Consider the following 57,671-nt stretch of genomic DNA (forward strand, 5'->3'; position numbering starts at 1 on the left):
TGCGCGCCCAGTGCCGGCAGATCGCCGCGGATGCGCCCCGGCGCGGGGGACGCCGGGACGCGCGGGACGGCGGGCCGCCGCGCCGCTCCCGTGCGGCAGATGCGCGGGCGTTGCAGAGGGCGCTGCCCGACGCGCTCGATACGCTCGCCCTCTGTCTGCGCGCCGGCCTGAGCCTGCACGCCGCCGTAGCAGAGTATGCCCGGTCCGCCACCGGGGTCGCCGGTCAGGCGTTTCGCGGATACCTGGCCGAGCTCGCGGTCGGCAGGACGCCGGAGGAGGCGCTCGCGGACCTCGCGCGCCGCTTCCCCGGCGACGAAGTCGCGGGGATGGCAGCCGCCGTCGCGCAGAGTCTGCGGATCGGCGCCCCGCTGGCCGACGTTTTCGAGGCCCAGGCGGCGCACGCCCGGAGCGTCGCGCTGCACGGCGCGCGCGAAGCCGCGCAGAAGCTGTCAACGCACCTCGTGCTGCCGCTGGTCTTGTTTTTCTTTCCCGTGGTGTTTTTGATCGGCTTGGGGCCGGTCGCCATCAAGGTCGCCCAACTCCTCGGCCTGCTGCCCTGACGCCCGGGCGGTCGCAGCGGCCGGCCTTTGGTATCATGGACCCGGGAGGATTATGGGATGGCCGCCGATGCCTTCGACGTCCGTATGGCGCACCTGGAAGGCGCGTACGAGCAAATCGACAAGCGCCTGGGGGCCCTCGAGGGGCAGATCCATGCGCTTCGCGGCGAGATTCGCGATCTTCACACGGAGATCCACGGAGATATCCGTAGTCTTCGAAGCTCCACGCAGGATCAATTTCGGTGGATGATCGGTTTATTGATCCTGGCCGTGTTCGCGCCGACCGTCCTCCGACTCCTCGGCCGCTAAGTCCAGCGGCGGCGTGGCGGGCCCAAGCGGTTAGAAGTGGAAGGTGGAGTCCGGCAGCGCCCTGCTGAGCCCTTGGGCCAGCAGGCCCGCCCACTGCTTCGCGAGCTGCATCGGGGTCACCGGCGTGCCGGCGGCGTCCTCCGGCGTTACGGTAAAGACCAGCATGTCCCCCACCGTGATGATGGCGGAGGCTCCGTATTGCCGCACGGCGATGACGGCGCCCTGCCGGAATTTGGGCGTGCTCAGGACCTGTGTGATGCGCCGGTTGACCTCCGTCGCGCGGACGTAGGAGGTCACACCCGCCGAATCGTGCGTGAGCCGGCAAATGAAGACCCCGCCGACGGAGATGTCCCGCTGGTCGGCCAGGGCCGGGCTCACGAGTCCGGTCACGACAAACGTCCCGAGCAGCAGGGCCACGAGCACGAACGTGCGCCGAACCGGCATGGACGATCCCTCCCCGTGTGTGCGCTACGCGGTACCGACCCTAGTGTACACTGCCCGCGGCGCGCTCACGACACCGCGGCTCCGCTCGGGATGTCCTTCTCCGGGGTGAGAAGGATGACCTGATCCCCGTCGCTGGCCGCGAGCAGCATGCCCTGCGATTCCACGCCGCGGACTTTACGCGGCTGAAGGTTGGCGACGACGACGATCTTGCGCCCGACCAGGTCGGCCGGGCGGTAGTACGGCGCGATGCCGGCGGCGAGGGTTCGCGTCTCCGGGCCGATCTTGATCCGCAGTTCCAGCAGTTTGTCCGCGCCCGCCACGGCCTTGGCCTCGAGAATCTCCGCGATCCGGAGGTCGAGCCTCTTGAAGTCGTCGATCGTGATCTGGTTCACCGCGTGCCCCCTCGTCGTCCCGTCTGTGCCCGCGGCCTCTCCCGCCGCCGCCGGCGGTGGGGCCGCCGGCGCGGTAGTGCTCTTGCGGTTCGCGGGTGATTCCGATTTCGCCGCGGCCCTGGTCTCGATCCTCGGAAAGATCGGCGTACCGGGCCGCACCCGGGCCCCGGCCCGCAGCCCGCCCCACCGGCCTGTCGCGGGGAGACGCTGCGCGGCGGGCGACGACTCGAGCCCCAGTTGCTCCCACGCCCGCTGCCCCGCGGCCGGCAGCCACGGCGAGAGGAGCACCGTCGCGATCCGGCCGGCCTCGAGCGTGTTATAGACGATGGTGCCGGCGCGCTCGACGTGGCCGGCGCCGATCTCCCGCCACGGCGCCTCGCGATCGAGGTAGGTGTTCGCCGCGGCCAGGATCCCCCAGATCGCCTCGAGCGCGCCGCGAAAGTCGAGACGATCGATCAAGCCGTCCAGCTGCGCGACGACCCCGGCGGTGGTCTCGCGCAGCGCGGCGTCCGGGGCCGTCTCGCTGCCGCGCGGCGGGATCCGGCCCTCGAAGTGGCGCTCGACGAGCGGCAGCGTCCGGTTCAACAGATTGCCGTAGTCGTTCGCGAGGTCCGCGTTGAAGCGGTGGACGAGCGCCGGCTTGGAAAAATCCCCGTCGGCGCCGAAGGGGATCTCCCGGAGCAGGAAGTACCGGATCGCGTCGACGGCCACGCCGAGCTCCGCCCCGGATTCGGCCGCGAGCTCCTGCGCCAGCGCGTAGGGATCCAGCACCGTGCCGAGCGACTTGCTGAACTTCTGGCCTCCGAACGTCAGCCACCCGTGCGCAAACGTCTGCTTCGGCACCGCGATCCCCGCCGCGTGCAGAATGATCGGCCAGATCACCGCGTGGAAGCGGACGATCTCTTTGCCGACGAGATGCACGTTGGCGGGCCAGTACCGCGCGAACCGCTCCGGCTCCTCGAGGTAGCCGGCCGCGGTGATGTAGTTCGTGAGCGCGTCGATCCAGACGTAGATCACGTGCCGGGGGTCGAACGGGACGGGGATGCCCCAGGTGAACGTGGTGCGGCTCACCGCGATGTCCTTGAGCCCCGACCGCAGCAGCGATAGGACCTCGCTGCGCGGGCCCTCGGGCGCGACCGCGGACGGCTGTGTTTCGATGTAGTCCAGGAGCCAGTCGCGGTAATTCGAGAGCCGGAAGAGGTAGGATTCCTCGGACGTCCACTCGACCGGGCGCGTCGTGTGGATGGGACAGGTCCGGCCCGGCCCCAACTCGGTCTCCGCGTAGTAGGCTTCGCACGGCGCGCAGTACCAACCCTCGTAGGTTCCCTTGTAAATGTCGCCCTGCTCGTAGAGGCGCGTGAAGACGGCCTGCACGACCCGGGCGTGCCGCGGCTCGGTCGTGCGGATGAAGTCGTCGTTCGAGATGTTGAGGCGGCGCCAGAGGGTCTGGAACTCGCCGGCGATCTTGTTGGTCCACTCTTGCGGCGAGACCTGGTGACGCTCCGCCACACGCGCGATGTTGACGCCGTGCTCGTCCGTCCCGGTGAGAAAGAACACGTCGTACCCGGCTAGCCGCTTGAACCGCGCCGCCACGTCGGCGGCAATGGTGGTGTAGGCGTGCCCGATGTGCGGCACGTCGTTCACGTAGTAAATAGGCGTCGTGATGTAGTAGGTCGCCATGGTCAACCCCCGAGCCAAAACAAAATACCTCTCGTCCCCGGGACGAGAGGCGCGTGCCTCCGTGGTACCACCCACGTTTGCCCGCCGTGAGGCGGGCCTCGGCCGTTCCTCGGCCGGCCGTTGTGAGTGAATGACGGCTGGGCCTCTAGAACGCCGCCCTATCACGCGAACGCCGCGTCCGCGCCTAGTTCGCACGTACCGAGCCCGCCCAAGCGGTCCCGATCTGCGGTTCGGCCGGCAGCTCCGGAGCCATGTTCGGTCCGCCGCCCCCGCCGGCTCGCACCTGATCCGGCTCGCTTCGCCCGCGTACGGTCCCGCGGGTCCGGGTCGGCGGGCGGACGTACTCCCGCTCCGTCATTGCTTTTCCTGTACTTTACGCGGAACCTCCGCGCCTTGTCAATGACCTCGGGCGGAGGACCAATGCCTCCGCGCCGGTGAACAAGGCGGCATGGGACTCCATTCCTCACCGGGGGCAAGCGCGGCCGCGGTCGCCGCGATACCCGCCGCATGACCGCACGGTACGATCTGCTGCTTGCGGGGGGGACCGTCCTGGATCCGGCCGCGGGGACGCGGGCCTCGACCAACGTCGCGTTTGCCGGCGGGTACGTCGCCGCAGTCGACCCCGGGCTCCGGCCGGCCGACGCGGCCGAGACCGTCGACTGCGCGGGGCTTCTCGTCGCGCCGGGGATGATCGATCTCCACGTGCACGTCTTCTCCGGCGTGAGCCATTACGGCGTCGAGCCCGATCCGCACTGCGTCGCGAAGGGCGTGACAACGGCGGTCGACGCCGGGTCGGCGGGGGCCGATACCTTCCCGGGCTTCCGCAAGTACGTCATCGACGTCGCGGCGACCCGGCTGTTCGCGCGGCTCAACATCTCCTCGATGGGCATGCTGAGCGCCGCCGTGGGCGAGCTCGACGACCTCCGGTACGCGAGCGTGCCCAAGGCGGTCGCAACGATCGAGCAGCACCGCGACGTCATCCTCGGCATCAAGGTGCGCCTGACCCGGAACCAGATCGTGAGCCGGGCCGCCGGCATGGAGCCGCTGTACCTGGCCCGGGACGCGGCCGACGCCGTGCACCTGCCGATCATGGTGCACCCGCAGGAGGCGTGGTGCGAGTCGCTCGACGATATCCTCGCGGTGATGCGCGGCGGCGACATGCTGACGCATTGCTTCCACGGCCTATCGCACGGCATCCTGGACGACGGCGGCAGGGTCCGCCGGTCGGTGCACGCGGCGATGGAGCGTGGAGTGATCTTGGACGTGGGCCACGGACGCGGCAGCTTCAGCTGGCAGGTCGCGGAGCGCGCGATGCGCCAGGGCGTGCAGCCGCAGACGATCTCGAGCGACCTGCACGCCTACAACATCAACGGCCCCGCTTTTGACCTCGCCACGACCGTCAGCAAGTTCCTGCACCTCGGCCTGCCGCTCGAAGATGCGCTTCGCAAGGTGACGGCCACGCCGGCGCAGACGCTGGGCATGGCACGCCAAATCGGCACGCTCCGCGTAGGCGCCTGGGGCGACGCGGTCGCCTTCGAGTTGCGGGAGGGACAGTTCGCGCTGGAGGACTCCCACGGCGAGGTCCGGACCGGCCGGCAGCGCCTCGTGCCCACGACCGTCGTGCGCGGCGGCAATGTGTACCGCGAGACGGCCGGGGTCCCATCATCACCACCACGTCGGCTAGCCGGCGACCCGGGCTAACGCCCCTGGGTGTGCGGGTCCAGGATCTCGCGCATGCGTTCGCCGAGGAGATTGACGGCCAGCACCAGCACGAGGAGCGCGAGTCCGGGAATGGTGCTCACCCACCAGGCGACGAAGAGCACGCTGCGGCCGTCGCTGATCATCGACCCCCAGGCCGGGATGCTCGGCGGGATGCCGACGCCGAGAAACGAGAGCGACGCCTCGAGCACCATGAAGTAGCCGAGCCGCAGGAGCGCCACCACCGTCACGGTGTTCACGATGTTGGGCAGGATCTCGCTCACGAGGATCCACGAAGTCGGATAGCCCATCGCCCGCGCCGCCTCCACGTACTCGCGGTTCGACTGCGCGAGCGTCTCTCCGCGGGCGAGCCGGTAGAACTCGATCCAGCCTTTGAGCGCGAGCGCCCAAATCAGGTTCCAGAAACCCGGGCCGAGAAACGCCATCATCGCGATCGCGAAGATCAGGTACGGGAACGCCTGCAGCAGCTCGACGACCCGGGCGCCCACCATGTCGAGGGCGCCGCGGAAGTACGCGCCGGCCATGCCGAGCGCCGTCCCGATCACCGCGGAGATGCCGACCGTGAGCGCGCCGACGAGCAGGCTCACCCGTGCGCCGTAGATCGTCCTGGAGAGCACGTCCCGGCCGAGCGCGTCCGTGCCGAACCAGTGGGCCGCCGACGGCGGCGCGAGCCGCGCGGCGAGATCCGTGACCGCCGGACTGTACGGTGCGATCGCGGGCGCCAGGACGGCGCCGAGCACGTAGACGAGCATCAACACGGCCGCCGCGGCGCCGACCGGCTCCGCGCCGAGTCCCCGCACGACGCGCCGGAGCGACGACAAGGCGCGGACACCGTGGCGCCGGACGGGATACAGGATCGGCGGCATGCCGGCGGGCAGCGGCCGGGCGCCCATCATGCCACGTCCATTTGCGGGTCGAGCACGGTGTACGCGATGTCGACGGCCAGGTTGGCGGCGACGTAGGTGATCGCGTAGAGCATCACCGCCGCCTGGACCACCACGTAGTCGCGGGCGAAGATCGAGTTCACGACGAGGCGCCCGAGCCCCGGCCACGCGAACACGGTCTCGACGATCATGTTGCCGCCGAGCAGTTCGCCGATCTGCAGCCCGGCGACCGTGATCGCGGGAATCAGCGCGTTGCGCAGCGCGTGCTTGATCACGACCGCGGTCTCGGGGAGGCCCTTCGCGCGGGCCGTCGTCACGTACCGGCGGTGCAGCACCTCGATCATGGAAGAGCGGACCGTCCGCGCGAGCACCGCGGCGAACACCACGCCCAGCGTGAGCGCCGGCATGAGCAGGTGGCGCAGCACGCTCGCGAGCGCGGCGCCGCTTCCGGCGAGCAGGCCGTCGACGAGGAGAAAACCGGTCGCCGGCGGCACGGCGATCGTCGGGTCGATCTGTCCGGACGTCGGCAAGAGGCGCGCGTTCACCCCGAAGAAGAGAATCAGCAGCAGCCCGAACCAGAACGCCGGCATGCTTGCGCCGAGCAGCGACGTCGAGAGCACCGCGCGATCGATCCACGAGCGCGGCCGCAGCGCGCTCGCGAGGCCCATCGGGACCGCGATCAGGACCGCGATGACGATCGTCGCCGCGGTGAGTTCGATCGTGGCCGGGAGCGCGCCGGCGATCAGCGCCGCCGCCGGCCGGTGCTGGACGATCGAAGTGCCGAGATCGCCGCGCGCGAGCTGGGCAAAGAACAGCTCCAACTGGACGGGCAGCGGTTGGTCGAGATGCAGTTCGTGCTGCGCCGCCCGGATCGTCGCGGCGCTCGAGTTCGTATCGCCGAGCATGATCTCGACCGGATCGCCGGGCAGCAGGTGCAGCGAGAAGAACGCCAGCACGGCGACGCCCAGCGCCACGGGCACGGCGAGCAGCACCCGGTGAACGATTCTCAGCCAGCGCATTTCGGCACCCGCGCGCCCCGGCGCGCGGGTCTTAGTACCCCGCCTGCTTGAGGAGTTCCCGCGCCTTCATCGGATCGTACGGATACGGTTTGAGCGACGGGTCGTACCCGAAGCCGTTCGGCAGGAACGCCGTGCTGAGCCGCGTCCCGTAGCCGTGGTAGATGTCGCGGAGGATCGGGGCCCAGTTGATCGCGTAGTTCACTGCCTGCCGCACCCGCGGATCGGTGAACGGGTCCGCCTTGGTGTTGAACTCGATCTCGTAGGAGCGCGTGCCCTCGGCGGTCTTCACCTGCACGTTCGGGCTCGCCTTCAGGCGGTCCACGAGATCCGGCGGTACTTCCTGGATGATCTGCACCTCGCCGGACAGCAGCGCCGCGATCCGGCCGGACGGCTCCGGGATCATCCGGAAGATGACCTGCCGCAGTTTCGCCGGGCCGGCCCAGTAGCCGTCGTAACGCTCGAGGACGATCTCGGAGTTGAGGGCGCCCCGCACGAACCGGAACGGGCCGGCACCGACCGGCTTCGCGATGAATCCGGCCTCGCCGGCCTGCTGCGTGTACTTCTGCGGCACGACCTGGAAGTGGACGAGCGACTGCAGCATGAGCGCCTCCGGAAACGAGGCGCCGTAGACGAACCGCACGTGCGAGTCGTCCCGTTTCTGCACGCGGAGGATCGGTCCGAGCAGATCCTTCCGCGTGGTGGAGACGCCGCTGATCGCGCCGGGCGTCAACACCCGCTGAAACGTGAAGACGACGTCGTCGGCGGTGACCGGATCACCGTTTTGGAATTTGACGCCGGGACGAAGCGTGAAGTCGTACACCGCCGGCCCGACCTTGCGCCACGACGTGGCAAGCTGCGGGACGACCTTTCCGTCCGGGCTGTGGCCCACCAGTCCGTCGTAGATGTTGCGCAGCACCGCTTCCCGGTCGTTCGGGGGAATGCCCGGATCGAGCGGCGCGATCGAGTCGTTGCGCATGCCGACGATGATCGTATCGCCGCCCCGCACGCTCGCCGGATACATCGTCTCGCTGTTGTCGGCCGCCGGGACCCAACCGGCCACCGCGGAGGACTGCGCCTCGATGTTCTGCAGCACGTATCCGAACGCCCAGGGCGCGTCGGCGTAGATCCTCCGCTGGGCGTCGTAGTACGCGGCCTGCCGCTGCGCGTCGTTCGGGGTGCCGGAGGCCACCGCCATGTCGTGATCCACCGCGGGGTTCGAGTAGAACGAGAAATTGCCGCGTGCTTGGGTCACAAACTTCGGCACGGCGAGATCGTAGGGATCGAAGTAGGCGCTCCCCCAGTCGGTCGTGTAGGCGGCCCGCTGCCCGGCCCGGACCTGCGCGATCAGCACCGACAGCTGCCACGCGCGCACCTGCGCGGTGATCCCGGCCCGGCCCAGTTGCGCGGCGATCGCCTGGGCTTCCGTGGCTCGGTTCGGCGTCGTGTCCAGGACGAACGACAGCGCCCGGGCCGCGTCGCCGCGCGTCCCGCCGAGGAGCGAGACGCCGAGCAGCGCCGTGGCCAGCACGGCGGAGATCCGTTTCTTCATCCCGCACCCCCCGTTGTGTCTCCCAGCGCCGGCGCAGGGATTCTTCGCGGAGAAATACCGCCTGCCGCCGGCCGGTCAGTCGAGCGGCACTTCGAGGTCGAGGAGCGGCGCGTACTGCTGCGCCCCGAAGATGTCCGGGTCGCCGGGACTGCCGCTCGGCCGGCTGCGGTACACCGTGAACTTGATCGCGCACCCGGGATCGAACGCGACGAAATCCGAGATGCGCGTCTCCGGGATGTCGTAGAGGCGCGCGACCGACGCTTTGGTCACGGCGCCGCTCTTCAGCGTGCGCTCGTAGGTGTCCCGGTCGGCGAAGATGATGTCGAAGGTGATCTTGTCGACCCCGGCGTTCTTGCTGCGCACGACCTTGGCGAGGCTCGAGAGCTTGGCGGTTTTCATCGCCGGCTCACCGCCTCGCCGGCGCCGCGTCCGGCGGGGGTGCCTGTTCCCACGTCGATCAAGTGCAGCGGGAACAGCTCGAGCGGATCGCTCACCCGGAGCGTATGGTTCACGGTCCACCGGTAGGCCGCGCTGGCCGGCAGCACTTCGTCGAGCGGGAACGCCACGCCGCCGGCGGTGCCCTTCACCTCGGGCAGGCGCGCGTAGAAGAGCTGGCGCGTGCCGATCATGCACACTTCCTCGGCCATCTCCTTGCTGGGGGCCACGCCGTAGACCACAAGGCCGAGCTCGTGCGCCGGCGTCCGGACGGGCTCGAGATCGCCCATGACGCCGTTGCGGCCGAACACCTGGTAGTGCAGCTCGTAGCCGGCGGTGCCGAACTTTTCCTCGACCGCGTGACGTGCCCAGCCGATGACGCCGTCGATGTTCGCGATCGTGTAGGGATCGCGGATTCCCGCGATGCCGACGTAGCGCTCTCCGACCTTGCCGGCGCCTTCCAATTTGACCCGCGGCTCGGCCGCCGGGTTCCAGACCGGGCCCGTGATCCGCGTCGTACGCGCGTCGAACTGTTCGTACCGGCACCCCCGCATGTCGAGCTCACCGCCGAGCGCGTACTCGAAGAACGGGTTCGACCGTTCGTACATCGCATGCCCGGCGACCGACGCGATTGTGCAGCGCTGGTCCGGGTGCATCGCCGTAACCTTCACGTCCTCCATCGAAATCTCGCCGATCACGCTTTCCTTGGCGCCGTAGGGCTCGGCGCAGAAGGAGGCGCACTCGAGCACCTTGCCGAGATAATAGGACAGCGCCTCGGGGAAGCCGGCGCTGATTGCCGGGCCGGCGCAGATCGCGAGGTCGCTCGAGCGGCCGCCGATGATGACATCGGCGCCCCGATCGAGCAGCGTGTTGTAGGGGTGGATCCCCGCCATCGCGACGATCCGGTCCGTCGCCTCGAGCTCCGCGAGCGTCAGGTCGGCACGGCCGTTCAGCCCCGCGACCGTCTCGCCGGCGGCGATGCGCCGGCGCACCAGATCCTTGGGGACCTCCGAGTAGAAGTAGCCGAGGCGGAAGGGCGCGAGGTGACGGCGCGAGGCGATCTCGCGGATCATCTCGACGTACATGTCGACCCGGCTGTTCGACCCGGTGTCGCCCGCGGAGCCGATCAGCATCGGCACCCCGAGCCTCCGAGACGCCAGCAGGATGTGCTCGAGGTCGTGACGCTGCCATTCCTTCGGGCTGGTGCAGGTGTCGGAGCCGAGCGGGCCCGGCCCGATGTCGTCGCTGCCCGAGTCCGAGACGATGAAGTCGGGGTGGGCCGCCACCCCCAATTCGAAGCTGCCGAGCCTGAGCGGCGCAAAGCCCAGATGCCCGTTTGGGGCCAAAAAGCGCAGTGTCTTGCCACCCATTCGTCTGCCTCCATCACGCCACGATGTGGGCCAAGCGCTCGATGTTGAACTTGTACCGGTCGCCGCGGTACACGGTGCGGCGGTACTCTACCGGCTCACCGCCGGGTGCCGAGATCAGCGAGGTCACGTTGAAGACCGCCGCGGGCCGGTCGAGCGAGAGCAGCGCGGCCTCCTCGGCGGTCGCGAGACGCACTTCAAACGTCTGCTCGGCCCGCAGCTCGGGGAGGCCCGTGCGCTCCGCGTAGAGTTCCGAGAGCATCCGCGGCCTCCCGGAGGCCGCGGCCCGGCAAAAGATCTCAACGGTCTCCGCCGCCTTGGCGGCGGGGAAATAACTCCGGTAGATGGCGAGCGGCTCGTCGTCCCCGAGCCCGAGACACACGAGATGCAGCAGCGGTGTGTCCGGCGGGATACCGAGCAGCCGGCTCAACACCACATCGCCCGGCTCCTGCGTCCGGCTCACGACACGCAGTCCCGGGATCATGCCCTGCGCGGCGAGCGCCTCGCGAAAGGCCGTGACTCGTCCGAGGGGCTGGGTAATCGGCCCGTGCGCCGCGACGAACGTGCCGCGCCCTTGAATCTTCTTGAGCAGCCCCGCGCGCGCGAGATGCTCGAGGGCCTGCCGGACCGTCGACCGGCTGACACCGAACTGCTCGGAAAGATCGCGCTCTGAGGGCAGCTGTCCGCCGGCGCCCCAATCGCCCTTGCGGATCCTGGCGTTGATGGATCCGAGCAGCTGCCGGTAGAGGGGTCCGCGGCCTCGGGCGTAGACACCCGGGCCCATCTTCCGCCCGTGCCTCGCGACGTCCGGACGCTGCGCCACGCGACTCCCACTCCCCGCTGGTTCATACCTGATAGCTATGTGGTACGTACCAACATCGGATTCGCCCTGGCGTCTTAGCTTCCCTGCCTCATCAAGTGGATCTGATGGGTCTATCGGAGTCTAAATTCGATCCCGCCGTTGTCGAGGCGTTTCGTGCGTTCGTGACCGTGGCGGGCTCTGGACGTTAGTCCTCTTCGTCCATCTTGAACTCGGCGTGCAGGATCCGGACCGCCGCCTCGACCTCGTCCGCGCGGACCACGCATGAGATCTTGATCTCCGACGTGGCGATCAGCTCGATGTTGATGCCGCCCCGGGCCAGCGCGCCGAACATCCGCGCCGCGACCCCCGGGTTGGTGATCATCCCGGCCCCCACGAGGCTCACCATCGCGACGCCGTCGTCCGCGAGAATATCCCGGGCGCCGATCTCCTCGGCGACGGAGCGGGCGGCCTCGACCGCGGCGGTCATGTCGGTCCGCGCCACGGTGAAGGAGATGTCCGCTCCCTGCGCCTTCGGAACGCTCTGGATGATCAGGTTGACGTTGACGTGGCGGTCCGCGATCGCTTGAAACAGCGTGTGGGCGATGCCGGGTCTGTCTTGGATCCCCGTCGCCGCGATCTTGGCCACGTTGCGGTCGTGGGTCACCGCCGTGACCAGCCGGCGCCGTTCACTCGCGTTGTCCGTCACCACCGTTCCCCCCCGGTCCACGAACGTGCTGCGCACCTCGAGCGGTACCTGGTACTGCTTGGCGAGCTCGGCCGCGCGCGTCTGAAGCACCAGCGCCCCGGTACTCGCCATCTCGAGCATCTCGTCGTAGGAGATCTCGCGGAGTTTCCGCGCCGTGGGCACGACGCGCGGGTCCGCGGTGAAGACGCCTTCGACGTCCGTATAGATCTGGCAGATCTCCGCGCCGAGCGCCGACGCGAGGGCCACCGCGGTCGTGTCCGAGCCGCCCCGCCCCAGCGTCGTGATCTCCCCGGCTTCCGTCGTTCCCTGGAACCCGGCCACGATGACGATGCGGCCGGCCGCCAGTTCGCGCTCGAGGCGGCCGCGGTCGACGCGGAGAATGCGCGCCCGCAGGTGGACCGGTTCGGTGCGGATCTGCGCCTGCCCGCCGGTCAGCGACACCGCCGGGTAGCCGCGCGTCTGCAGCGCCATGGCCAGCAGCGAGATCGAGACCTGCTCGCCGGTCGAGAGCAGCATGTCCATCTCGCGCGCGTCGGGGGTCGTCGTGATCTGGCGCGCCATGGCGATGAGGTCGTCGGTCGTGTCGCCGGGCGCGGAGACCACGACCACCACGTCGTGGCCCCGGTCCCGCGCCGCCGCGACGCGGCCGGCCACATGCTTGATCAGGTCCGGCGTGGCGACGGAGCTGCCGCCGAACTTTTGGACGACCACGCTCACGGTGCCGTCTCCACGACGGTCCCGTCCGTGTCGATCTCCGCGTCGATGGCCCGGCACGGCGCCCCCGCCGTCTCGAACGCCCGCCGCATCGCGTCGCCGATCCCCGGCGCACCACCGAACGCCACCACCGTGGGACCGGATCCGCTCAGGGCGACGCCGTGGGCGCCGGCCTCGCGCGCCGCCGCGAACACCGCCTCGAGTCCCGGGACGAGACGGGCGCGGTACGGTTGGTGCAGGCGATCTCGCGTCGCCTCGTCGAGCAGATCCATCCGGCCCTCCACCAGCGCCGAGACGAGCAGCGCGGTCCGCGTCAGGTTGAAGACCGCGTCGCGAAACGGGACCGCCTCCGGCAGGAGCCGCCGGGCGTCCGCCGTCGAGACCGCAAATTCCGGGATCGCGATCACCACGCGCAACCGTCTGGGGATCAGGCGCACCCACCGGATTTTCCCCGCCTCCGTCGTCGCGCATGCGACCAGCCCGCCGGCGAGCGCCGGGGCGACGTTGTCCGGGTGCCCCTCGATCCCGGCGGCGAGATCGAGCAGCGCCTGCCGGTCGAGCGGACCGCCGAGGAGGGCGTTGGCCGCGGCCGCGCCGCCGGCGATGGCCGCGGCGCTGCTGCCGAGTCCGCGCGCGAGCGGGATCCGGTTGTACTGCTTCAGGTGAAACGCCCGCGGCATCGGCCGCCGCTCCGGCCGCTCCGGGCCGCGCACCCGCTCGGTGACCGCGAGCGCGGCCCGATATGCGAGGTGGGTTGGATCGCGCGGCAGGGTCTCCGCGCCTTCGCCGTCAATCTCGATCCGCGGCGTCTCCGCGGCGTCCAACTCGACGGTGTTGTGCAGGCGGAGGGCCAGGCCGAGCGCGTCAAACCCGGGCCCGAGGTTCGATGTGGTGGCGGGCACGCGGACGCGGATCACCGCACGCCCACCGGTCGCGCCGCTCCCCCGAGGTGTTCGTTCATGAACGTCCGCGAGGCGCCGCAGACGCGCCGGCCACAAGCGGCTCCCCGATGACGCCCTCGATGGCCTCGAACGTCGCCGGCACCGGCTCGGGCCGGCGTTCCGTTCTGAGCACCGCTTCCGGATCTTTGAGCCCGTGTCCGGTCAGGATGCAGACAATGACGATGCCGTCCGGCACCCGGCCCTCGCGCGCGCGCCGAAGGACGCCGGCCACCGGCGCCGCCGACGCCGGCTCGACGAAGACGCCTTCCTCCTGTGCGAGCAGCGTCCGGGCGGCGAGAAGTTCCTCATCCGTGACGGCCTCGAAGGCGCCGCCCGATTCCTTGACCGCGGCCACGGCGCCGTCCCACGAGGCCGGCCGGCCGATCCGGATCGCCGAGGCGACGGTCTCCGGACGATCGACGGGGCGGCCGTGGACGAGCGGCGCCGCGCCGGCGGCCTGGAATCCCCACATCGCCGGCCGGGAGGCCACGATATCGCGGGCGCGGTACTGCACGAAACCCCGCCAGTACGCCGTGATGTTGCCGGCGTTGCCGACCGGGATGGCCACGACGTCGGGTGCCTTGCCGAGCTCGTCGCAGATCTCGAATGCGCCGGTCTTCTGGCCTTCGATCCGGTAGGGATTGACCGAGTTGACCAACGTCAGCCGGAGCCGGGGCGCCCCCTCGCGGACGAGGCGCAGGGCCTCGTCGAACGAGCCCTCGATCGACACGATGCGGGCGCCGTGCGCCAGGGCCTGCACGATCTTGCCGAGGGCGATGCCGCCGGCCGGCACGACGACGAAGCACTGGATGCCCGCGCGCGAGGCGTAGGCCGCGGCCGACGCCGACGTGTTGCCGGTGCTCGCGCAGATGACGCCCCGGCTGCCCTCCTCGACGGCCTTGGTGATCGCGAGCGTCATCCCGCGGTCCTTGAAGGACCCGGTCGGATTGACGCCTTCGTTCTTGAGATAGATCGTGGTGCCCGGCACGCGGCGCTCGAGCCGCTCGGCGTGCAGCAGCGGGGTATCGCCTTCCCGCAGCGTCACGACCGGGGTCCCGTCCGCGACCGGCAGGAACCGGCGGTACTCCTCGATGACCCCGCGCCAGACCGTCCGGCTCACGGCCCGCCCGGCGCGCCGGCCCGCCGCCCCCTCGCCTCCGCCCGGCCCGCGGCGCTACGCATCGTCGACCACGCGGATGACGTTCCGGACGGCGCTCACGACCTCGAGCGCTTCGATGCGCCGCAGCACGCGCCGCATCTGGCCCTCCCGCGCCGTGTGGGTGATCATCACGATGTCGGCGCTCGTCCCGCGGCTCTTCTGCGAGATCGCCGAGATGCTGACGCCTTCTTCGCCGAAGATCGTCGCGATGCGGGCGAACACGCCGGGGCGGTCCGTCACCTGCATCAGCAGGTAGAACGGCGTCTCCACGTCGTCCATCGGCCGCAGCGGGCGCGGTTCGAGCGCCTCCCATCCGACGCGGCCGTGGCCTCCGGAGGCGTGATTGCGCGCCACGTCGACGAGATCCCCGACGACGGCGCTCGCCGTGGGATCGCCGCCCGCGCCGCGGCCGACGATCATCACTTCGCCGGCGGCGTCCCCGCGCACGAAGACGGCGTTCAGCTCGTTGCGCACGGCGGCGAGCGGATGCGCGCGGGGCAGGAACGCCGGGTGGACGTGCGCTTCCACGCGGCCCTCGTGCTCGCGCGCGATCGCCAGGAGCTTGAGCACGTAGCCGAGCTCGGCGGCGTACTGGATGTCCTGCGCCGTGACGCGCGCGATGCCCTCCCGGTACACGTCGTCGGCGTGGAGCGGCGTGTGGAACGCGATCATCGCCAGAATGGCCAGTTTCGCCGCGGCGTCGTGGCCCTCGACGTCGTCGGTCGGATCGGTCTCGGCGAAGCCCCGGCGCTGCGCGTCCTCGAGCGCCCCGCCGAACTCCGAGCCCCCTTCGGCCATCCGCGTCAGGATGTAGTTCGTGGTGCCGTTGAGGATGCCGGTCACTTCCTGGATGCGGTTGGCGGCGAGCGACTCCTTGAGCATCTGGACCACCGGCACGCCGGCGCCCACGCTCGCTTCGAGCCGCAGATCGACGCCCGCCCGGGCGGCCGCGGCGAAGAGCTCCGGGCCGTGCCGCGCAATCAGCTGCTTGTTGGCCGTGACCACGTGCTTGCCGTGCTCGATCGCGTCGAGGAGCAGGGTGCGCGCCGGCTCGAGCCCGCCGATGACCTCGACGACGACGTCGATCGCCGGATCGGCGACGACCGCCGGCCCGTCGTCCGTGAGGACCCCGGGATCGAAGACGAAGCCCCGGGGCCGGTCGGGGCGCGCCACCGCGACGCGCGCGAGCCGCAGCGTCGCCCCGGTCCGGCGCCTGATCTCCGCGCCGTTCGTGCGGAGCAGCCGGACGACCGCGCCGCCCACGGTTCCGCAGCCGAGCAGGCCGACGGCGACCCCCTCCGGGCGGGTCACGGCGCGGCGCCCCCCGTCTGCGCGGGGCCTCGAGGCCGGGCGGCGCCCACGCCCAGCGTCCACAGCCCGCGCCGGAGCGACCGCCGCTCGTCCTCGGTCAGCGGCAACGCCGGCGGGCGGGTCGTCGCGTGGCGGATCAGCCCGGCGATGACCATCGCTTCCTTCACGACCACGAAGGCCGGCGCGTCCACGGCAAAGAGCTGCGGGATCGCGGCGAGCGCCCGCGCGCGCTCGGCGGCGTCGCCGAGGCGCCCGTCCCCGACGCCGCGGTAGATTTCGACCAGCGGATCGGGCGCGAAGTTGGCCGTGCCCGGCACCGCGCCGTCCCCGCCCAGCAGCAGGGTGTTGAGCAGATGGTAGTCCATGCCGCACAGCACGACGAAGTCGGGCCGCGCCGGCCGCACCGCGGCGATGATCTCCTGGATGTGGGCGATGCTGTCGATCGTGTCTTTGATCCCGGCGATGTTGGCGTGGTCCTGGGCCAATTTCAAAACCACCCGCGCGGGGATGCTGCGGCCGGTGAGCGCCGGGAAGTTGTAAATGTACACTGGGAGGCGCGTCCCCACGGCCAGGAGCCGGAAGTGCTCGTGGATCGACCGGTCCGAGGCAATCCAGTAATACGGCAGGACGCAGGCGGCGCCGGCCGCCCCGATCTCCTCCGCGTGCTCGGCGTAGGCGACGGCTTCCTCGGTCCACGGACTCCCGCATCCCACGAGCACCGGGACGCGGCCGCGCGCGGTGCGCACGACGAGCTCGGCGAGCGCGCGCCGCTCCTCGCGCGACAGCGAGGTGAACTCTCCGGTCGTGCCGAGCGCCAGGAGCCCGTGCACGCCGTGCGCGATGAGCCACTCGACGTGCCGGACGTTGGCGTCCTCGTCGATCCGGCCCCGCTCGTCAAAGAGCGTGGGGATCGGGACGACGATCCCCGCGACGCCCTTCCCGGCGGCGCTACCCGGGTCGGCGGCCGGCCGCCGCTGGGCGGCAAGAAACTCGTGCACGAGCGCTTCGGCGTCGCCGGCCCGTTCGTCCGGGACGAGCAGGTCCCCCCAGACGCCGGTCGCCTTTTCCAGGACCTGCCCGTAGCCCGGCACCTGCCTGGAGCGGAGGACGACCGGAATGCCGGCCTGCTCCAATAGACCCTGGAGCATCAGCGCCTCGACCTCATCGCCGGCGGTATGGATGGCCTTCATCGCTCCGCCTCCTGCCTGACCGTGAGCCACAGCCGGTACACTTCGTTGCGTCTGAGGCCCGTCGCTTCCACCGCGCGCCGCACCGACTCCTGGCCCGGGCGTCCTTCGGCGGCGGCCCGGCGCAGCACGGCGCGCGCCGTCTCGCGCGCGGCGTCCGCCGCGGCGTCGGCGTCCACCCCAGTGGGACCCCGGTCCGGCGCTCCTTCGATGACGAGCGTGAATTCCCCACGCGGCGCGTGGGCGGAAAAGCGCCGGACGGCTTCGTCGAGCGTCGCCCGGTACACCTCTTCGTGCACCTTGGTCAACTCGCGCGCGACCGCGATCCGGCGGTCGCCGAACGCCTCCTTTAAGTCTTCGAGCGTCTCGCGCACCCGGTGGGGGGATTCGAACAGCACGAGGGTGTGGGGCAGGTCGCGGAGCGTCGCGAGCGCGCGACGGCGCGCCGCGCGGTCCGGCGGAAGAAATCCCACGAACGTGGCGGGCTGGGTCGCGAGTCCCGAGGCGACCAGCGCGGCGAGCGCGGCGCTGGGGCCGGGCACCGGCACCACCGGCACGCCGGCGTCCGCGGCGGCCCGCACGAGCGTCGTCCCGGGATCGCTGAGCCCGGGCGTGCCGGCGTCGGAGACCACGGCGATCGAGTCTCCGTCCAGCAGACGCCGGACGAGCGCGGGGGTGCGCGCCCGCTCGTTGTGCTCGTGCAGGCTGACGAGACGGGCCGGAATGCGGTGATGCGCGAGCAACTTGCGCGTATGCCGGGTGTCCTCCGCGGCGATCACCGCGGCATCACGGAGAACGCGAAGCGCACGAAGCGAGATGTCCTCGAGGTTGCCGATCGGGGTCGCGACGAGGTAAAGCGTCCCTGTCCGGCCTGGCGTCACGCCCTCACTATATCACGGCGTGGGTGCCGCCACGGCGAGGCCGCGGCGAAAGCCGTCCCGCCAGGTCGGGTAGAGGGGCCCAAAGCCGAGCACGCGCTTCGCCTTGGCATTCGACGAACCGCGCGCGCTCGTCATCATCACGAGCAGCGCGTCCCCGATGAGCCCGCGCGCGAGCCACGCCGGCACCCGGAACGGCGGCTTGGCACCGATCGCCCGCGCCAGCTCCGGCAGCCACGCCGATACCTCCGCCGGCTCGTCGTCGACAATGTTGTAGATCCCGGCCGGCCCTCCCTCCGCGGCGAGCCGTGCCGCGGCCGCCGCGTCGTCGATGTGCGTGAACGACCACACGCCGCGTCCGCCGCCGACGATCGGAAACTTGCGTTGACGCACCAAACGCAGGATGTCGCCCGCGTCCGCGCCGTTCCCGGCGCCGAGCGACGTGCCGGGACCGTAGAAGCTGCCGTAGCGCAGCACGATGCCCGTCATGTCCGGCGCGCCGGAGACCGCGGCCTCGAGGAGCCGGATGGCGTCGAGGGTCTGTCTCATCGCGGCCGGCGGAGCCGGATCGAGCGGGTCGTCTTCGGTCTTCACGCGGCCGCCCTCGCGGATGTTGGGCCAGCCCGTGTAACTCTGCGCGATGAACCTCGTCGCGCCGGCGGCGCGCGCCGCCGCGAGCAGATTCGCCGTGCCTTCGGTGCGCAGCAGGTTGGTGACGGCGAACTCCCGATCGAAGTTCCTGAGGCGGCGCACGCCGGCCAGCGCGGTGACCTGGTGGATGACGACGTCCGGGCGCGCGGAGACGACGGCGCGGACGACGGCGTCGCGGTCCAGCGCGTCGACGATGACGGCTTCGGCGCCCGCGGTCCGCAGGCCCTCCGCGCGGGCGGACGTACGCGTCGCCCCGACCACCTCGTGGCCGCCGGCCACGAGCAGCGGCACGAGCCGCCTGCCGACGGCCCCCGTGGCGCCCGCGAGAAAGATCTTCAGCGGACCATCAGTCCCCATGTTTGTGCCGGGCATAGTAGCGGTGGGCCTTGGCCCGGTTGCCGCAGGTCTTCATGTCGCACCAACGCCGGCTGTGGTTGCGGCTCGTATCCAGGAACAGCCAGTCGCACGTGGGGCTCTCGCACTTGTGGATCCGCTCGCGCTCGTCGTCCGAGGTGAGCAGGTCCATCGCCGAGCGCAGCACGGGCCAGAGCATGCGGTCCATCGCCTCCGCACCGCCGGCCCAAACCCGCACGCACCCCTCCGCGGTCGCATCGAGCCGGACCTGGCCGAGCGCGCGGCTCAGCATGGCGTTGAGGATGTTCATGTCGCCGGGCCGCTGGGCCCGGCACTCGGCCGCGCCGCAGAAGATCCTGAACATCGCTTCGCGCAGCTGTACCGCGTCCGCGAGGATCCTGCCGGCCTCGCCGGGGCGGCGCTTCGCGAGCTGACCCAGACGCTGCGCTTCGCGCTCGCCGAGCACGCCGGCCTGCCGGCCCCAGGCGACGAGATCGGCATACGTCGTGAGACGCTCCTTCGGCTCGGCCCGCGTCCCGCTCACCGTGTTCACGAAGTCGAGGCACAGCCGCCCGCCGGTGAACTCGAACGCATACTCCGGCCCGGCCGGCGGGTCGGCCTCAGCACTTGCCATATAACCACCTACTTGAAGTTGACAAGTTAGATCGCCTATGGTACAGTTCTGACTGTCAAAAATATTATAGTAGGTTATACGGGCGGGCGCAAGCGCGGGCTCGAGCGAGGCGGCGGGCGGCCAACCGATGGACCCGCCGACACGACGGTGCCTGGCCGGTTTGAGTGACAGGAGCGGATAGATGCGGCGCCCCGTTCCACCTACGATGGGAGCGTCGGAAACAGCCCGAAGGGAGGACGGAAGATGATCGGAGTGCGCTCGTCTAGGCTTCGAAGTGCCGTTGTCTCGTCGCCGGTGATCACTCCCCGAACGACCGTGGCCACCGCGCTGCGGCTGCTGCGGGAACACGACGCCGCGGCGCTGCCGGTGTGCGACGGCGAGCGGTTCGTCGGCCTGGTGTCCGAGAAGGGGCTGCTGCGGCTCACGCCGTCGGACGTCACGACGCTCGACGTGTACGAGTTGCGCAACGTGCTCGACCGGCTGACCGTGTCGCGCGTCGTGGAGCCGGTCCCCTCGATTTCCGCGGACGCGTCCCTCGAGGACGCCGCGGTGCTGATGCGGACCGGACGGCACGAGGCGCTCCCGGTGCTCGACGGCGGACGTCTGGTTGGATTGCTGCCCTGGACCGCGGTGCTCCCGTAGGCCCGTCCGGCGCAGGAAAGGGGTCTCGTGATGTGGAGCGCAAGGATGTATGAATGGTTGGCGACGGAACGTCTCGCGTCATACCGCCGGGAAGCGGAGCGGGACCGCCGGGCAAGCTCCGCCGCGCGGCAGGACGTTCTTGCGCGGCGGGGTGGTGCGGAGCGGCCCGCCCACGCCGCGGCCGGGCGCCCGTCCTCCTGGGAGTGGGTACCGACCCGCCGGGTGCTGGCGGCGACATTCATCGGCCTCGCGGCGATCGGCGCCCTGCGCCGGCGGCGGTAGGCGGCGCCTCCCGGAGCCGCCTGAGGTGAAATTGACCCTGATCGGCGGACCGACCGTCCTGATCGAAGCGGGCGGATTCCGCCTGCTGACCGACCCGACCTTCGACGGTCCCGGCGAATATCGCCTGCCGCATACGATGCTCGTCAAGACGTCGGGGCCGGCGCTCGATCCGCAGGCCCTCGGGCCCGTGGATGTGGTGCTGCTCAGTCACGACCAACACGCCGACAACCTCGACACGGCCGGGAGGGCCTGCCTGGGTACCGCCGGCCGCGTGCTGACGACGCAGGCCGGCGCGGCGCGCCTCGGTGGACGGGCGGAGGGCCTGGCGCCGTGGGACACAACCGACGTTACGAAACCGGACGGGCGGGCGCTTCGGGTCACCGCCACCCCGGCGCGGCATGGCCCCGCAGGGATCGAGCCGCTGGCCGGCGACGTCATCGGATTCGTCGTCACGGTCGGTGATCAGCGCGGGTCTGCGATCTACATCACCGGGGACACGGTCTGGTACGAGGGCGTGGCGGAGGTCTCCCGCCGGTATCGCGTCGGTCTCGTGCTGGTGTTTGCCGGCGCCGCCCGCACGCGCGGGGCGTTTCATCTCACCATGGACGCCAACGACGTGATTGAAACCGCGTCCGCCTTTCCGGACGCACTCATCGTGCCGGTGCACTGCGACGGGTGGGCGCACTTCTCGGAGGGCTGCGGGGACGTGGTGCAGTCCTTCGCCGCGCTCGGGATCGGCGGCCGCCTGCAGCTGCTCCGGCCGGGCGTCGCCACGGCCATCACCGGGTCGTCGTGAGCGCGATGCGGATCGAGCATCTGGGGAAACGGCCGCACGTGGATGAGAGCGCCTGGGTGGCCCCCAACGCCGTGCTGTCGGGTCCGGTGCAGGTGGGACCGCATGCGCGCGTCCTGTACGGCGCGGTGCTGACGGCCGAGGGCGGGGCGGCGCTCACGGTCGGCGCGGAGTGCGTCATCATGGAGCAGGCGGTGTTGCGCGCCGCCGGCCGGTTTCCGCTCCGGCTCGCAGAACGCGTTCTCGTGGGACCGCATGCCTACCTGGCGGGGTGTACCGTGGGGGCGCGCAGCTTCATCGCCACCGGCGCGATGATCTTCAACGGCGCCGTCCTGGGTGAAGCCTGCACCGTGGCGTTGGGCGGCAAAGTGCACGTCGACACCGAGCTGGCCGGCGGCACGCGGGTGCCCATGGGGCACATCGCCTTCGGGCGTCCCGGCCGGATCTATCCACCCGGGCGGGCCCCGTCGGTCCACGACGAGCTCGGCCGCCTCGACTTCATGCGCTATGTCTTTGGCGTCGCCTCGGCGGGGAGGACGCGTGCGAGCGTCATGGACGACGTCATGCGCAAGTACGTCCGGGCCTTGGGCGCGCATCGAGCCGACAAGATCCTGCGTGGCAACCGCTGACTGCCGACGGCGCGTTCGAGTTCCCCCTTGCCGGTCCGGACGGCGAGCCGATTGACCTGTGGCGGACCTGCCTGTCGCACGGGCTCACCGAGCTGCCGCCGATGCGGGTCGACGCGGCCTCGCGCGCGTTCGAGATGACGCTGCCGGTCAACGGGGGACGGCCGCGCCTGATCCGGATCACCGAGGGCGGTCCCGGATTCGGCCTCGTACGGATTCTCGGGCCGGCCACGGGTCCGCGGATCGCCGGGCGGGTGGTCGCGGCGGTGCGCCACGTGCTGCGGCTCGACGAGCCGCTGGCCGAATTCTACGCGCTCGCGGCGGACGATCCCGATCTCGCCTGGGCGTGCGCCGGCGCGGGGCGGCTGATCCGCAGCCCCACCGTGTTCGAAGACGTCGTCAAGACGGTCTGCACGACGAACTGCTCGTGGGCGCTCACGCGCCGGATGGTGACGGCGCTCGTGGAGCACCTCGGCGCGCCCGTTCCCGGCGCGCCCGTCCGTGGGTGGATCGGCCGGGCGTTTCCCTCGCCGGCGGCGATGGCGGCGGCGCGGCCGGCCTTCTACAAGAACGTCGTCCACGCCGGCTACCGCGGACCGTACCTCTTGGCGCTGTCACGCCGCGTCGCGCGCGGCGAGGTGGACCTGGAAGCGCTCGGCCGCCGTCCCGGCACGCCCGGGGCCCTGACGGACGAGGAGGTGGCCGAGCGCCTCGGGGACCTCCCCGGCGTCGGGCCGTACGCGGTCGCCCACATCATGCTGCTCGTGGGACGATACTCGCGCCTCGTCTTCGACTCGTGGACACGGCCGGCGTTCGCCCGCCTCTCAGGACGCCGGCGGCAGGTCGCGGATCGGACTATCGCCAGGCGATTCCGTCGCTACGGCCGGTACGCCGGACTGGCGTTCTGGCTGTACCTCACGCGGCACTGGGTCGAGCCGGCATCGTGAAGACCTAGGGTTCAACGGCCAGCGGCGGCCCAAGGAGCTCCATGCCGTGGGCGCGCCAGAGCGCCGGGTCCTGCGGCGGCATTGCGTTGGCCCTCGTGACTTCGCGGAAGAACGCTTCCATCTTGCCGGCGGGCGTAAACGCGATCAGGATTTTGCCGCGCGAGTCACCGACGTGCGCCCAGACATGGGGCACCTCCCGCGGCGCAAGCACAGAATCGCCCGGCCGCAGCGTGAACCGTTCCTGTCTGAGCAGCGGGGGATTCCGTGCTCACCGACGCTGTCCTGCCCGCCCAGGCGAAAAAACTGAAGAGGCCATCCCGCCGGCAACGGGGAAAGATGTAGATTGATGCCCAAGACCGTTCACGTCATCCTGGCTTTCCATGCCCACGAACCGCTTTGGGACCTGCCCGCGCACCTGCAAAGCGCCGTCCCGGACATGCGCATCGCGCAGGCGGTGCCCCCGGAGAACTACCTGCGGCGGCGGGCCAAAGAAGGCCGCAACATCTACCGCGATCTCATCGCGTTCGCCAGCGGGATGGGCGTCCGGGTGACGGTCGACATCTCGAACGATCTGTTCTTTCAGATCCGCACGATTCTCCCGCGCACGTTCGAAGAGCTGCGGCGCGCGTACCGCGATCATACGATCTATCCGCTGTACACAACCGCGCATCACACGCACGCGGTGCTGCTCGAGCCGGGAGAGCTGGTCGAGGAGCTGCGCCTGAACCAGGAGGCCCTCCACGATCTCGTCGGCGCGCCCAAGCCGCGGCACCGCGTGTTCTTCTTCACCGAATGCTCGGTGCACCCGCGGTTTGCGCCGGCCCTCGAGGACGCCGGCATCGACGCGATCGTCCACCCGCACCTGAGCAACCGCAAGGGCGTCTACACGACCTCCGATCCGTCGCACGACTACGTGCACCGCCCGTTTCTCATCGGGCGGCGGATCATCGCGCTGCCGCGGCACTTCCGCGTCTCGCAGGAGATCTGGCGCCCGGTCACCCGCATGTACCCGCAGGAGGTGCGCTCGCAGGGCTACATGATGGGCTCCTATTACGTGTTCGACACGGAGTACCGCGAGCACCGCTACCTCGATTTTCCGATCGATCGCGCCCGCGGCGTCGAGGAGTACGCGACCACCCTCCGCGAGGCGCTGGCGGCCGCGCCGGACGGAGGCTTGATCCTGTACATTCAGGATCTCGAATTGATGGACTTCGGCGATGTCGCGCTCGACGTGCTGCAGGCGGCGTGGAAGCAGGTGCTCGGGTCGTCCGACGCGACCGTCAATTTCTCCACGCCCGACGAGTATCTCGAGACGCTGCCCGGCCCCCCCGAAGCGCGCGTCGAGCACCAGGGCATGGGGTGGGCGCCGGAGACCCGCGTGCTGCTCCGCTCGGACGGCCAGTACCCGCCGCTGTACGCGGGCGAGGCCGGGGGGGTCGACGTGGTGCCGGCGATCTTCCGGCCGCATCCGTTCATCTACTGGGAGCCCGGCAAGTACGTCGTGGGGCTGTTTGGATGGCTGCTGCGCGCGTTCGGGCTGCTGTCGCCCGTGGGCATCCACGCGTCGGTGCTCTGTGACGAGGGCTATCTGCTCTACCGCTTCCCGATCGAGAAGCGGATCGCGGTCGGCTTCCGCCTGCTCAAGCAGGCCGACAACTGGGGCTGGCAGCCGAGCGAGGCGCTCAACAAGCGGCCCTACCTGTACGGGCTCATGCTGGCCGACGCGCTCATGGTCATGCTGCAGTTCTATCCGGAGCGCTATCCGGCGACCGAAGACCGGGTCGACCCGCGGATTCTCGTCGGGCTCGGCCGGTTGCCGGAAGGCCTGCTCGACACGCGGATCGCGTATCTCCGCTTCGCGCTCGAACGGCTCCGTGAGGAGCGCCACGACTACGATCCGAGCGAGGCGTTCCGGCAGCTCGACTACGCGACGGACTTCCGCGACAAGGCGGGGCGCGGCGCGGAGCAGCTGCTCGACGCGTACCGCGCGCTCGACGAGGATTTCCGCAACGCGGCCCGCTGGCGGCGCGTGCTGCTCGAGGCGCGCGAGCACTGCCGCAACGTCTTTCTCTGTCTCGACCACGTCCAGCGGACGTGGATGGCGGCCGGCGACGTCGACTTCCTCATCGACGCGATGTACCGGTACCTGTACGACCTGTACCCGCCGCGTTTTCCGGAAATCCTGGACCAGGTGGACCGCGGGACCGCGGCCGAACGCGTCTATCTCGGCACCCGGCTGGTGCACTTCGCGATCCCCTCCGAGTCGCCCGTGGCCGGCCGTCCGCTGAGCGCGCTAACGGTCTCGCCCGACAGTCTCGTCATCGCGCTGCGCCGGGGCACGCGGATGCTGGTCCCCCGGGGCGACACCGTGCTGCACGGCGGCGACCACATCACCGTCGCCACGACCCGGGGAGACAGCGTGCGGCTGGACGACATCATCGCGCTCCGGTGAGACGGTTGCCGGTATGAGCCCGCGGACGCCTCGGCACGAGTCCGCCATGAAGGACCGACCCGGACGGGTCGCGATTGAGGGCGTGACGCCTGAGATCGACGGCGGGCGGTTCCCCGCGAAGCGGACCGCCGGGGACACCGTTGTCGTCGAGTGCGACGCGTTCGCCGACGGCCACGAGCTGCTGGCCGGTGTGCTGCGGTACCGGTGGGAGGGCGATGCCGTCTCGCGCGGGGGCTGGAGCGAGACGCCGCTCCTCCCGTTGGACAACGACCGCTGGCGGGGCATCTTTGTCGCGGCACGGGCCGGCCGGTACCGCTTCACGGTGGAGGCGTGGGTCGATCCGTTTTCGACGTGGGCGCACGATCTCACCAGACGGGTCGAGGCGGGGCAGGACGTGCGGGTGGATCTGCGGATCGGCGCCGAGATGGTCCGGGCCGCGGCCGGGCGCGCGCCGAGCCGGCGGCGCGGGCCACAGACGCCCTCGGACCGTGCGCGGCTGACCGGGTGGGCCGGGCGTCTCGAGACGGGTGATGAGGAGGCGGTCCGGATGGCGCTCTCGGCGGAGCTGGCCGACACGATGCGCCGGCACCCCGCGCGGGACGGCGCGTCGCGCTACGCCCCCGAGCTCACCCTCGTCGTGGACCGTGAGCGCGCGCGCTTCGGCGCGTGGTACGAGATGTTTCCGCGGTCGACCTCGCCGGAGCCGGGCCGCCACGGCACCTTTGCCGACTGCGAACGGCGCCTGCCGTACGTCGCCGGCATGGGGTTCGACGTGCTGTACCTGCCGCCGATCCATCCGATCGGCCGCGCGCACCGCAAGGGCCGCAACAACTCCGAGACGGCCGGTCCGGAGGACCCGGGGAGCCCCTGGGCGATCGGCGCCGCCGAAGGCGGCCACACCGCGATCCATTCCGACCTCGGGACGATCGACGATTTTCGCCGCCTCCTCGCGCGCGCCCGCGAGCACGGACTGGAGATCGCCCTCGATCTCGCGTACCAGTGCGCGCCGGACCATCCGTACGTCCGCGAGCACCCGGAGTGGTTTCGCCGGCGGCCCGACGGCACCGTCCAGTACGCCGAAAACCCGCCGAAGAAGTATCAGGACATCTACCCGTTCGACTTCGACTCGGACGACTGGCGGGGGTTGTGGAAAGAGCTCCTCGGCGTCGTGCGGTTCTGGATGCGCGAGGGCGTGCGCATTTTCCGCGTGGACAATCCCCACACGAAGCCGTTCGCGTTCTGGCAGTGGTTGATCGCGGAGATCCACCGCACCGACCCCGACGTCATCTTCCTCGCGGAGGCGTTCACGCGCCCGAAGGTGATGTACCGGCTTGCGAAGGTGGGCTTCACGCAGTCGTACACCTACTTCACCTGGCGCACCACCAAGGCCGATCTGACGGCATACTTCACGGAATTGACCCGCCCCCCCGTGCGCGACTTCTTCCGGCCCAACCTCTGGCCCAACACGCCGGACATCCTCCACAAGTACCTCCAGGACGGGGGCCGGCCCGCGTTCGCGGTGCGCCTCGTGCTCGCGGCCACGCTCGGGGCGAACTTCGGCATCTACGGGCCGGCCTTCGAGCTCTTTGAGCACCGGTCGGCCGCCCCGGGAAACCCGCCCCCGGCCAGCGAGGAGTACCTCAACGCCGAGAAATACGAGATCAAGCGCTGGGACCTCGACCGGCCGGACAGCCTGCGCGGCCTGATCGCCCGCGTCAACGCGATCCGGCGGGCCCACCCGGCGCTGCAGCGCGACGACACGCTCGTGTTTCATTCGGTGGACAACGACCAATTGCTCTGCTACAGCAAGACGGCGCCGGCTGGCGGCGCGGGGCAGGCAGGCGGCGCGGCGGTGCTCGTCGTCGTGAACCTCGATCCGGCGTTCGCACAGTCGGGTTGGACCACGCTGTCGCTGCCCGCCCTCGGCCTGGGTCCGGACGACCCGTATGCCGTGACGGACCTGCTGACGGACGCGCGCTACACCTGGCGCGGCCGGCGGAACTACGTCGTGCTGCGTCCGGCCGAGCAGCCGGCGCACATCTTTCGCCTGGACCGGGCGCCGTGACCCCGTCTTCGCGGGGCGGTTCGGCCCCGTCTTCGCGGCGTGAGTCCCACGAAGGGGGAGGCGCTGTCGCCGCCCGCCGCCGCCCGGAGCCCGGCGCGCGGCGGCGTCCGCACGCCGTCCCGTTCCCCGCCGGGAGCGATCCGCTCTGGTACAAGAACGCCGTCGTCTATGAGGTGCACGTCCGGGCGTTCGCCGACAGCAACGGCGACGGCGTCGGCGACTTCGCCGGGCTGACCTCCAAACTCGACTACATCCAGAGTCTCGGCGTGACCGCGCTGTGGATCCTCCCGTTCTACCCCTCGCCGCTCAAGGACGACGGTTACGACATCGCCGACTACACCGGCATCCATCCGGCGTACGGGACGATGCGCGACTTCCGCGCGTTTCTCGCGGGGGCCCACGCCCGCGGGCTCCGCGTCATCACCGAACTGGTCCTGAACCACACCTCGGACCGCCACCCGTGGTTTCAGCGGGCACGCCGGGCGGCGCCGGGGAGCGTGGCGCGCGATTTCTACGTCTGGAGCGACACCGCGGACCGGTATCGCGACGCGCGCATCATTTTCCGCGATTTCGAGCCTTCCAACTGGACGCTCGACCCCGTGGCCCACGCGTACTACTGGCACCGGTTCTACTCGCACCAGCCCGACCTCAACTTTGATTCGCCGGCGGTCCGCGCGGCGATGCTCGACGTGGTGGACTTCTGGTTGGGGGAGGGCGTCGACGGCATGCGGCTCGACGCGGTGCCCTACCTGTACGAGCGCGAGGGCACCATCTGCGAGAACCTGCCCGAGACGCACGCGTTTCTCAGGGCGCTGCGCCGGCACATCGACGAGCGGTTCCCGGCCCGGGTCCTCCTCGCCGAGGCCAACCAATGGCCGGAGGACGCGATCGCCTACTTCGGTGACGGCGACGAGTGCCAGATGGCGTTCCACTTCCCGCTCATGCCGCGCCTCTTCATGGCGATCCGCATGGAGGACCGGTTCCCGATCATCGAGATCCTCTCCCAGACGCCGCCGATTCCCCCGACCTGCCAGTGGGCCATGTTTCTCCGCAACCACGACGAACTCACGCTCGAGATGGTGACGGACGAGGACCGCGATTACATGTACCGGGTCTACGCGCACGACCCGGCGGCGCGGATCAACCTCGGCATCCGCCGCCGCCTCGCGCCCCTGCTCGGCAACCACCGCCGGCGGATCGAATTGATGAACGGGCTCTTGTTGTCGATCCCCGGCACGCCGGTGATCTACTACGGCGACGAGATCGGCATGGGCGACAACATCTATCTCGGCGACCGGAACAGCGTCCGGACCCCGATGCAGTGGAGCCCGGACCGCAACGCCGGTTTCTCGCGGGCCAACCCCCAGCGGCTCTTCCTGCCGGCGATCATCGACCCCGAATACCACTACGAGACCGTCAACGTCGAGGGGCAGCACGACAATCCGCACTCGCTGCTCTGGTGGATGCGCCGGGTGATCGCGATGCGGCAGCGCTACCGCGCGTTCGGCCGCGGCATGCTCGAGTTTCTCCAGCCGGACAACCGGAAGGTGCTGGCGTTCCTGCGCCGCTACGAGGACGAGCAACTGCTCGTGGTCGCGAACCTGTCGCGGTTCGTGCAGTACGTCGAACTGCCGCTTCAGGCGTGGCACGGCATGGTGCCGGTGGAGGTGTTCGGGCGCACGCCGTTCCCGCCGATCGGCGACCTGCCGTACCTCCTGACCCTCGGGCCGCACACCTTCTACTGGTTCGCGCTGGAGCGCCCGGCGGCGCGGGGCGCGCCTCAGCCCGAGCCGGAGGCGCGGGCGCTCGTGGCCGCGCCGGAGGGATGGGATGCGCTCGTGGCCGGCCGGGACCACGCGCTGACCGACGTGTTGTCGACGTATGTCCGCGGCCGCCGGTGGTTCGGCGGCAAGGGACGGGTGGTGCGCGGCGTGGAGATCCAAAACGCGGTGCGGCTGCCCCTCGGGGCGGACGCGTCCGCGTACCTCGCGCTGCTCCGCGTCGACTACGTCGAAGGCGATCCCGACGTCTACGCGCTGCCGCTGGCGTTCGTCCCCGCCGGCGCCGGCGCGGACGCGGTCCGACGCGACCTGCCGCACGCCGTCATCGCCGACCTCCGCGAGGCCGCGGGCGACGGCGTGCTGTACGACGGCGTCTACGACCGGTGGACCGCCTCGGCGCTGCTCGACGTGATCGCCCGCCGGCGGCGGGCCCGCGGCGGCCACGCCGATCTGGCCGGCGTGCAGACGCAGGCGTTCCGGCGGGTCCTCTCCCCGCCCCCCCGAACCGACGGGGAGGGATCGCCGGTCGAGGCGTCCCCGTCGGGGGATGAGGTCGCGGTGAACGAGGCGAGGGTCCTGCGCGGCGAGCAGAGCAACACCTCGCTCGTCTACGGCGGCCGGTGCATTCTGAAGTTGTTCCGCCGGCCCGAGGCCGGGATCCACCCGGATTTCGAGGTCGGCCGGTTTCTCACCGAGCGCGCGGCGTTTCCGCACACTCCACAGGTTGCCGGCGCCATCGAGTACCGCGCCGGCGGCGAGACCCGCACCGTCGCCATCCTGTCGCAGTTCGTCCCCAACGAGGGCGACGCGTGGACGTACACGCTGGACGAGTTGGGGCATTACTATGAACGGGTCGCGGCGGGGGGCCCGGTGCCGGCGCCGCCGAGCGAGGCGCTGCTCACGCTCGCGCGCGCCGAGATCCCGGTCGAGATCGTCTCGTGGATCGGCCCGTACCTCGGCGACGCGCGGCTGCTCGGGCGGCGCACGGGCGAGCTGCACGTGGCCCTGGCCTCGGATGCGCGGGATCCGGACTTCGCCCCCGAGCCCTTCACCGCGATGTATCAGCGCTCGATCTACCAATCGGTGCGGACCACGGTGCGGCGGAGCCTGCAGACGCTGCGCCGGAACCTGGGCGCGCTCGACGAGGTCGCGCGGCCCATGGCCGAGGAGGTCGCCGCCGCCGAGGACGAACTGCTCGGACGGCTGAGGCCGCTGCTCGACGCCCGGATCAACGCCGTCCGCAGCCGCGGTCACGGCGACTACCACCTCGGGCAGGTGCTGTGGACGGGCAAGGACTTCGTCATCATCGACTTCGAGGGCGAGCCGGCCCGGCCGCTGTCGGAGCGCCGGCACAAGCGGCCGGCCCTGCGCGATGTCGCCGGCATGCTGCGGTCGTTCCACTACGCGGCGCTGGTCGCGTTCGCCGATCAGGCCGCCCCCCCGCGCGTCGGAGCTCCAGGCGCAGCTGCGGACCGGCGCGCGCCTGTGGACGTCCTGGGTGTCGACGGCGTTCCTCGCCGGATATTTCGCCGCGGCCGCGGGCACGCCGATCGTGCCGTCCGATCCGGGCGCGCAGCTGCTGCTGGACACGTACCTCCTCGATAAGGCCGCCTATGAGCTCGCCTACGAACTCAACAGCCGCCCCTCGTGGGCCTGGATCCCGCTCACCGGGATGCTGATGCTGCTCGGCCGGCCGCGCGCATGAGCGACGGCACGCCGGGCGCCGTCCTGCTCCCCGGCGGCCGCTGCCGGTTCCGCGTTTGGGCGCCGCGGGCCAGCGCGGTCGAGGTGTACCTGGTCACCCCGCGCAGCCGGCGCGTCGCGCTCGCATCCTGCGACGGGGGCTACTACGAGGCCGTGGTCCCGGATGTCGAGGCCGGGGCGCGATACCGGTACGTGCTCGACGGCACGGTCGATTACCCCGATCCGGCGTCCCGCCTGCAGCCGGACGGCGTCCACGGGCCGTCGCAGGTCGTCGATGCGGCGTTTGCGTGGAAGGACGCCGGGTGGCGCGGGCTCCCGCTCGCAGAGTACGTCATCTACGAACTGCACGTCGGCGCGTTTTCCGCGGCGGGCACGTTCGACGGAGTGATGGGCGAGCTCGAGGCGCTCGCCGACCTCGGGGTGACCGCGATCGAGCTGATGCCGGTGGCGCAGTTTCCCGGCCGGCGCAACTGGGGATACGACGCCGTGTATCTCTACGCCGTGCATCCGGAGTACGGCGGGGCGGAGGGGCTGAAGCGCCTCGTGGACGCCTGCCACCGCCGGGGGCTCGCCGTTGTGCTCGACGTCGTCTACAACCACCTCGGTCCCGAAGGGAACTACCTCGGAGCATTCGGCCCGTACTTTACGGACCGCTACCGGACGCCCTGGGGGGACGCGATGAACTTCGACGGCCCCGACAGCGATGCGGTGCGGCAGTTCGTGGTCGACAACGCGTGCTGGTGGGTCGAGGAGTTTCACGTCGACGCGCTGCGCCTCGACGCCCTCCACGCGGTCGTCGACCAGTCCGCGCGCCACATCTTCGAGGAACTGGCGGGCGCCGTCCACGACCGTGCGCGGGCGGCCGGCCGCGCGGTGCACGTGATCGCGGAGAGCGGTCTCAACGATCCGCGCCTGCTGCGGCCGCCGGACCGCGGCGGGTACGGCCTCGACGCGGACTGGAACGACGATTTTCACCATGCGCTCCACGCGCTGCTCACGGGCGAGCGAATGCGCTACTACATGGACTTCGACGGCGCCGCGGACCTGGCGCGGGCGTGGACCGACGGGTTCGTGCTCGCGGGCCGGTACTCGCCCTATCTCCGGCGCCGGTTCGGGGCGCCGTCGCTCGATATCCCGGCCGAGCGGTTCGTCGTCTTCGCCCAGAATCACGACCAGGCCGGCAACCGGGCGCTCGGCGAGCGGCTGACGGCGCTCGTCGGGTTCGAGGCGCTCAAACTGGCGGCGGGGACGGTGTTGCTCTCGCCGTTCGTGCCGCTCCTCTTCATGGGCGAAGAGTATGGGGAGACGGCGCCGTTTCTCTACTTCACCGACCACGGGGACCCGGGCCTCGCGGCGGCCGTCCGGCAGGGCCGGTACGAAGAGTACCCGGAGAGTGAGCCGCCCGATCCCCAGTCGCCCGAGACGTTCGAACGGTCGCGGGTCGCGCGCGGCCACGCGCGCGAGCCGCGCCACCGCGTGCTGCTCGATCTCTATACCGCCCTGATCCGGCTGCGCAAGACGGATCCCGCGCTGGCCAACCTCAGCAAGGGAACCATGGACGTCCGCGTCTGGGACGACGCCCGCGTTCTCCTGGTCCGCCGCTGGCACGAGCGGAGCGCCGTCGTCGCCGCGTTCAATTTCTCCGCGTCTCCGGCGATGGTCGAGGCGGCGGTGCCGGCCGGCCCGTGGAAACTCGTGATCGACTCCGCGGACGCGCGGTGGGCCGGCCCCGGCCGCGCGGCGCCCGAGATCCTCGAGTCCCGCGGCACGGTGATGCTCACGCTCGCACCGTGGTCCTTCGCGCTGTTCGGGACGGACGTGGACCCGGGCGCCGAAGGAGGCCGCCCGTGACCCCGGAACGCAAACCCGTTGTCGCGCTGACGTTCGGCGATCCGGCCGGGATCGGGCCGGAGCTCATCGCAAAACTCGTGGCGCGCGGCGATCCGGTGCGGCAGGCGACCGCCGTCGTGGTCGGCGACCGGTGGGTGTGGGACGACGGGCAGCGCGTGGCCGGCACGCGGACGGCGCTCCACGAGATCGCGTCCATCGCCGAGGCGCGGACCCGGGAGAAGCCGGGCGCACCGTTCTTCCTCCCGATCGACACCGTGACGCCGCACGACGTGCGGCGCGCAACGGCCACCGCCGGGGGCGGCGCCTCGGTCCTCCGCGCGCTGGCGATCTGCCTGGATGCCGCGCGCGCCGGCCAGATCGACGCGATCTGCTTTGCGCCCCTCAACAAGCTCGCGATGAAACAGGGGGGACTCGCCTTCGAGGACGAGCTGCACTTCTTCGCCGACTATCTCGGGGTACGGACCTACTTCTGCGAGCTCAACGTGCTGGACCCCGACGGCCGCGGGACAGGCGGGCTGTGGACCACGCGCGTCACGTCGCACATTCCGCTCCGGGACGTCGCCGCAGCACTCAGCCGCGACCGCATCAAGGACGCGGCCCGGCTGCTCTATCGCGCGCTCGAGGCGGCGGGGGTCGGGCGGCCGCGGGTCGCCGTGGCGGCCCTCAACCCGCACGCCGGCGAGGGCGGCACCTGCGGGCGGGAAGAGATCGACATCATCGAGCCGGCGGTGCGCGAGGCGCGCGCCGAAGGCCTCCCGATGGACGGACCGTTTCCGGCCGACACGATCTTTTTGCGGGCCCGCGCCGGTCTCTACGACGGCATTCTCACGATGTACCACGACCAGGGGCAGATCGCGATCAAGTTGATGGGCTTCGAGCGCGGGGTGACCGTCCAGGGCGGCCTGCCCGTCCCGATCACCACGCCGGCGCACGGTACCGCGTTCGACATCGCCGGCCAGAACAAGGCCGGCGTAGAGGCGCTCACCCGGGCCTTCGCGATCGCCTGCCGGATGGGCGCCTCCAGCCGTGCCGCGGGAACCGTGCGCGCACCCTGAGACGCGGGTCGGCGGCGCCTTACCAGCGGGCCCGGCGTTCTTAGCCCAACGCCGCTTCCAACGTCCGGTTCAGTCCCGCCAATCGCTCTGCCGGCAGTCGCGCGATGAATTTATGCAAGGCCGCCGCGAGATCGGGAGCGTCGTGCTCCATCTCCTGCAGCTTGCCGGTCGATAGACGGTAGAACGTGCTGGGAGAGAGCGCAACCACCGACGCGGTGCGCACACCGCCGATGTACATGGGCACCTCGCCCACGACCGTGCCGCCGCGCATCGTCCGCAGACGCGTGATCCGGCCATCGGGCAACTCAACCTGGGCCGTCAACTGACCGGACTCGATGAAGTACATCGCGTCGGACGGATTGCCCTGCCGCACGAGATAGTCGCCTTCGCCCACCTGGTGCTTCTCGAGATACGTCATCAACCGGTAGTTGACGACGAACAGCACAATCGCCACCACCACGCCCATGCCCACACCTGCCAGAAAGTTCACCGCGCCGACGGCGGCGAGAATCAGCAGCACCAGCACATAATCGGTGCGCGGCAGTTTGAACCACGCGTCGTACAGCCACTCCACGAGGAACGAGAGGCCGAGAAAAAAGAGAAAACCGCCCAGTACCGGTTTGGGGAAGAATGACAGGAGCCCTGCGCCGAAGAAGAGCACAGCGGCGCACACGGCGGCCGCGAAGAGCCGGCCAGCCGGCTGTTCGCTCCCAAACGGTATGCCAGGGCCGACAGGCTCAGCGTGTGGTAGCCGCGAGATTGGCCAGGCCCGCCGATTCGAGTTCGCGATTCAGATCGGTGTCCTGACGGATCGTCAATTCGAGTCCACTGGGATCCCTGTGAGGAAAGCAACCGTAGTTCGGGTGCGTGTACTCCGGCACGCATGGTCGAGGGCAACGTCGCATCGTCAGGCTTGTTATGCGGTTTCTAGTACCTTCCTGTACCCTGATTACCGCCTCTTACCACACAACTCGTTGGCACGACATTAGCAAAAGGCCGGGCGGCTGTGGCGACCGCCCGGCCTCGTGGAGCAGCCTGTCGCCTACGCCCTACGACTCCAAGGCCACCGCACGTTCCCGAAGGCGAGCCACAGGCCGAAGGGGATGAGGATGGCATCGGTTGTCAGGTTGATTACCCCGAGTGTCCCGCCCGGCTTCGGAATCCAGACGTAGACGCCTATAGCCAGAGCAAGCCATCCCCTTACGTCTTTCAGACCAAGGGACATCTTCATGGCCGACCCCCCTGCCTTAATGGGATGCGCCGGCTTCGTGCGTGGCGGCGCCGGCGAGATCGGATAACCCCTTGCCCAAGAGAAACAATCCGCCCATGATTTGGTTAATGGTAACGGGCGAACTTGACGGAAAGGAGATGCCCATGACCCCCATCGCCAGAATGATTTCCGAGTAGCCAACGAATGACTGACCGACATTCCAAAGTGAGATGGAGCCGCAGCACGGGTCCAACGCATTTCCGCCGCCTTGGGCGAAAAGGTCCACCGGCTTGTCGCAACTGTAGCAGCCAGCGCCACCCTGGTATGACGGGTCTGGGTCCAGTTCCAGCGGACCCGTGTTGAAGTTGCCCACCTGAGCCAACTCTTCCTCGGCTACGACATGCAGCCCCGAGCCATTGAGGAACGCGACGATGGATCGGGTGCAGTCCGCGCCGCGTGCGAGGATGAGGCGGTGACCGAGGAAGATGAGATACCGTCGATACATCTTCGCGGCATAAGCCGTGATCGCCGGCCGAGCGTCGGATGACATGAGGAAGGCGTTTTCGTTTGGTGCGATGCCGCGCTGCTTCGCGTAGTGCTGCGTCGCCTTATTAAGCGCGAGTAGCGCAACCGCGTTCCGCAGCGTCGTTTTCTCATCGGGACTGATGCAGCCGGCGCGTCCCTTGGCTGCCTCGAAGTCCGACTGGGCCTGTGCGGGCGTAATCGTGAGAATCGCCGCAGAACCTGCCTGCGCCAAGGGAACCGTCACTGCGACCGCCACGAGCACTATCCCAACGAGTAATTTCCGGGCCATACGCATCCTCCCCCTCTTTCCGGCGAGGGCCGGGAATGATAGCGGCCCGATGATACGGACAGTCTGCCGGGGAGGCAGTCAAGGTGGAGACACATAGACCGTCGCGTGCGAGACAAGAGCACGATGCAAATCGAACGTTACGACGCCGGGCGCCGGAACGGGTTGGGAACCTCATAAGGCTGCCGGGGAAAGAATTTTGATGGCGCCTCCCCGCAACTCGACGACGCCGGCGCGCCGGAGTGCCATGAGCGCTGAGTTCACGCGCTGGCGGCTCGCCCCGGCGAGCGCCGCCAGGTCGCCCTGCGTCAGGTGCAGGGACGCCGGTCGCCCGTCGGCGAGCTCGCGTTCCGCCAGCGTCTGCAACGTGCGTCTGACGCGCACGGCGAGGCCTTCCAGCGCCAACGTCTCGGCGTGACCGGCAAGAAAGCGCACGCGATCGCTGAGATAATTCATGATCGCGAGCGCGACGGCGGGGTCGGCGCGCAGGGCACGTTGAACCTCGCCGACCGGCAGGCCCTGCACCGTGGATTCCACCGTCGCGCGGCACGAGGACTCGCACGGCCCTCCGCGGATCGCGTTCTCCAGTCCGACCAGGCCGCCCGGCCCCACCCAATCCGTGGCGATGTACGATCCGTCCTCGCGTTCCGACACGAGAATAAGGCCTCCGGCCTGCACGCGAAAGACATAGCTGCTGGGATCACCGTCGCGCGTCAGGAATTCGCCCTTGCGGAGGGCGCGTCTTCGCAGGCGCGAAGCGCAGTTCGGCCCGAACAACATCGCGGCAACGGCAGTCGAGTTGGTCATCGTCGCGCCAGGCCGGCCCCGACCGCATCCCTGTGAGACGTGACTGCTCGGGTATCGTTTGCGAACGAGCGGGGGTGGATTCCTTCAGACGATTACTAGTAGCGGGGCTTGCGATCGTCCGCCGGATTTAGCCCGTGGCGTCCGCCACCCCGGCGTGGGTCGTCTGCTCCCAGGGTGTCCCGGCGGGGAGCGCGAGCTCCCAGCGGAGCACCAGCATCGCCCCCTGGTGATTCCGCTCGAGCCCGGCCTCCGAATTCGAGATCGTGAAGACGGGGAGGCTCCAGACGTCCGCGGGCCGCTCGAGGGCGAACGCAAGCCTGAGGCCGGAGTACGTCTCGCCGGCGTGCACGCCGGTGGTCGGGGGGAGATCCGCCGGCTCCCACAACGAGACGCGCGTCCCGTCCGCTGCGGCCCACACCTGCTCCGGTCCCCCGAACAGCCCGAGGCTCCACTGTTCCGCGAGCACGGCGCGCAGGACGCCCGGCCCATCCCACATGAGACGCACGGCGTGGGTGAGCCCCCGGCGGCGTATGTCCACCTCGATCCGGCGCCCGAGGGTCACCTGCCCCTCGCCAACCGGCGCGCGCCGTGTCAGCGCGGCCGCGGCGCCCGTCCCGGTCTCCTCGAGACGCCACGCGTACCGGCCGGAGCCGAATCCGCCCAGATCCTCCGCGGTGTCGCGCCACGCTTCGTCGCGCAACACCTCCGCCGGCCAGAGCCACGTTCGCATGGTCGCCCGGCGCACGCGATCGTACATGAGCAGCCGTTCGAGGCCCGGTTCCTTGGCGTGGTCGCCCGCCGCGTGAATCGAGACGGCTCCCTCGATCGGAGGCGCCTCGTGGCGCACGCGCGCATGGTAGGCTTCCGCCCGCCTCGTCAGCACGTTGCCGAGATGACGCCGCGCGGTCCGATCGTCCCACTCCACGACGCTGCCGCCCCGCGCCGGGTCCACCGTGCACACGTCCAGCTGGGTGGCCAGGTACAGTTCGGGCTGCCCGTCCCCGTTGAGGTCTTCGGCCGACGTCTCGGCGTACGGTTCCGGGTGCCGGATGAGGTCCGCGTCCGCTTCCGCGGCAATGAGGCGCTCAAACGCCGCGCTCCGAATGTGCGGCAGATAGATGCCGCCGAAGACGCCGTGCCAGTAGGTGCAGTTGCACTCGCCGCTCCAGAGCTCATCGAGCGCCCGCTCCCGGTCCGGCCCGGGCGGCATCGCGTGGACCTTGCGTCCGGCGCGGAGCGCCAGGTGGTGCAGCGTGTTGGCCTCCGGATATCGCACGAGGAAGTGCCGCCAGAATCCGCCGCGCACCAGCGACGCGAGGTCCTCGCGGCCCCCGGTTTCGAGGTCGTGCCGGAAGGTCGCCCGCGCCTCGGCGCGCTGCGGCGGGAGCGCCCATTCCGCCATCTCGTCGTACGTGGCCGTCGGCAGGTAGATCGCGCCGGCCGGGTCGTGGGTGCGCCGGTAGTCGCCCGGAGGCACCACGTCGATCCACGGCGTCGCCTCCAGCGTGTCGAAGAACCGATCCACCCACCCGCGCTCCCAGCAGTGCGCGTACGTGGTCGGCCACATCCCGAACTTCTCCCCGTCGTCGCCCATCAACGCGAGATCGAGCGGCGCGTCGCGGCCCTCCGGCCGGACCTCCGTCTCCGCGAGCGTGCGGAGGTAGGCCACGACGTCCTCCGGCGACACCCACGGAATGAGATACCGCAGGCGCCGGAGGCTCGGGAACAGCGCGAGCGAGACGCCCTCCTCTTCGGTCACGTAATAGCCGAGCAGTTGTCGGTCTTCGAGCCCGACGGCGTGGAAGTGCGAGTCATCGACGATGGTGTACTTCACGCCGGCCTCGCCGAGCGGGCGCGCCAGATGCGGCTCCCAGACGCGCTCGGCCAGCCATAGCCCGTCCGCGGAGTACCCGAACCCGTCCCTGATCGCGCGCGTCATCTTCACGATCTGGCCGCGCTTGTCCGCGTCGGGCACGATCGGGAGGATCGCCTCGTAGTAGGCGCCGGTGAGCATCTCGATCTGTCCGCGCGCCACGAGCGCCCGCAGCCGCGCGATGAGCTCGGGGCGGTGCGCGCGCAGCCAGTCGAGCAGCGGGCCGGAATAATGCAGCGCGAGGCGGATGCCGGGGTGGCGCTCGAGCGAGGCGATCATCGGCGCGTACGATCGCTCGGTCGCCTCCGCGAAGACGTGGTCGAAGTTGCCGACCGGCTGGTGGTTGTGCAGCGCCAGGGCGAGTGCGAGCCGATGCATGGCCGTGCCCTACCTCACGCGCCTCACGCGTCGTCCTCGCCGGCGGCGGCTTCGTCCCCTCGCGGCGACCGACCGGCGGCCGCCGTCTCGGACGCATGGTCGGCCACGCTGCCGGAGGGCATGTACAGCACGACGGCCGCGAGCCCCAGCGCGACGAACCCCAGTCCCAGCACGAAGGCGCCGTGGATCCCTTGGGCCAGCGCCTGCCGGAGCACTTCGTGTCCCGCCGGACCCAGCCGCGCCTGCGATCCCGCATCGAGCATCGCCTGCGGGTCGCCGATCGTGGGCAGGCCGAGCCGCACGCGCGCCGGCAGGTGCGCCAGCCGCGCGTCGAGGATGCCGACCAGCACCGCGCCCTGCGCGCTCACGCCGATCGCGCTGCCGAGATTGCGCGTAAAGATGTTGATCGACGTGACGATGCCCCGCAGCGGGCGCGCGACCGCGTTCTGCATCGCGATGATGAACATCGTCGCCGTGAGCCCCATGCCGCTGCCCAGCACGATCATGTCGGCAAAGACGACGGTGGCCGTCGCGTGGACGTCCAGGCGCGTCAGGAGCAGCGACCCGGCGGCCAGCAGGGTCATCCCGCCCGTGGTCACCGGCCGGTAGCCCCACAGGAGCGCGAGGCGGCCGCCCACGATGCTCGACACGGTCCACATCACCATGTAGGGCATCAGCGCTTCCCCGGCGGTCGTGGCGCTCTTGCCGGTCACGGCCTGGACGAACAGCGGCACGTACGCCGTGGTCCCAAAAATACTTATGCCCAGCAGGAACCCGCCGAGGCACGCCACGGCGATGATCCGGTTGCGGAACAGGCTGAACGGCAGGAACGGCTCTTCGGCGCGCATCTCTACGCGCGCGAAGAGCAGCAGGAGCGCCACGCAGAGGACGGCCAGCCCGGCCGCCTGCACGGAGAGCCACGCGAACTCGTGGCCGCCCCAAAACATCAGCAGCAGCAGGACGATCGAGGCGGCGGAGAGCAGGCTGATGCCGGCGTAGTCGATCGACGCGCGGGCGGCGGTCCTGGACTCGTGGAACGCCAGCGTGAGGATCAGCGTCGCGACGAGACCGGCCGGCACGTTGATGAAGAAGATCCACCGCCACGCCCCGTGGTCGGCGAGAGCGCCGCCGACCAGGGGCCCGACGACGGCGGCGAGGCCCCACACCCCGCTGAACATGCCCTGGATGCGCAGCCGCTGTTCGAGCGGGAAGAGGTCGGCGATGATCGTGAGCGCGATCGGGAGGACCGCGCCGCCGCCGATGCCCTGCAGCAGCCGGAAGAACACGAGCTGCCCCATCGATTGCGAGAGCCCGCAGAGCGCCGAGGCCCCGATGAAGCCGAGGATGCCGATCAGGTACACGCGCTTGCGGCCGTGGATGTCCGCGAGGCGGCCGAAGATCGGCGTCGTCACCACAAAGGCGATCTGGTAGGCCGCGAAGACCCACGAGTAGAGGGCCAGGCCGCCGAATGCGCCGACGATCGTCGGCAGGGCCGTCCCCACGGCCGTGGCGTCCATCGCCGCGAGGAACATGCCGAGCATCGCCGCGACCGTGACGACGGCCCGGCGGCTCGGCGCGGGCGATCCGGCCTCGTCGCGGCCGCGGCCGGCGGTTACGACAGCCATCCCAACCGTCCCGGGACCATGATGCTCCGCGGATCGTATTGCGCCCGCAGGCGGCGCATCAGGTCGACGGCGGGCGGCGCGGCTCCCCACACCGGCAGGCGCGGCTTGAGCGCGGGCGGCGCGACTTCGACGACGGCGTAGCCCTCGGGCGCGTCCGGTACTTGGCCGTCGGCGGCCCGCCCGAGGGATTCGGCCAGCGCCGTCGCCCGGTCCGGCCCGGCCGCCACGTAGGTGAGTCCGATACCGGCGTGCGCCAGCACCGCGGCGGGCGGATCCCCGGGGACCGCGTGGGCCGCGCCGGCGACGTCGATCCATCGCGTGATCGGCGTACCGACGCGGAAGACGACGCCGCCCGGATGCGTGGCGGGCGACGGAAATCCTGCCACGGCCCGCCACAGCGCCTCGTGCGCCGCGCCGGAGTGCACCTCGAGGACGGCGTCCGGCCCCCCGGCGGCCGCGGTCAGCGCGCGCATCTCCTCGACGTGGCGCCGGCGGCTCTCTTCGAGGCCTTCGGCCAGGAGCAGCACCCCCCATCGCCCGGCCCGCGCCTCGATCCCCGCGGCCCGCCCCAGCATGACGAGGGTTTCCGGGCTCGCGGCCTCGAGCGCGGAGGGGAGCAGGTACGACCGCATCACCGCGGTGGTGAGCGCGTGCGCCGCCGCGGCGCTCGGCAGGGTGACGAGGACCGTTACGCCGTCGCCGGGCAGCGGCAGGATCTTGAACGTCACGTCGGTGATGACCCCGCACGAGCCGAGCGAGCCGATGAACAACTTGCCGAGGTCGTACCCGGCGACGTTCTTCACGACCTTCCCGCCGGCCTTGATCACCTCGCCCGTGGGCAGCGCGACGCGGATGCCGATGACGAGATCGCGGATCGCGCCCCACAAGAGGCGGCGGGGACCGTTGCGGTTCGCCGCGACGAGGCCGCCGATCGTGGCCGCCTCCGCGCCGGGCGGATCGAGCGGGAGCCACTGCCCGTTCGCCGCGAGGGCCCGCTGCACGTCGCGGAACGGCGTGCCGGCGCGGACCGCGACGACGTAGTCGGCCGGCGTGTAATCCGTGATCCCGGTGAGGCGCGTCGTCTCGATGACGAGGTCGGCGCGCTCGGGTGGATTGCCGAGATGCTGGTGCGCCCCGCCGCCGCGCGGGATCACGCCCGCGTTGGTGTCCGCGGCTGCGGTCAGGAGGGCGGCGACCTGCTCGGGATCCGCGGGCGCCGCCCCCAGCGCGGGGCGTACGCCGTCGATCTGCCATCCGTCAAGGCGGCCCGGGTCTGTGGTGACGTGGGCGTCCCCGACGATGCCGCGGACGCGCGCGGCCAGGGCGCCGCCGACCGCGTCTTGGGTGTGAGACACGCCGGTCACGCCGGGCCGGGCGGCCCCGGGGCGCGCTCCGGATCGCCGGCGGCGTACGCCCGGTCGAGCAGGTCCACGACGTGGCAGGCTTCCATCGGCAGGCCCCGGGCGCGGATGCCGGCCGCGAGCTGCAGGAGGCATCCGGGGTTCGGGGCGACGAGGAGATCGGCGCCGGTCCGGGCGACGGCGCGCATCTTCTCCTCGAGAATCTGCCGCGAGTAGCCGGGCTGCACTACGTTGTAGATGCCGGCGCTGCCGCAGCAGCGGTCGGCCCCCTCCATCTCGACCAGCTCGAGCCCGGGGATGCGGCGCAGCAGATCGCGCGGCTCGCGGCGGATGCGCTGGCCGTGGGCGAGGTGGCAGGGGTCCTGATAGGTGGCGCGCGCCCGGATCTCACCGAGGGAGCCGGTGAGGCCCAGGTCGGCGAGGAACTCCGTCGCGTCCCGGCACAGCCGGCTGTACGCGTCCGCCCGCGCCATGTACGCCGGGTCGTCGTCGCGGAACAGCACCGGATATTCCTTGCTCGCGACCCCGCAGCCCGCCGCGTTGATGACCACGGCGTCGACGCCCGCGCGCAGGAACACCTCGATGTTCCGGCGGGCCATCTGCTGCGCGGCCGTGCGTTCGCCGTTGTGGATGTTGAGGGCGCCGCAGCAGGTCTGCTCCCGCGGGACGACGACCTCGCACCCGTTCCGCCGCAGCACGCGCACGGTGGCCTCGTTCGCCCCCGGAAAGAGGACGCTCATCGCGCAGCCGCTCAAGAAGCCCACGCGCGCGCGCCGCGGCCCGATCGCGGGGAAGACTTCCTGCGCCGGCGCAAACGGGGCATCCGGGACTTCCGGCAGCAGGGCTTCCATTTCTCCGAGCCGCTTCGGCATGAGGTGCAGCCGGCGGAGCGCGCGGCCGAGCCCGCTCCGCTGGTAGAGACGGAGCAGCCCCGCCGCGGCGCGCAGCCGCCGGGGGTGCGGCATCAGGTGCCGCAGCGCCGCGAGCGTTACGCGGCGGGCCAGCGGCGAGCCGGTGGGGCCGATCTCCGCGCGCGCCGCTTCGATGATCGTGCCGAAGTGGACGCCGGCGGGGCAGGCGGTCTCGCAGGCGCGGCAGCCGAGGCAGACGTACATGTGCTCCTCGAGCCGCGCATCGATCGGAATGCGTCCCTGCGCCGCGGCCTCGATCAGATGGATCCGGCCGCGCGGCGACTCGGTCTCCACGCCCAGCATCCGGTACGTCGGGCACGCCGGCAGGCAGAACCCGCACTGAATGCACTTGTCGAGCTCCGGGATCAGCAGCCGCGGGATCGGCTGGGCGGCCGCCCGGCCGTGCGGGCCGCCGTCACGCGGCGCGGTCCTGCCTGCGCGGGCGGGGGACGCCATCGCGCTCAGATCCACAACCCCGACGCCGCAAGGCGCGGCGGGCGGCGGGTGAGGAGTTCCCCACAGGAGACGGGGGTCGGGAACACCTTGAAGGGGTTCATGCAGTCCTCCGGGTCGAACGCCGTCTTCAGCCGCCGCTGCGCGCCGAGGTCGGCCTCGGTGAAGATCCACGGCATGTAGTTGTTCTTTTCGAAGCCGATGCCGTGCTCTCCGCTCAAGGTCCCGCCCGCCGCCACGCACGCGGTGAGCATCTCCTCGCTGGCCCGCATCACCCGCTCGGTTTCCCCGGGGGCCGCCGCGTCGTAGGGGATGAGCGGGTGCAGGTTGCCGTCGCCGGCGTGAAACACGTTGGCGACCCGGATGCCGTGGCGCCGCGCGATCTCGACGATCTGATGCATGATCGCCGGCAGTTGGCTCCGGGGGACGACGGCGTCGTGGAGGAAGTAGTTGGGGGCCAGGCGCCCCATCGCCCCGAACGCGCCCTTGCGGGCCGCCCAATACAGAAGCCGTTCCTGGTCGGTCCGCGCCGTGCGGACCTCACGGGCGCGATTCGCGCGGCACAGGTCCTCGACGGTGCGGGTGCACCGTTCGAGGCCTTCCCGGACGCCCTCCACTTCGATCAGCAAGACCGCGCCCGCGTCGAGGGGGAGCCCCGCGTGCACCGCGGGCTCGACGGCCTGCGCCGTGAGCTGGTCGATCATCTCGAGCGAGGTGGGCCCGATACCCGAGGCGATGATGTCCGCCACGGCCTGGCTGGCGTCCTCGATCGTCTCGAAGATGCCGAGCATCGTCCGGACCGTCTCGCGGCGCCGCAGCAGCCGGACGGTCGCGGCCGTCACGATGCCGATCGTGCCCTCCGACCCGACGGCGAGGCCGGTGAGATCGAGCCCCGGCTCGTCCGGCCCACGGCCGCCCAGCCGCGCGACCGAGCCGTCCGCCAGCACCATCTCGAGCCCGAGCACGTGGTTGGTCGTCACGCCGAAGGCGAGCGTGTGCACGCCGCCGCTGTTGTTGGCCACGTTGCCGCCAATGCTGCACGCGGACTGGCTGCTCGGGTCGGGCGCGTAGAAGTACCCGTCGCCCTCGACCGCGCGCGTGACGTCGAGGTTGATCACGCCCGGCTGCACGACCGCGGTCCGGTTCTCGAGGTCGACGGCGAGGATCCGGCGCATCTTGCTCATCGCGACGACGATGCCGCCGATCGGCGTGATCGCCCCGCCGGACAGCCCGGTGCCCGAGCCGCGGGCCACGAGGGGGACGCCGAACCGGCCGGCCGCGCGCACGAGGGCGGCCACGTCGTCCGTCGACTCGGGGAACACGACGAGGTCCGGCAGGGCGGCCAGGACCGACCCGTCGTACTCGTAGGCCAACAGGTCGACCGGCTGCGCGAAGACCCGCTCCCGGCCCAGCGCGTCGACGAGGGCGCCGATGAGGGCGTCGCGGTCGGCAATACGGCAGCGCAACTCGGCGAGGCTCACGGTCCACTCAGTATAACAAACGCGGGCGCGCGGAGGTCACGGCAGGAGGCGCATCAACGTCTCCGCGCACGCCACGGCGGATCCCCACCCGGCGCCACCCTCCTCGTAGTGCCACCACGCGGACAGCACCGCCTGGGCGACGCCCCAGCCCGCAACGCGGTGCCGGTCCAGGCCGAGCTCGGCGGCCAGCAGCTCGACGCGGCGCTGCTGCACGGCCGAGTTCAGATAGAGGTCCGGGGACGGGTTGCGCAGCAGCGCGCCCACGTCGTACGCGGGCTCCGCGGCGAGGCCCTTGGGATCGATCGCGAGCCAGGAGCGCCGCGTGGCCGACAGGATGTTGAAGTGATGGAGGTCGCCGTGCACGAGCACCGCGGGTGCTGCGGACGCCGGCAATTCCTCGAACAACGCCTCCGCCGTCTCGACGAGCCGCGCATCGAACGGACCGGTGCCGCCGTCGAAGCGCCGGCGCAGGCGCCGCAGTCCCGCGGCCCAATGCGCCGCCGCCGGAAAGGTATGCCCGGCCGGCAGCGGCCGCCACAGATCGCGCATTACCCGGGCGGCGATGACCGTCGCCTGGTCGTCGTCCACGGCGTCCGACAGTTTGGACGCCGGCCGCACGCGCTCCAGCAAGAGCATCCCCTGTTGTTCGTCCGCGTCGAGCAGCTCCACCGCGGCCCCGCCCGCGTACACTCGAAGGGTCCGGATCTCGCTTTCGAGCTCCGGACGCGGCACGCCGATCTTGACCACGACGTCGCGGCCCTGGGCGGTGAGGGCGGGGGCCACGTAATTAAAGGAAAGTTCGAACGATTCCTCGGCGATGCGAACGTGCCACCGGCGCTCGCACTCCTCGATCAGCGACGGAAGGGACTCCAGCCACGCGGCTCCTTCCGGGAATGCGCCGCGCACGGTCCGCCGGAATCCTTCCGGGAGGTTGTGGTCCGGCATCTCCGGTAAGACATTCCGTGACGCCGGGCCGCGTTCATGCCGGGACCCGCCGCCCGGAAGGAGACCCGGCCGGCCGACTCGGAAACTCTGCCGCGATGCGGATCTTCACCATCGGTCACTCGACGAGCTCCTTCGACGAACTCGTCGCGGCGCTGCGCGGGTTCGGGGTGCGCACGCTCGTCGACATCCGGACGGTGCCGCGCTCGCGCCACGTGCCGCAGTTCAACGCCGAGACCTTGCGTCGGACGCTGCCCAACCGGCGCATCCGCTACCGGCACGTGCGCGCGCTCGGCGGGTTGAGAAAGGCCCGCGCGGACTCGAGCAACACCGCGTGGCGGAACGCGAGTTTCCGTGGGTTTGCCGATTACATGGAAACGCCGGAGTTCGCGGAGGCGGTCGACGGGCTGCGCGCGCTGTCCCGCGAGGCCGGCCCGGTCGCCATCATGTGCGCCGAGGCGGTGCCCTGGCGGTGCCACCGCTCGCTCGTCGCGGATGCGCTGGCGGCCGGGGGGGACGAGGTCGTGCACATCATGGGTCCCGGCACCGGGCGTCTGCACTCTCTGACGCCGTGGGCGCGGGTGGCGGGCGGGCGGGTCACCTACCCGGGACCGCCGCCTCCGCCCGCGCGGGCCACGCGCCGTCCGTCATCTCGCCGCGACGCCCGCGTGCCGCGCGCCGGCCCAGGTGCGTCAGGCGGGCGGGCGAAGGCGAAGCAGGGTGCGCTTTGGAAATAGACCGGCGAGTTCCATTCGAGCGCGCAATGCGGGAGGCTCCCATGGAGACCGAACATTCCTACGCGATCGATCTCGACGCACGGTTTGGACCGCTGGAACTGATCGACGTGCAGGCGCTGGTCGATACGTGCGCGCAGCCCTGGTACAACCAGACGCTCTGCCGGGTCAACGACAGCGTCGTGCGACTCGGCGTGGTGCACGGCGATTTCCACTGGCACAAACACGACCGGGACGACGAGTTCTTCTACGTCGTCGACGGGCGATTCGTCATCGATCTGGAGGGCCGCAGGGTCGAACTCGCCCCCCGGCAGGGCTTCATGGTGCCGAAGGGCGTGCTCCACAGGACCAGCGCGCCGGAGCGTACGGTGATCCTCATGGTCGAAAACGCCGGGATCAGGCCGACGGGCGACTGACGCCTTCGGCCGGCGCACGATGCGGCAGGTCCCCGCAGGTCTGGCGATTCTGATCGCGATCGGTCTGGGGCTTGGTCTGTCGGGTCCGGCGCCACGGTCGGGAGCGGCTTCGCCGGACGCCGCGACGATCGGCCGGTGGGAGCCGCGCCCGCCTGCCCTCACCGATCGGTCCGAGGTCGCGGGCGCGGCGCTCGGGGATCACATCTACGTCGTGGGCGGCCTCACCGCGATCGGCGTGACGGCCGACGTTCAGGAATACGATCCGGCCGCAAACCGGTGGCGGGCGGTCGCACCGCTGCCCCAGGCGGTCCACCATCCCGCCGCCGCTGCGCTTGACGGACGGCTCTATGTGATCGGCGGCTTCGTCGCCCGCGACCGTTCGATCTGGCATCCCATCAACACCGTGTACGAGTACGATCCCCGCACGGACCGGTGGCGCACGCGGGCGTCGATGCCGAGCGCACGGGGCGCGCTCACGGCGGTTGCCGCCGGAGGGCGCATCTACGCCGTAGGCGGTACGGCCGGCCGCGATACCGGTGCGATCGAAACCTATGATCCCGCGACCGACACGTGGAAGCGATTGCGCTCCATGCCGACGCCGCGCAATCATCTTGCCGCCGTTGCGCTGGACGGACGAATCATCGTCTTCGGCGGCCGCGTCGGCGAGCCGGCGCGGAACGTCGGTACGGTTGAAGCGTACGATCCCACGACCGACACCTGGCAGACGCGGGCGCCGCTCCTCACGCCGCGCAGCGGACTCGGCGCGGCGGCCGTCGCCGGACGCGCGTACGTCATGGGCGGCGAATTGGGTCGCCCGGGCACCTATCCGGAGAACGAGGAATACGACCCAACGACGGACCGATGGACGCCTCGCGCGCCGATGCCGTCGCCCCGCCACGGCCTGGCCGTCGTCGGCGTCGGCGGACGGATTTACGCGCTGAACGGCGGGCCCCGTCCGGGCGGCACCTACAGCAACGTGAACGAGGTGTACTTCCCGCCGCGATAATCCGCTCGATCGTGCGCTTCCACGTCCGCGCGCGTGATGCGCATGAGATACACGGCCGGGGAGGCATCCGGCGGGGCCGCGGCCGGAACACGCCGGAACCCCGCCTTCTCGTATGCCCGAATGGCGACGCGGTTCCGGGGCGACGGGTCCACGTAGCACGCGTCGACGGCCTCGTCGGCGAACACGATCTTCCGGAGGAAGGCCTCGAGGATGCGCGGCCCGAGCCCGCGTCTCACGTAACGGGCGTCGCCGATGAAGAGGTCCAGGCCGACGCCGGACCCCGTGTCGTGCAGGCCCCACGTGCCGCCGGCGATGCGATAGAGTTGGATGTAGCCGATCGGTGTCTCGTTCCGGTCGATGAGGTACGGCACCGCGTCGTGCGTCCCGCTCACCCGAGGGAGGTATTTCGCGCGCACCTCGTCGAGCGTCGGACCCGGGCGGTCCCACCACTCGAGCACGTGCGGCGTGTTCAGCCAGCGATGAAGCAGCGGCAGATCGGATTCGGCGAGGCGCCGAAACGAGATCCGGTCGGGCGTATCGTGAGACATGGCAACTCCACCTGGACCGCGCGATCGGCGCCGCGGGCGCGCGACGGCGGTGCCGGGAAATTTCCCACGCGGCGCGGCATGGCCTGCCTGGCGGCGCGGGCCCGAGGAGGCGTCCCACATGGACGTGAGCATCTGGGAGGCCATGGCGGCCTGGTATGACGCCAAGCAGGGCGACGACGGCGATCTCTGGCACCGGACGCTCATCGATCCCGCGCTGCTGCGGGTGGTCGGCCCGGTGGCCGGCCGGCGCCTGCTGGACCTGGCCTGCGGGAACGGATATCTGGCGCGCCGGCGAGGACCACGTCGCGAACACGCCGGCCTACCACCGGCTGCTCTCGTGGTACGTCCGGACGCTTCGGACGGCCGGATTCGTCATCACCGCGTTTGAAGAGCCGGAGCCGACTGAGGAGTTCCTGGCCGGCTCTCCCGCGGGACCGTGGATTGCGGAGATTCCGTTGCACTGTGTGCTCGAAGCGCGCCTGGAGGCGACGACTCCCGAACGCGCGACCGACGGCGGGGCCAGCGCGGAATAGCGCCCGGCCAAGGCCCGGATAGACGTCGGGGACCGCGGGGCGGTGGAGACCCGGCCGGCGTCGAATCTCCGCCGCGCTCAGGATGCCTGCTCAGGGGGGAACGACATGCCGTCGAACGCCTACCGGCGGTCTGCGGGGTCCGCCGCGCTTGCCGCGGCGGTCACCACGTTTGTGTACTCGGTCGCATTCGTCGTGGTCACGCCGGCCGCGCCGCACGCCGGCCGGACGCTGGCCGCCCTGTGTCTCGGGCTCGGCGCCATCTTCTCGACCGCCGTCCTGGTCGGCATCTACGAGGCCGTGCGGGAGATCGATCCCGCCAAGGCGTTATGGGGCCTGCTGCTCGGGATCATCGGGGCGGCCGGCGCGCTCGTCCACGGCGGCTACGATCTCGCGGTCGCCGTCGGCCCCGCCTCCGGCGCCGGTGTTCCGGCCGGCGCGCTGAGCCCGGTCGATCCGCGCGGTCTGCTCACCTTCGGCGCGAGCGGAGTCGGGCTCGCGGTCCTGGCCGGACTGATGGCGCAGACGTCGTCCGGGAGCCGGGCCGGCGCGTTTCCGGGGCCCCTTGCCGGGCTCGGGTATCTGCTCGCGGTGCTGGAGATCATCTTGTACGTCGGCCGGCTCTTGATCGTGACGCCGGCCAACCCTCTGATCGTGGTCCCGGCGCTTCTCGCGGGGTTCGTCGTCGGGCCCGCCTGGTATCTCTGGCTCGGGGTGGTCTTCCGCCGCGCGCGCGCGTAAACGCCGAATGTTGCAGGGGCGGCGGGCCCGGTCGTCAGGCGCCCGAGCCGGCCAGGGCTCCGGTCGCGATCATCTGCGCGAGGCGCTCGATCCGCTCCGCGAACATCTTCTCACCGAGCTCCGCAGTCGACCCGCGCGCGTCCCCGAGGATGCCGGTCGGGCTCATGGTGTCCATCGGCGGCGGCACCTTCGATCGCCACCGGATCGACGCGTCTCCGGTGAAGCCTTCGCAGGCCTTGTCCATCTGCACGAGATCGGGGCGATGGGCCAGCATCAGGGACGTCTCTCCCTGGGCCGCGTGCACGCCCAGTTTTGTCATGTCGAGGCCTTCGCGCGCCGCGAACGCCCGCGTGTGCTGCAGCCATTCGTCGAAGTCGGTCACCGCGGAGATCCGTAGGGCCGCGTGCTCGTCCCGCAGGCGCGGCAGCGCGCCGCGCAGCGCGCGGTAGTTGCCGCCGTGGCTGCACAGCAGGATGATCTCGCGGAACCCGTGGCGGGCCAGCGAGCGGCAAACGTCCTGGATCACGGTCTCGAGGGTCGCCTCCTCGATGCTCACGGTTCCCGCCATCGGGAGATGCCCGGCGGAGTACCCGAGCGAGACGACGGGTGCGACCAGCGCGTCGCCGAGCCGGCGCGCGAGTCGGACGCCGGTCGCGTACCCGAGGTAGGTGTCGGTGCCGATCGGCAGGTGCGGCCCGTGCTGCTCCATCGCTCCGAGCATCACGATCACGCGGCGTTTGCCCGCGGCGATGGCGTCCCGTACTTCCGGCCAGGTCATCTCCTCGATCAGCACCGTGTCGCGCATCTCCGAGTCCTCCTGGGGCCGGCGCAGGCATCGGTCCGGCACTCACGAACACGACTTCGCGACGGCCGCGCATCACTCCCCGCGTCCGCGGCCGGCCGTGACCCCGAGATTCTCGAGGAGGCGCGCATGACGGACGGTAGGCGAGATCGGGCGGTGGCGGCGCTTCGGGCGCATCTTGCGACGATCGCCGACCTCCGGGCGGCGACCGCGATTCTGCGGTGGGATCAGGAGACGCAGATGCCGCCGGGCGGGGCGGAAGGCCGCGCCCTCCAGCTGGCGACGCTCGCGCGCCTCGCGCACGAACTCCTCGTGTCGGACGAGACGCGCCGGCGGCTCGACGCCGCCTCCCGCGCCGCCGACGGCGCCGAGCCGGGATCGGACGAGGCCGCCCTTGTCCGGGTCACCCGCCGCGATCTCGACCGGGCCGCGAAGCTGCCGGCCGACTTCGTCGCGGAACAGCGGCGCGTGACGGCGGTCGCGACGCACGTGTGGCAGGAGGCGCGGCGGGCCGACGACTTCGCCGTGTTTCGTCCGCACCTCGAGCAGGTCGTGACGCTTGCGCGGCGCGAGGCGGACTACATCGGGTACGCGGACCATCCCTACGACGCGCTGGTGGACCGGTACGATCCTGGAATGACCGCGCGGGAGCTCGAAGCGCTGTTTCGCCGCCTGCTCGACGTGATCGTGCCGCTCGTTCGGGCGATCGCGGCGCGGGCGGGCGCGGTCGACGCCGGCGTCCTGGACGCGGACTTCGACGAGGACGCGCAGCGGGCGTTCGCGCTCGAGATCGTGCAGACCTTCGGCTACGAGACCCGCCGCGGGCGGCTCGACCTGTCGGCGCATCCCTTCTCCACCAAGTTCCACCGCGACGACGTACGCATCACCACGCGGTTCGGGCGGCGCTTATCGGCCGTGTTCGGCACCTTTCACGAGTCGGGGCACGCGATGTACAGTCAGGGAACGGCGCCGGCCCTCGAACGCTCGCCGTTGTCGGAGGGCGCCGGCAGCGGCATCCACGAGTCGCAATCCCGGATGTGGGAAAACCTCGTGGGCCGCAGCCGCCCGTTCTGGCAGTACGCGTTCCCCCGGTTGCGCGAGACGTTTCCGGCGCAGCTCGGCCGGACCGACGCCGAGGCGGTGTACCGGGCGGTCAACCTCGTGGAGCCGGGACTGATTCGGGTCCGCGCCGACGAAGCCACCTACAACCTGCACGTCATTCTTCGGTTCGAGCTTGAGAAGGCGCTGCTGACCGAGGAGCTCGCGGTGCGGGATCTGCCGGAGGCGTGGGGCGGCAAGATGCGCGCGTACCTCGGCGTAGTACCGCCCACCGATACGGACGGCGTGCTGCAGGACATCCATTGGTCTAGCGGCCTCGTGGGGTCGTTCCCGTCGTACACGCTCGGCAACGTGGCGTCGGTGCAGTTGTTCGAAGCGGCCTGCCGGGCGCATCCCGCCGTTCCGGCGGAGATGCGCGAGGGCCGGTTCGAGACGCTCTATGGGTGGATGCGCGAGCACGTCTATGTGCACGGGCGCAAGTTCCTGCCTGCCGAGCTGCTGGAGCGCGCCACGGGCCGCGCGCTGACCCCGGAGCCGTACCTCCGCTATCTGCGCGCCAAATTTGCCGAACTCTACGGCCTCGAATCCGCGCACGGCGGGGACGACAAGCCGTCGGGGCCCGGTGCTCCAGAGTAACGCGGCCCTCCGAGAGAGCGTCCGGCCGGGCCGGCCGGTTTAGATCTTGAGGCGCGGGTCGAGCACGTCGCGCAGGCCGTCACCCAGCATGTTGACGCCGAGGACGGTGAGCATGATGGCGAGGCCGGGAAAGGTGGCGATCCACCAGGCGTCGCGCAGGTAGTCGCGGCCCTCGCTCAGCATCCGGCCCCACTCCGGCGTCGGCGGCTGGCTGCCGAGCCCGATGAACGAGAGGGCGGCGGCCGCGAGGATCGCCGTCCCCATGCCGAGCGTGCCCGCGACGATCACCGGCGCCACGACGTTCGGCAGAATGTGGCGGACGAGGATGATCGGGACCGGGACCCCGGTCACCCGCGCGGCCTCCACGTACAGCTGTTCCTTCGCGACCAGGACCGACCCGCGCACCAGCCGCGCGTACACCGGGATGCCCGCGATCCCGACGGCGATCATGAGGTTGCGCAGGCTCGGGCCCAGCACGCTGACGATGCCGAGCGCGAGCAGGATGCCGGGAAACGCCAGCATCACGTCCACGGCCCGCATGAGGAGCGCGTCCGCGAGCCTGCCGTAGTAACCGGCGAGGAGGCCGATCGCGGTGCCGGCCGTCGCGGCGATGCCAACCGAGATGAGCCCGATCGTGAGCGAGATGCCGGAGCCGTGCACGACGCGGCTGTAGACGTCGCGGCCGTACTGGTCCGTGCCCATCGGATGCCCGGGGCCCGGCGCGGCCAGTGCGTTGGCGACGTCGATGCGGATCGGGCTCACCGGTGCAAACGCGTATTGGAAGACCGCGATCACGACCAGCGACCCGACGATGACGAGGCCCGCGACCGCCCCTTTGTGCCGGCGGGCGCGCCGGACGGCCACCTGCCAGCGTGCGCGCGGCAGGCGTCCCCGCGCCCCGCCGGCGGGCGCCCGGACCGCGTCCACCGCGGCGAGCGGTCTACCCATCCGACCGGCGCCCGGCGTGCGCGCGATCACCCGTAGCGAATCCGGGGATCGATCGCGGCATACACCACATCGACGGCCAGGTTGATGAGCACGTAGGCGACCGCGACGAACAGCACGATGCCCTGCACCAGCGGAAAGTCCTTGTTGAGAATCGCGTTGACGAGCAGCCGCCCGACGCCGGGCCGGCCGAAGACGGTCTCGATGACCACGGTGCCGGCGAGCAGCTGCCCGGCCTGCAGTCCGAAGATGGTGACGATCGGAATGAACGCGTTGGCCAGCCCGTGACGCAAGATCACGGAGGCGCCGGCAAGGCCCTTGGCCCGCGCGGTGGTGATGTACTCCATCCGCAGCACCTCGAGCATGCTGGACCGCGTGAGCGCGGCCGTGATCGCCGCGGCGCCGGTGCCGAGCGCCACGGCCGGCATAATGAGGTGCTGCAGGCCGCCTCCGCCGGTGGCCGGCAGCAGCTCGAGGTGCAGCGAGAAGACGAAGATCAACAAGAGGCCCAGCCAAAACGACGGCATGGAGACCCCGAGGCGCGCCGCCATCATCGCCCCGACGTCGGCCCAGGAGTTCTGGCGGATCGCGGCCACGAGGCCGAGCGAGACGCCGAGGGTGCCGGACAGCACCAGCCCGGCGACGGCGAGCTGCAGTGTGGACGGGAACAACTCCATGATCTCGGTCGTGACGGGCCGCCGGTCGCGAATCGACTCGCCGAGGTCCCCCCGCGCGGCATTCCACACGAACCGGCCGTACTGCTGCGCGAACGGCTCGTTGAGGTGCAGTTGCGCCCGCATACGGGCGATCTGCTCCGGGCTCGTCACGAATTCGCTCAGCATCATCTTGACCGGATCGCCGGGGATGAGGTACAGCATCGAGAACACGGCGAGCGTGACGCCGAAGACGACGGGGACCGTCGCGAGGAGCCGTGCGGAGATGTAGCGGAACACGCTTACGTGTTGCGGACGACGGGGTTGCCGCCGAGGAGAACCATCGCCGGACGCCGCAGGACCGCGAGGTTCTCGAGCGGATCCCCGGCGACCGCGATCATGTCGGCGTGGAGGCCTTCCCGCAGCGCGCCCACCTCATGGGCGATCCCTATGGCCGCGGCCGCCCCGGACGTCGCCTCGGTGAGCGCCTCTGCCGCGGACGCCCCGGACTCGTGCAGCAGCTCGAGCTCGGTCACGAGGCCGTCGAACGGGGTGAAGCGCCAGCCGGCATCGGTGCCGGCGACGTAGCGCACCCCCGCCCGCCGCATGCGCCGGGCATGATCGAGGTTGGCATCGTTCATCCGCCGCCACCGTTCCACGGCGGCCCGGTCTTCCCCCGTCGCCTCCGCCCGGGTCGAGAGTGCGCCGACCAGGAAGTGTCCGACGCACAGGGTCGACGTCACCGCCACCTCCCGCTGCGCGACGGCGTCGGCCACGTCGGCCTCGAACCGCGAATGCCCCTCCGCGTCGGTGATGAAGAGCGCGTGTTCGATGTGGTCCGTCCCCGCGGCGATCGCGTTCCGGGTCGCCTGGGCGCAGGTGCAGTGGATGCCGACCCGGCGGTTGAGCCGGTGGGCCTCGTCCACGGCGGCGCGGAGCTCCTCGACCGTGTACGACGGCCGGGACGAGTCCGTCCCGCGGGTGCCGCCGCCGCTCCCCATGATCTTGATGTAATCGACGCCGGCCTTGGCGAGCGCGCGGACCATCCGGCGCATGCCCTCGGGGCCGTCCGCCTCTCCGCCGAAATACCAGCAGTGCCCGCCGGTGATCGTGACGGGACAGCGGCACAGGTGCAGCCGGGGGACCTGGACGTACCCGAGGCGCTGGGCCCGCCGGAGATGCAGTGTGGTGTCGCGCATGCCGCCGCAGTCCCGCAGCGTGGTGATCCCGGCGCGCAGCGCGGCCTGGGCGTTCCGGAGCGCCGTCGCCAGCAGCACGCCGTCCGGCTCCCGCACGGAGTCTTCGAACGGCGTCCCGTCGCCGGGCAGCACCAGGTGTACGTGCGCGTCGATCAGCCCCGGCAGCAGCGTGTGGCCGGAGAGGTCGAGATGGGGCGTCCCGGCGGGCCAATCGCCGGGCGGCCCCGCACCACCCAAGACGCTGTGGATCATCCCGCCCCGCACGACGACCGTGGGATCCTCAATGGGCGGGCGGCCTGTCCCGTCGATCAGGCGGGACGCGCGGACGACCAGCCACCCGGGGGGAGCGGTCACGGCGCTATTCGGCAACGACCGTGTCGCTCACACGGCCTACTTGCCGATCGTCACATCGCCGAGCACGGGGTACGTCGAGAAGTTGTATTTCGTATCGTGCACGGTGTTGCGGATCACCCAGACGGACAGCTCGTCCACGAGCGGGATCGAGACGGCGTCGTTCATGAGGATCGTCTCCATCCGGTCGTAGATCACGCGCCGCTTCGCCGGATCGAACGCCGCGCGGCCATCGGCGATCAGCCTGTCCACTTCCGGATTCGCGTAGCACGACCAGTTGAAGTTGCCGCCGACGTTTTGCGAGGCGAACAGCGCGTACAGCCCGTCCCAGTCCGTGGAGCGCAGGAACATCACCGGGCCGTTGGTGGCGCAGTGGTAGTTGTCCTCGTACCACGGCGGCCGCGCCTGGCTCTTGATCTTGGCGTCGACGCCCAGCTGGAGCAATTGCCCCTGCAGCAGCTCGATCTCGGGCAGGTTGCCGCTGCCGTAGTTGATCGAATTGATCTCGATCGTGAGCGGCTGGCCGTTCTTGGTCCGGATGTTGCCGGGGCCCATCTTCCACCCGGCTTCGTCGAGCAGCGCCGCCGCCTTCTTCGGATCGTACTTGTACTTGGCGCACAGCGCCGGGGTGCCGAGCGTGTGCTGGGTGAGGGGCGCGCACGCCGCGGTGCCGGTTCCCCGGAAGACCGAGTCGACGAACGCGGCGCGATTGAGCCCGTAGAGGAGCGCCTGCCGCACCTTCACGTCGTTGGTCGGCGGCCTGCGGACGTTCAGGAGCCAGATCCGCGGCGCGCCGGGATACGGGTTCTTCTCCACGCGCAGGGCCTTGTTGCCCTCCAGGCGCCGGAGCACCGAGGCCGGCGTGTTGAGGAAGCTGATCATCTGCGTCTCGCCCGATTCCACCGTCGTGACGCGCGTGCCGGACTCCGGGATGAACTTCCACACGATCCGGTCGACGGCCGCCGGGCCCTGGCGGGTGCTGTACGGCGGCTTGCGGTTGTACTCGGCGTTGCGGACCAGCGTGACGTGGTCCTTGGCGACGTACTCGCTGACGGTGAACCGTCCGCTCCCCACCGGCTTCTGGTTGACCGCGTCGCCCTGCCCCGGCGTGGTCTTCGGCGAAATGAGCGACAGGGTCCCCCCGGAGACGTAGGTGAGGAAGGGCGCGTAGGGTTCTTTGAAGTTCACCCGGACCGTGTAGGGATCCACGACCGTGGACCCGGCGTAGCCCGTCAGCGCGAGCAGCGCGCCGCCCGCTTTGAAGTTCGGGTTGACGATGCGGTCGAAGTTCCACTTCACGGCCGCCGCGTCGACCGGAGCGCCGTCCGAAAACTTCGCGTCCTTCCGCAGCGCGAACGTGAACGACTTGCCGTCGGGCGCGGCCTTGTACCCGGTGGCCAGCCACGGGAGCAGCTTCCCGCCCAGGTCCTGGTACAGCAGGTTCTCCGCGACGTCCGTGATGATCTGGTAGGTCACGGCCGACGGCGACGCGGCCGGATCGAGCGTGGGCGGCTCCTGGTCCAGGCCGACGGTCAGCGTGCCCGGCGCGGCGCCGAGCGCCGGCGGACCGGCGCCGACGGCGGCGAGGGCGAGCAGCGTGAGGCAGAGCACGACGTGTCGCCACGCCGCGGGCAATCGACTCAAGGCGCACCTCCCTGGGCTCCGGTGGGACTGGCCACCGGGATCTTCGTCTCCCGGAGATACCGGGCCGCGTCCTCGGGCGGCACCGTATTGATGTAGAACCCGGACCCCCACTCGAACCCCGCGACCTGCGAGAGGCGCGGCAGCACCTCGATGTGCCAGTGGTAGAAGTGGTCAACCCTGGCGTCGTACGGGGCGGTGTGAATGATGTAGTTGTACGGCGGGTTGGCGAGACAGGCGTGGATCCGTCCCAGGACGGCCTGCACGGTCTCGGCGAGCGGCCGCAACTGCACGTCTTCGAGCGCGCCGAAGCTCGCGGTGTGGCGGCGGGGAAGGATCCAGAGCTCGAACGGGCACCACGACGCGTACGGCGCGAAGGCGACGAACTCGTCGTTCTTCCACACGAGCCGCCGACCGTTCCCTTCCGGCCCTTCTCCCACCTCCTGACGGAGGATGTCGCAGAAGACGCAGCGGCCTTCGCGCGCGAAGTAGGCCTGGGCGCCCTCCAGTTCTTCCTCCGCCCGTTTCGGCACGATCGGCATGGCGATCAACTGCGAGTGCGGATGCGCGAGCGACGCGCCCGCCTGCCGGCCATGGTTGCGGAACAGCAACAGGTACTTGAAACGCGGGTCGCCGTCGAGATCGCGGTAGCGCTCGCGGTACATCCA

53 protein-coding genes (1 of these 53 running past the window's edge) are annotated in these 57,671 nt (G+C 70.7%); 20 read left to right on the forward strand and 33 right to left on the reverse strand.

Annotation, left to right across the window (positions count from 1 at the left end; translation table 11 throughout):
• The coding region (locus VGZ23_19475) for a type II secretion system F family protein (protein HEV2359776.1) at window positions 1-560 on the forward strand (560 nt) is incomplete at its 5' end.
• A 57-nt stretch (window positions 561-617) separates the two neighbouring features.
• A complete protein-coding gene (locus VGZ23_19480; GenBank protein HEV2359777.1) occupies window positions 618-866 on the forward strand; it encodes a hypothetical protein in 249 nt (82 codons plus the stop codon).
• A gap of 30 nt (window positions 867-896) precedes the next feature.
• On the opposite strand, the gene VGZ23_19485 is transcribed toward VGZ23_19480, so the two are convergent.
• Complete coding sequence (locus tag VGZ23_19485; protein HEV2359778.1) at window positions 897-1,310, reverse strand: hypothetical protein; 414 nt, start codon at window positions 1,308-1,310, stop codon at window positions 897-899.
• A 65-nt stretch (window positions 1,311-1,375) separates the two neighbouring features.
• The gene (gene metG, locus VGZ23_19490) at window positions 1,376-3,382 is read right to left on the reverse strand and encodes a methionine--tRNA ligase (protein HEV2359779.1); all 2,007 of its coding nucleotides are present in this window, start codon (window positions 3,380-3,382) and stop codon (window positions 1,376-1,378) included.
• Window positions 3,383-3,889: 507 nt separating this feature from the next.
• On the opposite strand from metG, the gene VGZ23_19495 reads away from it, so the two are divergent.
• Window positions 3,890-5,083, forward strand: a complete 1,194-nt coding sequence (locus VGZ23_19495) for an amidohydrolase/deacetylase family metallohydrolase (GenBank protein HEV2359780.1) — start codon at window positions 3,890-3,892, stop codon at window positions 5,081-5,083.
• Here VGZ23_19495 and VGZ23_19500 read toward each other — a convergent pair.
• The 14 genes from VGZ23_19500 to VGZ23_19565 all read right to left on the reverse strand — a co-directional run bounded on the left by VGZ23_19500 (window position 5,080) and on the right by VGZ23_19565 (window position 19,692).
• Window positions 5,080-5,997, reverse strand: a complete 918-nt coding sequence (locus VGZ23_19500; protein ID HEV2359781.1) for an ABC transporter permease — start codon at window positions 5,995-5,997, stop codon at window positions 5,080-5,082. The genes VGZ23_19495 and VGZ23_19500 overlap by 4 nt on opposite strands.
• Window positions 5,994-7,004 carry an ABC transporter permease gene (locus VGZ23_19505; protein HEV2359782.1) on the reverse strand — a complete coding sequence of 337 codons (1,011 nt, stop codon included), beginning with the start codon at window positions 7,002-7,004 and terminating at the stop codon, window positions 5,994-5,996. The genes VGZ23_19500 and VGZ23_19505 overlap by 4 nt, the downstream gene beginning before the upstream one ends.
• Before the next feature lie 31 nt (window positions 7,005-7,035).
• Window positions 7,036-8,553 carry an ABC transporter substrate-binding protein gene (locus VGZ23_19510; GenBank protein HEV2359783.1) on the reverse strand — a complete coding sequence of 506 codons (1,518 nt, stop codon included), beginning with the start codon at window positions 8,551-8,553 and terminating at the stop codon, window positions 7,036-7,038.
• Window positions 8,554-8,628: 75 nt separating this feature from the next.
• Window positions 8,629-8,952 carry a DUF4387 domain-containing protein gene (locus VGZ23_19515; GenBank protein HEV2359784.1) on the reverse strand — a complete coding sequence of 108 codons (324 nt, stop codon included), beginning with the start codon at window positions 8,950-8,952 and terminating at the stop codon, window positions 8,629-8,631.
• Window positions 8,949-10,358 carry an acyclic terpene utilization AtuA family protein gene (locus VGZ23_19520; protein HEV2359785.1) on the reverse strand — a complete coding sequence of 470 codons (1,410 nt, stop codon included), beginning with the start codon at window positions 10,356-10,358 and terminating at the stop codon, window positions 8,949-8,951. The genes VGZ23_19515 and VGZ23_19520 overlap by 4 nt, the downstream gene beginning before the upstream one ends.
• A 13-nt stretch (window positions 10,359-10,371) precedes the next feature.
• Window positions 10,372-11,178: a GntR family transcriptional regulator gene (locus VGZ23_19525; protein ID HEV2359786.1), complete on the reverse strand. Its 807-nt coding sequence runs from the start codon at window positions 11,176-11,178 to the stop codon at window positions 10,372-10,374.
• A 184-nt stretch (window positions 11,179-11,362) separates the two neighbouring features.
• On the reverse strand, window positions 11,363-12,580 hold the full coding sequence (locus VGZ23_19530) for an aspartate kinase (GenBank protein HEV2359787.1): 1,218 nt from the start codon (window positions 12,578-12,580) through the stop codon (window positions 11,363-11,365).
• Window positions 12,577-13,494 (reverse strand): homoserine kinase, encoded by a 918-nt coding sequence (thrB, locus tag VGZ23_19535; protein ID HEV2359788.1) that lies wholly within the window; start codon window positions 13,492-13,494, stop codon window positions 12,577-12,579. The genes VGZ23_19530 and thrB overlap by 4 nt, the downstream gene beginning before the upstream one ends.
• A gap of 40 nt (window positions 13,495-13,534) precedes the next feature.
• On the reverse strand, window positions 13,535-14,638 hold the full coding sequence (gene thrC / locus VGZ23_19540; GenBank protein ID HEV2359789.1) for a threonine synthase: 1,104 nt from the start codon (window positions 14,636-14,638) through the stop codon (window positions 13,535-13,537).
• A gap of 54 nt (window positions 14,639-14,692) precedes the next feature.
• Window positions 14,693-15,988 carry a homoserine dehydrogenase gene (locus VGZ23_19545; GenBank protein HEV2359790.1) on the reverse strand — a complete coding sequence of 432 codons (1,296 nt, stop codon included), beginning with the start codon at window positions 15,986-15,988 and terminating at the stop codon, window positions 14,693-14,695.
• A complete protein-coding gene (locus VGZ23_19550; GenBank protein ID HEV2359791.1) occupies window positions 15,985-17,178 on the reverse strand; it encodes a dihydrodipicolinate synthase family protein in 1,194 nt (397 codons plus the stop codon). Before VGZ23_19550 ends, VGZ23_19545 begins: the two co-directional genes overlap by 4 nt.
• Complete coding sequence (gene rsmI, locus VGZ23_19555) at window positions 17,175-18,056, reverse strand: 16S rRNA (cytidine(1402)-2'-O)-methyltransferase (GenBank protein HEV2359792.1); 882 nt, start codon at window positions 18,054-18,056, stop codon at window positions 17,175-17,177. Before rsmI ends, VGZ23_19550 begins: the two co-directional genes overlap by 4 nt.
• A 12-nt stretch (window positions 18,057-18,068) precedes the next feature.
• Complete coding sequence (locus VGZ23_19560; protein HEV2359793.1) at window positions 18,069-19,043, reverse strand: NAD(P)-dependent oxidoreductase; 975 nt, start codon at window positions 19,041-19,043, stop codon at window positions 18,069-18,071.
• A gap of 7 nt (window positions 19,044-19,050) precedes the next feature.
• Complete coding sequence (locus VGZ23_19565) at window positions 19,051-19,692, reverse strand: ABATE domain-containing protein (GenBank protein ID HEV2359794.1); 642 nt, start codon at window positions 19,690-19,692, stop codon at window positions 19,051-19,053.
• 243 nt (window positions 19,693-19,935) lie between these two features.
• Here VGZ23_19565 and VGZ23_19570 point away from each other — a divergent pair, with 243 nt between their 5' ends.
• From VGZ23_19570 to VGZ23_19590, 5 genes are all read left to right on the forward strand, one after another.
• A complete protein-coding gene (locus VGZ23_19570; protein ID HEV2359795.1) occupies window positions 19,936-20,334 on the forward strand; it encodes a CBS domain-containing protein in 399 nt (132 codons plus the stop codon).
• A gap of 45 nt (window positions 20,335-20,379) precedes the next feature.
• Window positions 20,380-20,616: a hypothetical protein gene (locus VGZ23_19575; protein ID HEV2359796.1), complete on the forward strand. Its 237-nt coding sequence runs from the start codon at window positions 20,380-20,382 to the stop codon at window positions 20,614-20,616.
• A 25-nt stretch (window positions 20,617-20,641) separates the two neighbouring features.
• Window positions 20,642-21,412, forward strand: a complete 771-nt coding sequence (locus tag VGZ23_19580; GenBank protein HEV2359797.1) for an MBL fold metallo-hydrolase — start codon at window positions 20,642-20,644, stop codon at window positions 21,410-21,412.
• Window positions 21,409-22,038, forward strand: a complete 630-nt coding sequence (locus tag VGZ23_19585) for a gamma carbonic anhydrase family protein (GenBank protein ID HEV2359798.1) — start codon at window positions 21,409-21,411, stop codon at window positions 22,036-22,038. Before VGZ23_19580 ends, VGZ23_19585 begins: the two co-directional genes overlap by 4 nt.
• 101 nt (window positions 22,039-22,139) lie before the next feature.
• The gene (locus tag VGZ23_19590) at window positions 22,140-22,982 is read left to right on the forward strand and encodes a Fe-S cluster assembly protein HesB (GenBank protein ID HEV2359799.1); all 843 of its coding nucleotides are present in this window, start codon (window positions 22,140-22,142) and stop codon (window positions 22,980-22,982) included.
• 4 nt (window positions 22,983-22,986) lie between these two features.
• Here the strand turns inward: VGZ23_19590 and VGZ23_19595 are convergent, their stop codons facing one another.
• Window positions 22,987-23,193: a hypothetical protein gene (locus VGZ23_19595; GenBank protein HEV2359800.1), complete on the reverse strand. Its 207-nt coding sequence runs from the start codon at window positions 23,191-23,193 to the stop codon at window positions 22,987-22,989.
• Between the two features lie 135 nt (window positions 23,194-23,328).
• On the opposite strand from VGZ23_19595, the gene VGZ23_19600 reads away from it, so the two are divergent.
• Genes VGZ23_19600 through VGZ23_19625 form a run of 6 tightly spaced genes read left to right on the forward strand, consistent with a single transcriptional unit; the run spans window position 23,329 to window position 33,890 of the window.
• Entirely contained in the window at window positions 23,329-25,434 is a 2,106-nt protein-coding gene (locus VGZ23_19600) for a TrkA C-terminal domain-containing protein (GenBank protein ID HEV2359801.1), read from the forward strand.
• A 46-nt stretch (window positions 25,435-25,480) separates the two neighbouring features.
• The gene (locus VGZ23_19605; protein ID HEV2359802.1) at window positions 25,481-27,499 is read left to right on the forward strand and encodes an alpha-1,4-glucan--maltose-1-phosphate maltosyltransferase; all 2,019 of its coding nucleotides are present in this window, start codon (window positions 25,481-25,483) and stop codon (window positions 27,497-27,499) included.
• Window positions 27,496-30,885, forward strand: a complete 3,390-nt coding sequence (treS, locus tag VGZ23_19610; GenBank protein ID HEV2359803.1) for a maltose alpha-D-glucosyltransferase — start codon at window positions 27,496-27,498, stop codon at window positions 30,883-30,885. Before VGZ23_19605 ends, treS begins: the two co-directional genes overlap by 4 nt.
• Complete coding sequence (locus tag VGZ23_19615) at window positions 30,833-30,985, forward strand: hypothetical protein (protein HEV2359804.1); 153 nt, start codon at window positions 30,833-30,835, stop codon at window positions 30,983-30,985. Before treS ends, VGZ23_19615 begins: the two co-directional genes overlap by 53 nt.
• Window positions 30,982-32,835, forward strand: coding sequence for a malto-oligosyltrehalose trehalohydrolase (treZ, locus tag VGZ23_19620; GenBank protein HEV2359805.1), 1,854 nt, complete (start codon window positions 30,982-30,984; stop codon window positions 32,833-32,835). The genes VGZ23_19615 and treZ overlap by 4 nt, the downstream gene beginning before the upstream one ends.
• Entirely contained in the window at window positions 32,832-33,890 is a 1,059-nt protein-coding gene (locus VGZ23_19625; GenBank protein HEV2359806.1) for a 4-hydroxythreonine-4-phosphate dehydrogenase PdxA, read from the forward strand. Before treZ ends, VGZ23_19625 begins: the two co-directional genes overlap by 4 nt.
• 40 nt (window positions 33,891-33,930) lie before the next feature.
• Here the strand turns inward: VGZ23_19625 and VGZ23_19630 are convergent, their stop codons facing one another.
• The 9 genes from VGZ23_19630 to VGZ23_19670 form a co-directional block, all read right to left on the reverse strand.
• Entirely contained in the window at window positions 33,931-34,563 is a 633-nt protein-coding gene (locus VGZ23_19630; protein HEV2359807.1) for a cyclic nucleotide-binding domain-containing protein, read from the reverse strand.
• Between the two features lie 574 nt (window positions 34,564-35,137).
• Window positions 35,138-35,881 carry a hypothetical protein gene (locus VGZ23_19635; GenBank protein HEV2359808.1) on the reverse strand — a complete coding sequence of 248 codons (744 nt, stop codon included), beginning with the start codon at window positions 35,879-35,881 and terminating at the stop codon, window positions 35,138-35,140.
• A gap of 204 nt (window positions 35,882-36,085) precedes the next feature.
• Entirely contained in the window at window positions 36,086-36,718 is a 633-nt protein-coding gene (locus tag VGZ23_19640; GenBank protein ID HEV2359809.1) for a Crp/Fnr family transcriptional regulator, read from the reverse strand.
• Between the two features lie 127 nt (window positions 36,719-36,845).
• A complete protein-coding gene (locus tag VGZ23_19645) occupies window positions 36,846-38,969 on the reverse strand; it encodes an alpha-amylase/4-alpha-glucanotransferase domain-containing protein (protein HEV2359810.1) in 2,124 nt (707 codons plus the stop codon).
• A 23-nt stretch (window positions 38,970-38,992) separates the two neighbouring features.
• Window positions 38,993-40,594, reverse strand: a complete 1,602-nt coding sequence (locus VGZ23_19650; GenBank protein ID HEV2359811.1) for an MDR family MFS transporter — start codon at window positions 40,592-40,594, stop codon at window positions 38,993-38,995.
• Complete coding sequence (locus tag VGZ23_19655; protein HEV2359812.1) at window positions 40,582-41,949, reverse strand: FAD-binding oxidoreductase; 1,368 nt, start codon at window positions 41,947-41,949, stop codon at window positions 40,582-40,584. The genes VGZ23_19650 and VGZ23_19655 overlap by 13 nt, the downstream gene beginning before the upstream one ends.
• Window positions 41,950-41,954: 5 nt before the next feature.
• Complete coding sequence (locus VGZ23_19660; GenBank protein HEV2359813.1) at window positions 41,955-43,322, reverse strand: (Fe-S)-binding protein; 1,368 nt, start codon at window positions 43,320-43,322, stop codon at window positions 41,955-41,957.
• 5 nt (window positions 43,323-43,327) lie between these two features.
• Window positions 43,328-44,800 carry an FAD-linked oxidase C-terminal domain-containing protein gene (locus tag VGZ23_19665; protein ID HEV2359814.1) on the reverse strand — a complete coding sequence of 491 codons (1,473 nt, stop codon included), beginning with the start codon at window positions 44,798-44,800 and terminating at the stop codon, window positions 43,328-43,330.
• A gap of 36 nt (window positions 44,801-44,836) precedes the next feature.
• Window positions 44,837-45,745, reverse strand: a complete 909-nt coding sequence (locus VGZ23_19670) for an aminoglycoside phosphotransferase family protein (protein ID HEV2359815.1) — start codon at window positions 45,743-45,745, stop codon at window positions 44,837-44,839.
• Between the two features lie 95 nt (window positions 45,746-45,840).
• Here VGZ23_19670 and VGZ23_19675 point away from each other — a divergent pair, with 95 nt between their 5' ends.
• The 3 genes from VGZ23_19675 to VGZ23_19685 are packed head-to-tail and all read left to right on the forward strand — an operon-like array spanning window position 45,841 to window position 47,898.
• Window positions 45,841-46,479, forward strand: coding sequence for a DUF488 domain-containing protein (locus tag VGZ23_19675; GenBank protein HEV2359816.1), 639 nt, complete (start codon window positions 45,841-45,843; stop codon window positions 46,477-46,479).
• A 41-nt stretch (window positions 46,480-46,520) separates the two neighbouring features.
• Window positions 46,521-46,892, forward strand: coding sequence for a cupin domain-containing protein (locus VGZ23_19680; GenBank protein ID HEV2359817.1), 372 nt, complete (start codon window positions 46,521-46,523; stop codon window positions 46,890-46,892).
• 19 nt (window positions 46,893-46,911) lie between these two features.
• Window positions 46,912-47,898, forward strand: a complete 987-nt coding sequence (locus tag VGZ23_19685) for a kelch repeat-containing protein (protein ID HEV2359818.1) — start codon at window positions 46,912-46,914, stop codon at window positions 47,896-47,898.
• On the opposite strand, the gene VGZ23_19690 is transcribed toward VGZ23_19685, so the two are convergent.
• Window positions 47,859-48,446 carry a GNAT family N-acetyltransferase gene (locus VGZ23_19690; protein HEV2359819.1) on the reverse strand — a complete coding sequence of 196 codons (588 nt, stop codon included), beginning with the start codon at window positions 48,444-48,446 and terminating at the stop codon, window positions 47,859-47,861. The genes VGZ23_19685 and VGZ23_19690 overlap by 40 nt on opposite strands.
• Window positions 48,447-48,564: 118 nt before the next feature.
• On the opposite strand from VGZ23_19690, the gene VGZ23_19695 reads away from it, so the two are divergent.
• Together VGZ23_19695 and VGZ23_19700 are read left to right on the forward strand one after the other, a co-directional pair.
• On the forward strand, window positions 48,565-48,834 hold the full coding sequence (locus tag VGZ23_19695; GenBank protein ID HEV2359820.1) for a hypothetical protein: 270 nt from the start codon (window positions 48,565-48,567) through the stop codon (window positions 48,832-48,834).
• Window positions 48,835-49,084: 250 nt separating this feature from the next.
• Window positions 49,085-49,717, forward strand: a complete 633-nt coding sequence (locus VGZ23_19700) for a hypothetical protein (GenBank protein ID HEV2359821.1) — start codon at window positions 49,085-49,087, stop codon at window positions 49,715-49,717.
• A gap of 34 nt (window positions 49,718-49,751) precedes the next feature.
• Here the strand turns inward: VGZ23_19700 and VGZ23_19705 are convergent, their stop codons facing one another.
• Complete coding sequence (locus tag VGZ23_19705; protein ID HEV2359822.1) at window positions 49,752-50,522, reverse strand: creatininase family protein; 771 nt, start codon at window positions 50,520-50,522, stop codon at window positions 49,752-49,754.
• A gap of 126 nt (window positions 50,523-50,648) precedes the next feature.
• Here VGZ23_19705 and VGZ23_19710 point away from each other — a divergent pair, with 126 nt between their 5' ends.
• The gene (locus VGZ23_19710; GenBank protein ID HEV2359823.1) at window positions 50,649-52,214 is read left to right on the forward strand and encodes a carboxypeptidase M32; all 1,566 of its coding nucleotides are present in this window, start codon (window positions 50,649-50,651) and stop codon (window positions 52,212-52,214) included.
• Window positions 52,215-52,253: 39 nt separating this feature from the next.
• On the opposite strand, the gene VGZ23_19715 is transcribed toward VGZ23_19710, so the two are convergent.
• The 5 genes in view from VGZ23_19715 to VGZ23_19735 are tightly spaced (at most 36 nt apart) and all read right to left on the reverse strand, a layout consistent with a single transcriptional unit that may run on beyond the window.
• Window positions 52,254-53,162 carry an ABC transporter permease gene (locus tag VGZ23_19715; protein ID HEV2359824.1) on the reverse strand — a complete coding sequence of 303 codons (909 nt, stop codon included), beginning with the start codon at window positions 53,160-53,162 and terminating at the stop codon, window positions 52,254-52,256.
• A gap of 26 nt (window positions 53,163-53,188) precedes the next feature.
• Window positions 53,189-54,112, reverse strand: coding sequence for an ABC transporter permease (locus tag VGZ23_19720; protein HEV2359825.1), 924 nt, complete (start codon window positions 54,110-54,112; stop codon window positions 53,189-53,191).
• 2 nt (window positions 54,113-54,114) lie between these two features.
• On the reverse strand, window positions 54,115-55,365 hold the full coding sequence (locus VGZ23_19725) for an amidohydrolase family protein (GenBank protein ID HEV2359826.1): 1,251 nt from the start codon (window positions 55,363-55,365) through the stop codon (window positions 54,115-54,117).
• A 36-nt stretch (window positions 55,366-55,401) separates the two neighbouring features.
• Window positions 55,402-57,006: an ABC transporter substrate-binding protein gene (locus VGZ23_19730; protein ID HEV2359827.1), complete on the reverse strand. Its 1,605-nt coding sequence runs from the start codon at window positions 57,004-57,006 to the stop codon at window positions 55,402-55,404.
• On the reverse strand, window positions 57,003-57,671 hold the 3' portion of the coding sequence (locus VGZ23_19735) for a DUF4931 domain-containing protein (protein HEV2359828.1). The gene runs 387 nt beyond the window's last position; 669 of the gene's 1,056 nt are visible here — the last part of the coding sequence; its start codon lies off the right edge, out of view; its stop codon occupies window positions 57,003-57,005. Before VGZ23_19735 ends, VGZ23_19730 begins: the two co-directional genes overlap by 4 nt.

The sequence above is a fragment of the bacterium genome (assembly GCA_035945995.1).
Classification (GTDB): Bacteria; Sysuimicrobiota; Sysuimicrobiia; order Sysuimicrobiales; family Segetimicrobiaceae; genus DASSJF01.

Bases quoted from the DNA above. Each gene is read 5' to 3' on its own strand.
- VGZ23_19500 (HEV2359781.1), bottom strand. From the start codon at position 5,997: ATGATGGGCGCCCGGCCGCTGCCCGCCGGCATGCCGCCGATCCTGTAT.
- VGZ23_19505 (HEV2359782.1), bottom strand. From the start codon at position 7,004: ATGCGCTGGCTGAGAATCGTTCACCGGGTGCTGCTCGCCGTGCCCGTG.
- metG (HEV2359779.1), bottom strand. From the start codon at position 3,382: ATGGCGACCTACTACATCACGACGCCTATTTACTACGTGAACGACGTG.
- VGZ23_19515 (HEV2359784.1), bottom strand. From the start codon at position 8,952: ATGAAAACCGCCAAGCTCTCGAGCCTCGCCAAGGTCGTGCGCAGCAAG.
- VGZ23_19480 (HEV2359777.1), top strand. From the start codon at position 618: ATGGCCGCCGATGCCTTCGACGTCCGTATGGCGCACCTGGAAGGCGCG.
- VGZ23_19645 (HEV2359810.1), bottom strand. From the start codon at position 38,969: ATGCATCGGCTCGCACTCGCCCTGGCGCTGCACAACCACCAGCCGGTC.
- VGZ23_19715 (HEV2359824.1), bottom strand. From the start codon at position 53,162: ATGGGTAGACCGCTCGCCGCGGTGGACGCGGTCCGGGCGCCCGCCGGC.
- VGZ23_19660 (HEV2359813.1), bottom strand. From the start codon at position 43,322: ATGGCGTCCCCCGCCCGCGCAGGCAGGACCGCGCCGCGTGACGGCGGC.
- VGZ23_19550 (HEV2359791.1), bottom strand. From the start codon at position 17,178: ATGAAGGCCATCCATACCGCCGGCGATGAGGTCGAGGCGCTGATGCTC.
- VGZ23_19640 (HEV2359809.1), bottom strand. From the start codon at position 36,718: ATGACCAACTCGACTGCCGTTGCCGCGATGTTGTTCGGGCCGAACTGC.
- VGZ23_19705 (HEV2359822.1), bottom strand. From the start codon at position 50,522: ATGCGCGACACGGTGCTGATCGAGGAGATGACCTGGCCGGAAGTACGG.
- VGZ23_19690 (HEV2359819.1), bottom strand. From the start codon at position 48,446: ATGTCTCACGATACGCCCGACCGGATCTCGTTTCGGCGCCTCGCCGAA.
- VGZ23_19485 (HEV2359778.1), bottom strand. From the start codon at position 1,310: ATGCCGGTTCGGCGCACGTTCGTGCTCGTGGCCCTGCTGCTCGGGACG.
- VGZ23_19570 (HEV2359795.1), top strand. From the start codon at position 19,936: ATGATCGGAGTGCGCTCGTCTAGGCTTCGAAGTGCCGTTGTCTCGTCG.
- VGZ23_19675 (HEV2359816.1), top strand. From the start codon at position 45,841: ATGCGGATCTTCACCATCGGTCACTCGACGAGCTCCTTCGACGAACTC.
- VGZ23_19565 (HEV2359794.1), bottom strand. From the start codon at position 19,692: ATGGCAAGTGCTGAGGCCGACCCGCCGGCCGGGCCGGAGTATGCGTTC.
- VGZ23_19710 (HEV2359823.1), top strand. From the start codon at position 50,649: ATGACGGACGGTAGGCGAGATCGGGCGGTGGCGGCGCTTCGGGCGCAT.
- VGZ23_19650 (HEV2359811.1), bottom strand. From the start codon at position 40,594: ATGGCTGTCGTAACCGCCGGCCGCGGCCGCGACGAGGCCGGATCGCCC.
- VGZ23_19495 (HEV2359780.1), top strand. From the start codon at position 3,890: ATGACCGCACGGTACGATCTGCTGCTTGCGGGGGGGACCGTCCTGGAT.
- VGZ23_19700 (HEV2359821.1), top strand. From the start codon at position 49,085: ATGCCGTCGAACGCCTACCGGCGGTCTGCGGGGTCCGCCGCGCTTGCC.
- VGZ23_19510 (HEV2359783.1), bottom strand. From the start codon at position 8,553: ATGAAGAAACGGATCTCCGCCGTGCTGGCCACGGCGCTGCTCGGCGTC.
- treZ (HEV2359805.1), top strand. From the start codon at position 30,982: ATGAGCGACGGCACGCCGGGCGCCGTCCTGCTCCCCGGCGGCCGCTGC.
- VGZ23_19680 (HEV2359817.1), top strand. From the start codon at position 46,521: ATGGAGACCGAACATTCCTACGCGATCGATCTCGACGCACGGTTTGGA.
- VGZ23_19695 (HEV2359820.1), top strand. From the start codon at position 48,565: ATGGACGTGAGCATCTGGGAGGCCATGGCGGCCTGGTATGACGCCAAG.
- VGZ23_19600 (HEV2359801.1), top strand. From the start codon at position 23,329: ATGCCCAAGACCGTTCACGTCATCCTGGCTTTCCATGCCCACGAACCG.
- VGZ23_19685 (HEV2359818.1), top strand. From the start codon at position 46,912: ATGCGGCAGGTCCCCGCAGGTCTGGCGATTCTGATCGCGATCGGTCTG.
- VGZ23_19605 (HEV2359802.1), top strand. From the start codon at position 25,481: ATGAAGGACCGACCCGGACGGGTCGCGATTGAGGGCGTGACGCCTGAG.
- VGZ23_19590 (HEV2359799.1), top strand. From the start codon at position 22,140: ATGCGGGTCGACGCGGCCTCGCGCGCGTTCGAGATGACGCTGCCGGTC.
- VGZ23_19575 (HEV2359796.1), top strand. From the start codon at position 20,380: ATGTATGAATGGTTGGCGACGGAACGTCTCGCGTCATACCGCCGGGAA.
- VGZ23_19520 (HEV2359785.1), bottom strand. From the start codon at position 10,358: ATGGGTGGCAAGACACTGCGCTTTTTGGCCCCAAACGGGCATCTGGGC.
- VGZ23_19670 (HEV2359815.1), bottom strand. From the start codon at position 45,745: ATGCCGGACCACAACCTCCCGGAAGGATTCCGGCGGACCGTGCGCGGC.